The following is a 57,671-nucleotide window of genomic DNA, read 5'->3' on the forward strand; positions in this document are numbered from 1 at the left end:
TCCAATCGGCGCCACCCCGAACGCTTCCGCCCGCCTCGCGCTGCCCCGTGGCGAGATCCTGGGTCGTTATGATTCCTACCTGGACGCCCAGAAGGTCGTCGACTACCTGGCCGACCACGACTTCCCGGTGGCCGGAGTGAGCATCATCGGCAATGACCTCAAGACCGTCGAGCGCGTCACCGCCAAGCTGAGCTATCCGAAGGTCGCGCTGGCCGGCGCCGCGCAGGGCGCCATGTTCGGCATCTTCGTGGGGCTGATCCTGAGCATCTTCGGCCCCAACGGGGGAGTGACGCAGATCCTCTCCTCCGTCGGCCTGGGCATCGCCATCTGGATGATCGTGGGCGTGGTGAGCTATTCGTTCCGCAAGGGTAAGCGCGACTTCTCCTCCTCCAGCCAGGTCATGGCCACCAACTACGACGTGGTGGTCGCCTTCGAGCACGCAGCCGCCGCCCGCCAACTGGCGTCCAAGCTGCCGATGAGCCGGGTCGGCACCCAACAAGTCAACCCCGCCTGGGCGCCACCGCGCCAGCCCGGGGCCGGGTCCCAGGGCGGGACGTCGGCCGGCGGACAGGACACCACGAAGGCACCCGAAGGACACGGCGCACCGGCCGATGGCGCGGGGAAGCCGGACGGGCAGCCGGCGGCACCGGCGGCGGCACCTGCCTACTCCGACCTGCCCGATGGCCGCCCGCAATACGGCATCCGGGTCGCCCCCGAACAGCACCCCACCGTTCCGGCCCCCGAGCAGGCGCCGGGGCAAAACGATGGGGGACAGGATGCGGACGCACCGCGCGATCGCGACGCACCGAACGCCTGATCCGGGCCCAACGCCAGCGGGCGGCCGATCCCCGTGGGGGAACGGCCGGCCGCTGGCGTTTGCGCTGTACGCCGGGGGCTATTCGCCCGTCGGTGCATAGATGCCCGCCATCCACGACTCGACGTCCTCGGGTGTCCGCGGCAAGGCCGCGCTGAGGTTCTCGCAGCCGTCGGCTGTCACCAGCACGTCGTCTTCCAAGCGGACGCCGATGCCGCGGTACTCCTCCGGCACTGACAGGTCCTCCGACTTGAAGTAGAGCCCGGGCTCGATCGTGAAGACCATTCCCGGTTCCAGCACGGCGTCCAGGTACAGATCGCGTTTGGCTTGCGCGCAATCGTGGACGTCCAGGCCGAGGTGGTGGCTGGTCCCGTGCGGCATCCACCGGCGGTGGTGCTGGCCATCGGCGGACAGCGCCTCCTCCAGCGGGACCGGGAGCAGGCCCCAGTCGTCGAGCCGTTCGGCCAGGACCTTCAGCGCCGCCTCATGCAGTTCACGGAACCTGCGTCCGGGGCGTGCCACCTCGAAGGCGGCATCGGCGGCATCCAGGACGGCCTGGTAGATCTTGCGCTGGACGTCGGAGTACCTGCCGTTCACCGGCAGGGTGCGGGTGATGTCTGCGGTGTAGAGGGAGTCGGCCTCGACGCCGGCGTCGACCAGCAACAGGTCCCCGGTGTTGACCTGTCCGGTGTTGCGGATCCAGTGCAGCACCGTGGCGTTGTTACCGGACGCGGCGATGGTGTCATAGCCCAGGTCATTGCCCTCTTCGCGGGCCCGGGCGAAGAACGCGCCCTCCACGACCCGCTCGCCGCGCTTGTGCTCGATGGCCCGCGGCAGCTCCTCCACGACGTCATGGAAGCCGTTGACTGTGGCCTCGACGGCGGTGCGCATCTGCTCGATTTCCCAGTCATCCTTGACCAGGCGCAGCTCCGAGAGCGCCTCGGCCAGTTCGGCGTCGAGATGATCGGAGGCCTCCAGGTCGACCCCGGTGTTGATGCGCGAGGTGTCCACCAGGGCATCGCAGTTCAGGTCGACGTCGCGCAGCAGGCGGATCCGCAGTCCGCCGAATTCCGCGGCCCCGGCATCGCGGGTGATGGCGTCCTCGAGTTCGACGTCCATGTGTGCCGTGGGCAGCTGCAGGCGCGAAGCCAGGTCGTCAAGCGTCGGGCGCGTGCCGATCCAGAATTCGCCCGAGCGGGCGTCCGAGTAGAACTCCTCCGAGTCCCGGCCGGCCATCGGCCGGAAGTACAGGGTGGCGTGGTGGTTGCCGCCGTCGTCCCCTGCCCCCTGATCGGTGGGCTCGAGGACCAGCACGGCGTCGGGCTCGTGGTCGACACCGAGCCCTGTCATGTGGGCAAAACCCGAATGCGGGCGGAAACGGTAGTCCGTGTCATTGGAGCGGACCTTCAGCGGTCCTGCGGGAATGACCAGGCGTTCACCCGGGAACCGGCTGGACAGGGCATGGCGGCGGGCCGCTGCATAGGGTGCCACGGCATCCGGGCCGGGGGAGGTCGCTTGGGTGGACGGGGCCCACTGGGAGGCCATGAAGTCCTTGAAGGCCTGCGAGGAGGGACGCTGCGAACGGTTGTTCACACGCTCCTCGAGGGGTTGATCGCTACCGGGGGTATTGTTCGCATCAGTCATCACCGTCCCATCGTCTCAAAGCCGGGGCGATACACCAAGGCGCCGGTATGCTGGCTGGATGCTGATCGACCTGCATGCGCATTCGAATATTTCCGACGGGACCGAAACCCCGGCCCAGCTGGTGGCCGCCGCCGCGGCTGCAGGACTCGACGTCGTTGCGCTGACGGACCACGACCAGACCTCCGGCTGGGCGGAAGCGGGGGAGGCCGCCCTCGAACTGGGGATCGGGCTGGTTCCCGGCATGGAGATCTCCTGCAAGGCGGCCCAGGGCACGAGCGTGCACCTGCTCAGCTACCTGCATGACCCGGCCGACCCCGATCTGCTCGAGGAGATCAACAAGGCGCGCGGGGCACGGATCGACAGGGCCCGGCACATGGTCGAGCTCATTGCGGAGGACTACCCGATCACCTGGGACCTGGTGGCCGAGCAGTCAACGCCCGGGGCGACGCTGGGGCGACCGCATATCGCCGATGCCCTGGTCGCCGCGGGTGTCGTCTCCGATCGCAGCGAGGCGTTTGCCACCGTCCTGACGTCCCATTCGCGGTACTACGTGGGCCACTACGCCGTTGACCCCGTCCGGGCCGTGGAGCTGGTCCGCGCGGCCGGTGGGGTCCCGGTGTTCGCCCACCCCATGGCCGAGCTGCGCGGACGGGTGGTGGCACCTGCGGTGTTCGAGGAGATGATCGACGCCGGCCTGCTGGGCCTGGAAATCGACCACCGTGACAATTCGCCCGAGGGACGCGGCTTCCTCCACCGGCTGGCCGACCGGCATGGGCTGATCGTCACCGGCTCCAGCGACTACCACGGGCGGGGAAAGCCGAACCGGCTCGGCGAGAACACCACCGAACCCGCCATGCTCGGGCGTGTCCTGGAAGCGGGGACGGGCAGCGCCCCGGTGGGGTTCACGCACGTCTAGGCGGCTTCATGGTGCGCCGGGCATGCCGGCCGTGAAGTGACGTGGTGGTAGGCTCAACTTTTGTAGGGGGTTGCCCGAGGCAACTTGTCGAGCGTTGATCCGAGCGTCTCGTCGACCCCCGATCCCACAGCGGGCCGCTCGGCGGCCCCTGCCGTAGGCGTGGCCAGGACCCGAGAGCCGGGTAGCCACGTGCACTGCGCCGAATGCGGACCAGCTGGTTCGATGCGCGTGCCGGATGGGATGCGCGCCCTGAATGCGTCCACACCGGACCAAGCCCGCTTCGCGGCGGCCAGGTAATGGAGCCCGAAGCTGACGGGCCGGCGCGCTGCGGCAAAGGGAGGCATCCGGTGGCCTGCCCCGTGAGTAGAGGAGCATCATGGCACCGAACGGTGTGGAGCTCCAGCAGTTGAGCGGATGGTTGGTCATCGCCGTGCTGGTGCTGTTTTATGGGGGTACGTTCATCATGACCCTCGGGATTGGCAAGAAGAAGGAAAACGCCGACGGGTACATGACGGCCGGCAACAAGATCGGCTTCGGGATATCCGCGGCCAGCATGACAGCCACCTGGATCTGGGCCTCGTCGATGTATGCCTCGGCCACCTCCGGTTACACCTACGGCATCTCCGGGCCCATCCACTACGGCCTCTGGGGCGCGTTGATGATCCTGTTCATCTACCCGTTCGGCAAGCGCATCCGCAAGGTCGCACCCCGCGCCCACACCCTCGCCGAGGTCATGTACGCCCGCCACGGGCGGGCCAGCCAGCTGATGTTGGCCGGCTCCAACGTCGTCGGCAGCCTGATCAGCGTGACCAGCAACTTCATCGCCGGTGGCGCGCTGATCGCGATGCTCTCACCGTTCAGCTTCCAGCAGGGCATCCTGGCCGTCGCCGCCGGCACCCTGCTCTACGCCCTGTGGTCGGGGTTCCGCGCCTCGGTCATGACCGACTTCGCGCAGGTGCTGGCCATGCTCGGTGCCGTCGTGATCATCATCCCCGTGGTCTTCTTCGCCGCCGGCGGCCCCGACATGTTCGTCCAGGGTGCCCCGAACCTGACGGCGCAGCAGGGGAACTTCTTCTCCTCCGACGCCTTCATGAACCAGGGAGCCCCCTACATTGCCGCCGTCCTGGCCTACGCCATCGGCAACCAGACGATCGCCCAACGCCTGTTCGCGGTGCGCGAGGACCTGATCAAGAAGACGTTCGTCACCGCGACGGTCGGCTACGGGGCCACGATCATCGGCATCGGCATGCTCGGCGTCATGGCCCTCTACCTGGGCATCAGCCCCACGGGTGGGGACCTGAACAACCTCATCCCGCAGATGGCCGCCACCTACCTGGGACCGGTGCTGCTGTGCCTGTTCCTCATCATGGTCATCGGGGCGCTGTCCTCCACCGCTGACGCTGACCTGTGTGCGTTGTCCTCGATCATGATGGCCGACATCTACGGGCAGAACGTCGCCAAACGCGGCAAGGCCAGCCCCAAGACCATGCTGCTGGTCGGCCGGATCACAATGGTCGTGGCCACCGGTGCCGGGCTGTACTTCGCCAGCGGGCAGATGAACATCCTGGACCTGCTGGTCTTCGTCGGCGCACTCTGGGGTTGCCTCGTCTTCCCGGTGATCGCCAGCTTCTACTGGTCCAAAGTCACCAACAGCGCCTTCGTCGCGGCGGTCATCACCGCCCTGGCCGTCTTCATCCCCGTGCGCTTCTCCTGGATCGGCGTGGATGGGCTCTGGGGCCTGGCAGTCGACGTCATGTCGATCGTGGGCATCGGCGTCGTCATCGGCCTGATGTGCTTCGGCTTCTTCGGTGGCCGGGTGGCGCGCATCGCGGGCATCGTCTCGGCCGTCGTGGCCGCGCCCTTTGCCTTCGGCCACCTGCACGACTACGCGGTCCTCAGCGGCTCCCTGGTCGCCTACGCGGTCTCCACCGTGGTCTGCTACGCGCTCTCCGCGCGGTCGAGGATGGACTTCGACTTCTCGACCATCAAGGACACCGTGGGCGACTTCGACCCCGTGGATCCCGCAGTTGCCGACTCCGCTGCCACGCAGCGCTAACCCCCGAAGGAGACGAACATGGAACCGATTTTCCTGACCCTGTACGTGCTGATCTGGCCACTCGTCGTGGCCGGGACGCTCTTCGTCATCACCCGCGCATTCCTGCGCGAGTGGCTCGAGGCGCGCCGCGAACACCGCAAGATGGTCTGAGCCGGCACCTCCCCGCGCAGCAAGCCGCGCCCGACGCACCCCACGGTGCGCCGGGCGCGGCTTGCTGCATGGTGGGCGGCGGGCGGTGGCCGGTGTGGGATCGCCGGTCAGCCCTGGCGGAAGACCGTGGCCTGCGGCATCCTCGCCCGCATGGTCTCGATCGCCTGGGGGTTCGCGTCGACGCAGACGAACCGGCGGCCCAGATCCGCGGCGGCTGCCCCGGTGGTGCCAGATCCGGCGAAGAAGTCCAGCACCCAATCGCCCGGTCGGCTGCTGGCGGCGATGATCCGTCGCAGGATGCCCAGGGGTTTTTGCGTGGGGTAGCCGGTCTTCTCCTTGCCGGTGGGCGAGACGATGGTGTGCCACCAGACATCGGTGGGCAGCTTGCCCCGTGCCGCCTTCTCGGCGGTGACCAGCCCCGGGGCCATATAGGGTTCCCGGTCGACGTCTTCGGAATTGAAGTGGTAGGCCGCCGGGTTCTTCACGTACACCAGGATGTTGTCGTGCTTGGCCGGCCAGCGGCGCTTGGCACGGGCGCCGTAGTCGTAGGCCCAGATGATCTCGTTCAAGAAGCACTCACGACCGAAGATGGCGTCGAGCATCACCTTGGCGTAGTGCACCTCGCGGAAGTCGAGGTGCAGGTACAACGTGCCGTCGTCGGCCAGCAGGCGCCAGGCTTCGAGCAGGCGGGGCTCGAGGAAGGCCCAGTAGTCATCGAACGCGTCGTCGTAGCTGTGCAGGGTGCCGCGAATGGTGGAGTAGCTGGCCCCCTTGAACCCCACGCGATCCCCGGCTCCGTCGACGGCACGGACCATGGTGGTGCGTTGGCGGGCCTGCGTGCGCCCGGTGTTGAAGGGCGGGTCGATGTAGATGAGCGTGAACGCGCCATCGGGCAGCGTCGGCAGGAACCCTGAATTGTCGGCATGGACGACCAGGTCGGGCCCGTCGGGGGACCATGCAGGGCCGCCCCCGGCGGGAAGGGGGACCCCGGACGGTTGCCCGGAGTCCCCCTTGAGCCCGGGCGTGTCATCGCCCAACGGCCTACTCCGACTCGGGCCGGTTGACGACCTCGCCGTGGTGGCGGCGGGTCCGCGAACGACGACGGCGTGCCGGGCGCGCCGCTTCGTCGCCTGCATCCGCAGTCGACGCGTCCGCCGGCTGGCTCTTGGCCTCGCCGGTGACCTCGCGGTTGGGGCGGTCCGAGCGGCCGTGACCGTGGCCGCGGCGGCCGCCGCCCTCACTACCGGATTCCGATCCACGGCCGCGGCCGGGACCCCGGCCCCCGCGCGAACCGGCGCCCCGGGCTCCGTCACGATCACCGTGCCGTTTGCCGGTTTCGCCCAGGTCCTCGAGCTTCTCACCCGAGAGCCCCTGCAGCTTGCGCTGGTTCCGGGGCAAACGCCCCTTCGTGCCCACCGGGATGTCAAGGTCCGAGAACAGGTGCGGCGAGGAGGAATACGTTTCGACGGGCTCGGCCTGGTCGAGACCGAGGGCCTTGTTGATCAGGCCCCACCGCGGGACATCGGACCAGTCCACGAACGTGATCGCGGTGCCCTTGTTGCCCGCCCGGCCGGTCCGGCCGACCCGGTGGAGGTAGGTCTTCTCGTCCTCGGGGCACTGCAGGTTGATCACGTGCGTCACGTCGTCGACGTCGATGCCACGGGCCGCCACGTCGGTGGCGACCAGCACGTCGACCTTGTCGTTGCGGAAGGCACGCAGCGCCTGTTCCCGGGCGCCCTGGCCGAGGTCGCCGTGGATGGCACCGGCGGCGAAACCGCGGTCGATCAGTTCCTCGCTGAGCTTGGCCGCCGAGCGCTTGGTCTTGGTGAAGATGATGGTGCGGCCGCGGCCCTCCGCCTGGAGGATCCGTGCCACGACCTCGTCCTTGTCCAATTGGTGGGCACGGTAGACCACCTGGCGGATGTCCTTCTTGGTGATGCCCTCGTCCTCGGGATCCGCTGCCCGGATGTGGGTCGGGTGGGACATGTAGCGCCGGGCCATGGAGACCACGGCCCCGGGCATGGTGGCGGAGAACAGCATGGTCTGGTGGACCGCGGGAATGGCGGCCAGCAGGGTCTCGACGTCCGGCAGGAATCCCAAATCGAGCATCTCGTCGGCCTCGTCGAGCACGACGATGCGGATGTTCTTCAGGTTCAGGTGCTTCTGCTTGTGGAGATCGATCAGGCGCCCGGGGGTGCCGACGACGATTTCCACTCCGGCGGCCAGCTGTTCGATCTGCGGCTCGTAGGCCCGGCCGCCATAGATGGTGGCGATGCGGGCATTGCGTTTGGTGGAGGCCTTTTGGATGTCGGCCGAGACCTGGTTGGCCAGTTCACGGGTGGGCGCCACAATGAGGGCCTGGGGTGCACCGGGGGTGGGCAGCTTGTCGTAGTCCGCGTCATCGGGGCCGATGACCCGCTGCAGGGCGGGGATGCCGAAGCCGAAGGTCTTGCCGGTGCCGGTCTTGGCCTGGCCGATGATGTCGTGGCCGGCGAGGGCGACGGGCAGGGTCATCGCCTGGATCGGGAAGGGGTGGATGATGCCTGCACCGGCGAGGGACTCCACGATGTCGGCGCGGACGCCGAAGTCGGCAAAGGTCTGCTCGGGGATCTCGTGGGGTGCTTCCACGGTGGCCAGGGTCCCGTCGACCTCGAGCTGTTCGGTCCCTGTGTCGTCGGTGATTTGTTGCTCAGTATTCAATGAAATCTCATTCGTTTAGGCGCCGGGGCACGGTGTGCTCAACGTCCCCCGTCTCCGGGAGCGGAGTCCACCGCTGCAGCGGCACGTCCAGCGGAGCCGATCGTGGGCTAACGAGCGCGAATGATCGCGCACAGGGTGCAGGTTCGCTGGGAAGTCCTGCCAAGAAAATGCGTCTGGTACGACCGGGCATCCTTGTCTACCCTGCCAGTCTAGCCCCCCGGGGCCCAGCGGCCCGTCCGCCGGCGGCCCCCGCGCGGCGTGGGCTAGGGTGGATCCAGACCACGGGAGCCCGCACACGGGCTGAGAGGGCGCTGTCGCACAGGATGCGACGCGGCGCCGACCGCTACACCTGATCCGGATCATGCCGGCGGAGGGAAGGCAACACTGGATGCAGTGCACCATCATCGGAGCCGGGATCATCGGCCTGTCCATCGGCTGGGAGCTGGCCCGTTCCGGACACACCGTGACCCTGGTGGACCCCGAGCCGGCCGGCGGGGCAACCCACGCCGCCGCGGGCATGCTCGCAGCAGTGACCGAATTCCACCGCCAGGAAGCGGACCTGCTGGCCCTGTCCGTTCCATCGGCTGCCGGGTGGCCGCAGTGGGCCCGCGACCTGGAGGCCGCTACCGGGCTCGGTACCGGATACGCCTCGCCCGGGACGCTGGTGGTGGCCGCCGATGCCGCCGACCGGGAGGCACTGGCCGACCTGGCGGCAGCCCAACGTGCCGCCGGGCTGCGGATCGGGGAGCTGGGAACGGCGGCCGCCCGCGCCGCCGAGCCACTGCTGGCACCCCGCCTGGCCGGAGCCTTCAGCGCACCGGGCGACGCACAGGCGGACCCGCGGCGCACCGCAAGGGCCCTGCTCGGCGCCGTGGAAGCCGAGCCCCGGGCGCGCGTGCTGCGGCAGCGGGCCACCGCCGTCGTGCCATGTCGCGGTGGATGGAGCGTCCAGGTGGGGACAGGTGGCCCGGAGAACCGGGTGTGGGCCGATGAGGTGGTGCTGGCCACCGGTGTCGGGAGACCAGGGTACGGGAGCGCGGAACTCGGGATCGGCGGCCTGCCGGAGCGCTGGCGGCGTCCCGTGCGCCCGATCCATGGTGACGTGATGCGCCTGCGTCCCACCTCCGCGTCCTGGCCGCCGGCCGGGCCCACCGTCCGGGCACTGGTCGATGGGCAGGGCGTCTACATCCTGCCGCGCTCCGACGGGGAGGTCGTCGTCGGGGCGACCGAACGCGAGGACCTCCAGGACGGGGTCAGCGTCGAGGGCGCCCACCGCCTGCTGCGTGATGCCCTGCGCGTCATGCCCGCCCTCGGGCGCTTCGAACTGCTCGAGGCCACCGCCAGGGCCCGCCCCGGGACCCCCGACAACCTGCCGCTGCTCGGGCGGATCGCACCGGGGCTGATTGCGGCGACCGGATTCCACCGCCATGGCGTGCTGCTCAGCGTCGCCGCGGCGGCGGCCGTCTCGGCACTGGTCGGCCCGGCGACGACGGGCCGACCCCGGCACCCGCCTCCGGCGGCCCTGGACCCCCATGGCCTGGACCCCTTCGACCCCTGGAGATTCTCATGAACAGCCCCGACGCCACGCTGACCCTCAACGGAACGGCGCAACCACATACCGCGATGAGCGTGCTGCAGCTCGTCCTGCGTGAAACCGGGACCCCCGCTACCGGCGGTACTGCCGGGGATGCCGCCACTGCGGGGTGCCCGCGGGGCGTGGCAGTGGCAGTTAACGGGGAAGTCGTCCCCCGCTCCGCCTGGGCGGGTACGCCCCTCGCGGCCGGGGACCACGTCGAGCTGCTCTCGGCGGTGCAGGGTGGCTGAACCGGTGGGGGACGACGCCCTGGTCATCGACGGCATCCGGCTGGCCTCCCGCCTGATCACCGGCACCGGGGGAGCCCCCGGCCGCGATGTCCTGGAGGACGCGCTGCGTGCCTCGGGGACCGAGATCACCACCGTCTCGATGAGACGCCATGCCGTGGCGCCGGGAGGTGAAACCATCTTCGCGTTGCTTCAGCGCCTGGGCATCAGGCTGCTGCCGAACACCGCAGGCTGCCACACGGCGCACGAAGCGGTCATGACGGCCCGGCTGGCCCGTGAGGCGGTGGGCACCGACTGGATCAAGCTCGAGGTCATCGCCGACGACGAGTCGTTGCTGCCCGACATCCCGGAATTGCTCGCGGCCACCGAAACACTGGTGTCCGAGGGGTTCAAGGTCTTCGCCTACACGAACGACGATCCGGTGTCAGCGCAACGGCTGGAGGGCCTGGGCTGTACAGCTGTCATGCCGCTGGGCTCGCCGATCGGGACCGGCCAGGGGATCCTGAACCCCCACAGCATCGAATACATTGCCTCGAAGCTCAGCGTCCCCGTGGTGCTCGACGCCGGCATCGGGACTGCCTCAGATGCCGCCCTGGCCATGGAGTTGGGTTGCGATGCCGTCCTGTTGGCCACCGCGGTGACCCGCGCCGCGGAACCGGCGCTGATGGCCGAGGCGTTCCGCCTGGCCGTCTGCGCCGGACGCCTGGCCCATCGTGGCGGGAGGATCCCGCGCCGGCCCATGGCCCGGGCGTCCTCGAGCCCCACGGGGCGCGCCGAATTCACCCTCGCCTGAGCGGGCCGCCGCCCGCCGGATCCCCTAGGGAATCCTGAACAGCACGGTGCGCTGGTCCAGGTCCACCTCGATGAGTTCGGCCTTCACGCGCTCGCCGGCCTCAGCGGTCCCCTCGAAACGGGCGTTGACCGCGGGGTCCAGGATCTGGAGCCGTCCGCCCGGGGCGTGGCCGTTGTCGCGCGCCGCGGCGATCTGTTCGGGGCTGGCGCCATTGAGGGTGACTGCGTCGAACGTCTCCCCGATCCGGTCCACCAGCAGGGCAGCCTCCACGGTGTCCAACGCGGCCCGTTCGACCTGGCCGGCGAGCTGGTTGGAGGACTGCATCAATTCGGGCAGTTGGGGCAGCGTCTGGCGGATCGGCTCGGGCACCGCGGCGCCGCGCACCAGGTGTTCGCACACGACCAGGACGAACCGGTCGACCAGGCGGCGCAACGGCGCGGTGGTGTGGGCGTAGGGGGCGGCGATGGCGGCCTGCGTTTGTTCCTTCGGCACCTCGCCGTCGAACGCCGTGTACCCGGCCCCGCGGAACAGCGACGTCGCCGCGTGCATGATGGCCAGCTGGCGTGGCCGGGACACGTCCAGGGACCTGAGGAAATCGCCGTAGGGGACGCCTTCCTCCCACGGTGTGCCCAGCGACGCGGCCTCCTGGCGGAACGCCGTGGAGCTGTGCTCGTCGGGGGAGGGCATGGTGCGCAGGATCCCGAGGCGGCCCTCGAGCATGATCTTCGCGGCTTCCATACCGGTCATCAGGGAGATCTGTGCGTTCCAGTCCTCCACCGGAAGCGGAGCCCGCGCCTCCAGCTGGTAGACGCCGTCGTCGTCGACCTCGACCTCCTGCTCGGGGATGCGCAGGCTGGCGCCGCCGCGTTCGCGCTCGGCGTCGATGCGCTTGAGCCCGACCTCCTTCAACAGGGCCAGCGAGGCCGGCGCCGTGCCGTCGTCGATGGCGGCCTGCACTCCCGCATAGTCCAGTTTGGCCCGGCTGCGGACGGTGGCCCGCACCAGTTCGGTCCCGGTCACCCGGGCCTGCGCATCCAGGTGGAATCTCCAGACGTAGGCGCCGCGGCGTTGGCCCGGCAGCAGGGAACCGGCATCTTCGCTGATGATCTCGGGATGCAGGGGGATGCGGCGCCCCGGCAGGTACAGGGTCTGGCCGCGGCGCCGGGTCTCGGCATCCAGCGCCCCGCCGGACGGGACGAAAGCGGGGACGTCGGCAATGGCATAGCTGACCGTGTAGCCCGTGCCATCGCGTTCGATGTGCACCGCCTGGTCCAGATCCGTCGAGGTCGGCGGGTCGATCGTGACGAACTCGATGCCGGTCAGCTCGGTGGCGGGAAGCCGCAACCCGTCCACGGCGGAACGCGCCTCGGCCAGCGCGTCCGGCGGGTAGCCGGCCGGCAGCTGAAGGGATTCGGCGAGCCCGTCCAACGCGGCGGCAAGCCGGGACTGGCGGGCACTGGACTTCACATCGATGAGTTTGCGCACCACAGGGGCCAGCCTAACCACAATCGGACGCGAAAACAGTGCCTGCCCCCACCGAAGTGACCTCGGAGTAGGCTGGATTCCATGACCGAGCTGCCGCCGCCGATCCTTGACGATGCGACCCGAACCCGTGCCGAACTGGCCCTCTACGGGCTGATGGCCTATCGGGAGCTGACGGCTTTCGAACGCCTCTCATCGGATGCGCGGTTCTCGCCCACCCTGGCCGACCGGGAGGCGCTGGCCCGGTTGGCCGTCCACGAATTCGGGCACTACGAACGCGTCGTCGCCGCCATCGCCGCCCGCGGTGAGGACCCGGCGCCTGCCATGGAACCGTTCATGGCCTCCATCGACGCCATGCATGAGCGCACCCGCCCCGGGGACTGGTTCGAGTCGCTCATGAAGGCCCACGTCATCGATTCCGTCTCCGGGGACTTCTACGTGGCCATCGCCCGGGCGTTGGCCCCGGAGGCACGGTTGCTGGTCCAGGAGGTGCAGGCGCTGGATGAGCAGAACGAGTGGCTCCACGACCGCCTGCGGACCGCCTTGGACGACGATCCGCGCCTGGCCTCGCGGCTGGCCCTCTGGGGACGCCGGCTGCTCGGCGAGGCGCTGACCCAGGCCCGCAGGATCAACGAACGCGGCCTGCGCTTCGACCAGTTGTTCGCCTCCACGCACGACGACGGCGAAGAGCGCCTGGCCCGGCTGTTCGCCACCCTCGTGGAAAACCACTCCCGGCGCATGGCAGCCCTGGGGTTGACTGCCTGAAGCCGCGGAACCAGCATGGGGCGTGGGGGAGAAAAGGAGCACTCCATGACCGATTCACCGACTGGTTCATCGACTGGTGCATCCGCGGACCCGGCGGCACTGGGCGCAGCACAGATCGAGGCGGCACTCTCGGAACTGCCCGATTGGCGCTACCGCATCGGCGCCTTGGTGACGGCCTATGCGTTCGACACCTCGGCGGCCGCCATCGCCTTCATCGCGGCCATCGGTGCCATCGCCGAGGACCAGAACCACCACCCCGATCTGGAGTGGCGCTACAACACAGTGTTCCTGGGGCTGTCATCGCACGACGCAGGAAGCCAGGTCACCGGCAAGGACACCCGGTTTGCCGCCGCCGCCTCAGCGGCAGCCGGACGCTGTGGCGGACGCGCCGAACCCCACCGGCACACCACAGTGGAACTGTGCCTGGACACACCCGATCCCTCGGAAATCACCGGGTTCTGGACCAGCGCCCTGGGCTACCGGCTGGAGGACAACGGCGATCTCGTGGACCCCGAAGGACGCAACCCCACCATCTGGTTCCAGGTCACCGACACGCCATCGGAGAACCGCTTCCACCTGGACCGCCACATACCGTTGAGTTCCCTGGACGTCGAGCGTGAGCGCATTCGACCCGCCGGGGGAGAAGGGGACGGGGCACACCATCCTTCCTTCCGCGTCTACACCGATCCGGAGGGCAACCGGGTGTGCGTGTGCACCGAGATCGGGCACCTGCCGGAGAACTGACACGGCGGTGCGCGGCGCGGAGCCACGGCACGGCGCCAGAGCACCCACCCACGCCAACGGCCGGCCCCGACGGATGCGTCGGGACCGGCCGTTGGCGGCGGGCCGGAGGCTACGCCTGGGCGGCGAAGCCCACGCGGCGCTGTTCCTCGGCGCCGACTTCCACGTACCCGATGACACCGGCCGGGACGATGATCTGGCGGCCCTTGGCATCGGTGAGCACCAGGTCGGTGGAACCGCTGATGGCATCGCGAACGGTCTGGGTGACCTGCTCGGCGGTTTCGGCGGATTCGATGACAACCTCGCGGGCTACATTCTGGATTCCGATGCGCACGTCCATGGTGGCTCCTCTATCAATCGGGGGTGGGCGCCGGGTGGTGGCGCCGGTCTACGTCAGTGAACAATCTACGTCAGGCTTCCTTGGGAAACCGACCGATTCCGCGCCAAGCTAAACGGGACACCAGTTCACTGGCCTCATCGAGGTCGACCTGGCCCTCCAGTTCCAGCCAATAACGCGCGGAAACCTGCGCCATGCCTGACATGGCGCGTCCAAGCAGCACCGCCTGGGCCCGGCTCAGCCCGGTGTCCTCGGAGATCACCCCGGCAATGGCGTCGGCGAAGCGGGCGTTGAAGGCCTCCAGGCGCGAGCTGACGTCCGGATCGTGCATCAGGTCCGACTCGAAGACCAGCCGGTGGGCCTGGCTGTCGCTGGCGATGAACCCGAAGAACTCGCGGATGGTCGCGTGCACGCGCTGCTTGTTGTCGGTGGTCGAGGCGATGGCCCGCAGCAGCCGGGCCGTCAGGTCCTCCAGGTGCTCGTCGAGCAGCGCCAGGTAGAGTTCCCGCTTGCCCGGGAAGTGCTGGTAGAGCACCGGTTTGCTGACCATCGCCACATCGGCGATCTCGTCCATCGCCGCACCATGGTAGCCATGGGCGACGAACACCTGGTGGGCTGCCGTGAGCAGCTGCCGTCGGCGTTGGTCCCGGGGCATCCGCGGTGTCCGCTGCGAATGTTCTGTCCTGCGCTCCACTGCCTGCCTCTCCGCCGGGACGCCGTCGTCGTGCCGGGCTGTGCCTAGTCTACCCATGGGTATTCCGCCGCGTATTCCGCCCCGTGGCTAAACTGGCCCCATGCAGGAAGCGACAGACCACCGCCCGGCGCCCCTGGTTGAACCGGGGCCGGAACTGGAGGCGGACGAACTCAAACGCTATTCACGGCACATCATCATCCCCGAGGTGGGGATGGCCGGGCAGCGGCGGCTGAAGAACGCCAGGATCCTGGTCATCGGCGCCGGCGGGCTCGGGTCCCCGGCCCTGCTTTACCTGGCGGCCGCCGGGGTGGGCACCCTGGGCATCGTCGAGGACGACACCGTGGAGGTCTCGAACCTGCAACGCCAGGTCATCCACGGCATGTCCAACCTGGGCCAGGGCAAGGGCGAGTCCGCGCGGGAGTCGATCACCGGGATCAACCCGTTCACCGACGTCGTCCTCCATACCGAACATCTCGAGCGTTCCAACGCGCTGGAGCTCTTCGCCGGCTACGACCTCATCCTGGACGGGACCGACAACTTCGCGACCCGCTACCTGGTCAACGACGCAGCCGCCATCCTGGGCAAACCGTATGTGTGGGGTTCGATCCTGCGCTTCGACGGCCAGGTCAGCGTGTTCTGGAACGGCCACGGGCCGACCTACCGCGACCTGTATCCGGAGGCGCCACCGGCCGGCACCGTCCCCTCCTGCGCCGAAGGCGGGGTGTTCGGCGTGTTGTGCGCCCAGATCGGCTCCGTCATGGCCGCCGAGGCGATCAAGCTGGTGACCGGGATCGGCGACTCGCTGCTGGGCCGGGTGCTCATCCTCGATGCGCTGGCCATGACCTGGCGGGAGATCCGCCTGCGCCCGGACCCCGACACCGTGCAGCCGACCGAATTGCTGGAGGACTACCCGGCGTTTTGCGGGGTCGCTCCTGCAGTGGAACGCGTGCTGCCCTCCATCGACGCGCCGGGCCTGCGGGACCTGCTGGCCGACCGGGCCGCCGGCCGCCGCGATTTCCTCCTGCTCGACGTGCGCGAGGCGGGGGAGGCGGAGATCGTGTCCATCGACGGGGCCGAACTGGCACCGCGGGGGCAGGTGCTTGGCGGGGACATCGAGCTGCCACGGGATCGCGAACTGGTCCTGCACTGCAAGTCGGGTGGCCGCTCGGGCGAGGTGCTCGGCTACCTGCTGGACCAGGGGTACACCAACGCCAGGCATCTTCAGGGCGGCATTGCCGCCTGGGTCCAACAGGTGGAACCGGACAAGCCGATGTACTAGCCGCGTCCCCGCCGGACGGGTCAGGCCCCGCGGCTGACGGGGCAGGCGGCCGATGCGTCGTTGCCCTGCTGCACGCCTGCGGCGGCGGCACCCGGCTCGGAGGTGGCGGCGGCCGGCGTTCCCAGTTCGATGCCGAACAGGGTGGCGAGCGCTTCCTCGACGTCGCCCTGGCGTCCGTCGGCTGCCAGTTCACGGGCCCTGACGGTGGGGACATGGAGCAGCTGGCGCATCATCCGGCGCATCGCGAACTCGACTTCCTCGGCCGCGGCGGTGCACCCGTGCTGGGCCCTGACCTTCTCCACCTCGGTTTCCAGCACATGCTGGGTGTGCTTGCGCAGGGCCACGATGGCGGCGTCGGCGGAGCGCTGGCGCTGTTCGCCGGCGAACTGCTCGGCGGCCTCCCCGACGATGGCGCTGGCCTGGGTCAGTGCCGCCGACTGCTCGGCGGGGGCCGCCATGCGCACCGATTCCAGGGTGATCAGCTCCACGCCGTCCAGGGTGGCCACGTCGGGGTCGACGTCGTGGGTCAGGGCCAGGTCGATGGCGACCAGCGGGCGGCCGCCACGGTCCAGCGACTGGAGCTCGGCGGCGTCGATGCGCACGCCGCCGCCGCTGCAGCCGATGAGCACGTCGGCCTCGCGCAGCACCAGGGCCAGCGAATCGTCATCGACGGCGGTGCCGCCGCGGGAGGCGACGAAGGCGTCGGCCCGCCCGGAGGCCGAGTACACGAAGATGTTGGTGGCGCCGCGTTCCTTCAGCCGGGCCATGGTCGCCCCGGCGTAGGCACCTGTACCGAAGACGACGACGTTGCGTCCGGCCCAGGAGGTGGTGCCGGAGAGGTCCTCGGACAGGTCAAGGGCCACCGAGACGATCGAGAGGCCGCGCCCGCCCAGGGCGGTGCGGGCGCCGACGTCCTTGGCGGTGCGTGATGCCGTCTGGAAGAGGCGGACCAGCGCCCCGGAGGCGGTACCGGTGGCCTGGGCGTCGATGAGGGCGCGGCGGACCTGCCCGGCGATCTCGCGTTCACCGATCACCGCGGAGTCCAGGCCGGCGCCGACGGCGAAGAGGTGGGAGACGGCGTCGTGCTCCGTCTTGGTCTCCAGTGCCTGGGAGACCTGGTCCTCGGGGAGCCCGGAGGCGGCGGAGATCTGTTCGATCACCGCCTGGCGGGCCGCGGGGATCTCCGCGGCGTGGGGGGCCTCGCAATAGACCTCGTACCGGTTGCAGGTGGACAGCACGACCGCGCCGGAGACCGGCGTGGTGCCATCGAGCACGGCGGAAGCGACCCCGTCGGCGCCGGCGCTGAGCCGTGCCACCGTTTCGAGGTCGATATCAGAATGGGAGGCAACAAGTGCTAGAAAGACCACAATGTCCACCAGCATATCTCCCCGTCACCGTTTTCGGCAGCGAGGATGACCTAACCCGTGTCGTCAAATATCGCGGAATGACGGGCGGAAACGGGTTTTCGACGAATTGTAGAACGTGGTGTTGGCCACGAATCGCCGCCGGGCCCACCCACGATTAACGGTTGTCGGCGCGGACTTGGCAGAATCGGGTCATGACCTTGAGCGCTAGCCACCCCCTGATGGATGGCCGTACCTCCGCATCCGACCTGATCACCGCCTACCGTGGCGGTGCCCCGGCCCGCCGGCCCGTGTGGTTCATGCGCCAGGCCGGCCGGTCGCTGCCGGAATACCGGACGCTGCGCGAGGGCACCAACATGCTCGAATCCTGCCTGCGCCCGGAAATGGCCTCCGAGATCACCCTGCAGCCGGTGCGCCGCCACGGGGTCGACGCGGCGATCTTCTTCTCCGACATCGTCATCCCGCTCAAGCTCGCCGGCGTGGACGTGGACATCGTCCCCGGCGTCGGACCGGTGCTGGGCGAACCGGTGCGCACCGCCGCCGACGTGGCGAAACTGCCCCGGCTCACCGATGCCGCGCTGGATCCGATCCGCGAGGCCGTCGCCTTGACCGTCGCCGAACTGGGGACCACCCCGCTGATCGGCTTCGCCGGCGCCCCGTTCACCGTGGCCGCCTACATGGTGGAGGGCAAGCCGTCCCGCGACCACCTGGGTCCGCGCCGGATGATGCACACCGAGCCCGGCACCTGGCGGGCGCTGGCCGACTGGGCCGCCGAGGCCTCCGGCGCCTTCCTGCGCGCCCAGCTCGAGGCCGGCGCCAGCGCCGGGCAGCTCTTCGACTCGTGGGCCGGCAGCCTCTCGCTGGCCGACTACCAGCGCTTCGTCGCCGGCGCCTCCACCCGTACGCTCGCGGCGGTGAAGGTCCTGGGGACCCCGCTGGTGCATTTCGGCACGGGAACCGGCGAACTGCTGCCGGCGATGCGCGACGCCGGGGCCGATGTGGTGGGCGTGGACTACCGCCTGCCGCTGGACGAGGCCAACCGCCGGCTCGGTGGCACCTCCGTGCTGCAGGGCAACATCGACCCCGCCCTGCTGGCCGCCCCCTGGGAGGTGCTGGAGGAGCATGTGCGCTCGGTCCTGGCCGCCGGGGACCGGACGCCGGGTCACGTGGTCAACCTCGGCCACGGGGTCCCCCCGGACACCGACCCCGAGGTGCTGACCCGGCTGGTCGACCTGGTCCATTCGGTGCCGCCGGCGGCCCGCTGAACCCACCTCCCACCGGGCTCACAGGGCAGGCAACGATAATGGATGGCACACAGAGCGCAGGACACCGCGGAAAGGAAACGGCGATGACGCAGGCAGGGCACGGCAGCGGCTCACCGTCCGGGGTCGACGCGCCCCGGGTCATCGTCGTCGGCGGGGGCATCGCCGGCCTGGTCGCCGCCCGCGAACTGTCGTTGACCGGGCACCGTGTCGACGTCTACGAGGCCGCCGCGCGCTTCGGCGGCTGCCTCGGATCCCACGAGGTCGCCGGACTGCTCCTGGACGCCGGAGCCGAATCGTTCGCGCTGCGCAACACGGCAGTCGCCGACCTGGCCGCCGACCTCGGCCTCGCGTCGGCCATCACCAGCCCGCACGCCGCGGGCTCCTGGCTCTACCACGCACCGGCCGACGGCCCACGACGCGGCACGGCCCGCGCCCAGCCCCTGCCGGCCACCGCGATCCTCGGGATCCCGGCCGACCCGCGCGCCGATGACGTCAAGGCGGTCATCGGGGCCGCCGGCTCCATCCGGGCCGCCGCCGACCTGGCGATGCCGGTCACCCGCCACCAGGCCACCGAACCGATCAGCCTCGGCGAACTCGTGCGCACCCGCATGGGACAGGCGGTGTTGGAGCACCTGGTGACCCCCATCGTCGCCGGCGTCCACTCGGCGGATCCCACCACCCTGGACGTCGACACGGTGGCCCCCGGGCTGCGGGCCGCCATGGCCACCCACCACTCGCTGGCCCGCGGCGTCGCCTCGCTGAAGGCCTCGGCGCCGGCCGGTTCGGCCGTCGGCGGGCTCGCCGGCGGCATGCACCAACTCGTCACCGCCCTGCTCGCCGAGCTGACGGGCGCCGGGGTCGGCCTGCACCTGGACTCACCGGTCGCCTCCATTGCCCCCACGGCCGGGGACGACGCCGGATGGCAGGTGCGCCTCCAGGGCCGGGGCGGAGCCGAACACGCCGACCGGCTGGTCATCGCCACGCCCGGCCCGGCCGCAGTTGACCTGCTCGGCACCGTACTGCCCGACGCCGCGGCGCTGCGTCCGGCCACCGGCAACGGCATCGCCCTGGCCACCCTGGTCGTGGACCGGCCCGAACTCGACGATGCCCCCCGCGGCACCGGCCTGCTGGTTGCCCCCGGCACCCCGGGGGTGGCCGCCAAGGCGCTGACCCACGCCACCGCCAAATGGCAGTGGCTGGCCGATGAGGCGGGGCCCGGAACCCACGTGTTGCGCCTGTCCTACGGCCGGCTCTCCGACGACCCCGGCACGATCCCCGCAGACGACGACGCCCTGTGTGAAACGGCCATTGCCGACGCCGCGGCCCTGCTGGGCATCGCGTTGACGGCGGCCGACGTCCTCGGCGCGGATGTGGTGCGCTACGACGCGGCGCTGCCATTCGCCGCCACCGGGCACCGCGAACGCGTCGCAGCGTTCCGCACGGCGGTCGGCGCCCACCCGGGACTCGAGGTCGTCGGAGCCTGGCTCGCCGGAACCGGCCTGGCCTCCGTCGTCGCCGACACCCGCGCCCGCACCGCCGTCACCGCCAGTTGACGCGCCGGCCCCCGAACCCCACGAAATATCCAGCAGCAGAAAGTAGAGGCCACACCGTGAGCCAAGCACCTTCCACCCCCGAGACCAGCACGTCTGACACCGCGGAGGAAGAGCTCTTCTATACCCTGTGGACCGTGTTCAAGCGCGATTCCGACCTGGACCGCAGCGAGGGCGTGGCGGCCTTCGACGCGCTCGTCACCGAGCTGGCCACAGCCGGCGTCGTGCTGCGCGGCACCTACGACGTCTCGGCCATGCGCCACGACGCCGACATCATGGTGTGGTTGCACGGTGCGCAGCCGGATGCCCTGCAGGAGGCCGTGCGCAAGATCCGCAGGACCTACCTCTTCGCCGAGACCTCCATCGTCTTCTCCGCCATGGGCGTGCACCGCGACGCCGAGTTCACCAAGAACCATGCGCCGTCGTTCGCCCTGGGCACCTCGCCGGAGCAGTGGCTGTGCGTCTACCCGTTCGTGCGCTCCTACGAGTGGTACCTGCTCGACGGCGCCGAACGCGGCAAGATGCTGCGCGACCACGGCATGCTGGGCCGCGACTTCCCGCAGGTCCAGGCCAACACCGTCGCCTCCTTCGCGCTGGGGGACTGGGAATGGATCCTGGGCCTGGAGGCGCCGAACCTGATCGACCTGGTGGACCTGATGCGCCACCTGCGCTACACCGAGGCCCGCAACCACGTGCGCGAGGAGATCCCCTTCTACACCGGCAAGCGCATCGATTCCGCCCAGGTCGCCGAGGTGCTCCGATGAGCGGGGCCGACCACGTCTTCGACCCGCGCACCGGCTACGACGCCTCCGGGCGGATGGCCCCCAAGCCCTACGACGCGATCCTGCTCGCCTCCTTCGGCGGTCCCGAGGGGCAGGAGGACGTCATCCCGTTCCTGCGCAACGTCACCCACGGCCGCGGCATCCCGGACGAACGCCTCGAGGAGGTCGCCACCCACTACCGCGCCAACGGCGGCATCAGCCCCATCAACGCGCAGAACCGCGCGCTGAAGGCCTCCCTGGAGGCCGAGCTCGCCGACCGCGGCATCGACATCCCCGTCTTCTGGGGCAACCGCAACTGGGACCCCTACATTCCGGCGACCCTGCAAGGGATGTACGACGCCGGACACCGCCGGGTGCTCATGTTCTCCACCAGCGCCTACTCCTCCTACTCCAGCTGCCGGCAGTACCGCGAGGACCTCGGCGTCGCCCTGCGCGAGACCGGCCTGGAGGGCAAGCTGGAGGTCGACAAGGTCCGCCAGTACTTCGACCACCCCGGCTTCGTGGACCCCTTCGCCGAGGGCGTCACCGCCGGCCTGGCCGACGTGCGCGCCCAGCTCGCCGCCGCCGGCACCCCCGACGCACCGGTGCGGATCGTCTTCGTCACCCACTCCATCCCGACCTCCGACGCCGAGGCCGCCGGCCCGCGCGACCTGGCGGCCACCCTGGAAACCGACGTGTACTCGGCCCAGCACCTGGCCGTCGGCCGCGCCATCCTCGCCCAGGTCCCCGAGGCCGCAGGATTGGAGCACTCGCTGGTCTTCCAGTCCCGCTCCGGAGGCCCGCACGTGCCGTGGCTGGAACCTGACATCAACGACGCCCTCGCCGACTACAAGGACCAGGGCACCGGCGGCGTCGTCGTGGTCCCCATCGGCTTCGTCTCGGACCACATGGAGGTCCTCTGGGACCTGGACACCGAGGCGAAGGAGACCTGCGCCGAGCTCGGCCTGGCGTTCCACCGCGTGCCCACCCCCGGCACCCACGCGAAGTTCGTCGGTGGCATCGTGGACCTGGTCTGCGAACGCCTCGCCGGGCCCGACGGGAACGCCCTGCTGGCCGGCCGCGCCTCCGAGGCGGAGCTCGGCCCCTGGTTCGACGTCTGCCGGCCGAACTGCTGCGCCAAGGTGATGCGCGACGGCACCGTCAAGCCCACCATCGCCGCAGTGGACTCCGAGGTCGGGGTGCCGGCACCATGAGCGCCGCCACCGAAGACCACGGCACGACGCCGGCACCCGGCTTCCGGGTCGGCACGCGCGGTTCGGCGCTGGCCATGACCCAGACGGGCACCGTCGCCGACGCGTTGGCGGCCACCAGCGGCGCCGGCTATGAACTGGTGAGGGTCAAGACCGAGGGCGATGTCACCAGCGGCCCGCTGTCCCAGCTCGGCGGCACCGGGGTGTTCGCCGCGGCCCTGCGCCTGTCCCTGCTGGAGGCCGGCTGCGACGTGGCAGTGCACTCGCTCAAGGACCTGCCCACCACCCAGCCCGAGGGCCTGGTCATCGCCGCCACCCCCGCACGCGTGGACGTCCGCGACGCCCTGTGTGCCCGCGACGGACTGCGCCTGGATGAGCTGCCGGCCGGCTCGAAGGTCGGCACCGGCTCCCCGCGTCGCGGCGCCCAGCTGAAGGCCGCCCGCCCGGACCTGCAGATCGTGGACATCCGCGGCAACGTCGGCACCCGGCTGGGCCGGGTCGCCGGCTCGGCACGCCCACAGGACGACGGCGGCGTGGGCCGCGGCGTCCACGGTGACCTCGACGCCGTCGTGTTGGCCGCAGCGGGGCTCGAACGCCTGGGCCTGGGGGAGCACATCACCGAGTACCTGGACCCCGAGGTCATGCTGCCGGCCCCCGGCCAGGGCTCCCTGGCCGTTGAGGTCCGCACGGCAGGCACCGGCAACGCGGCGGTGGACGCCGCCCTGCGGGAGCTCGACGACGAACCCACCCGCCTGGCCATCACCGCCGAACGCGCGCTGCTGGGCCGCCTGGAGGCCGGCTGCGCCGCACCGATCGGCGCCCTGGCCCGGGAGGTCGACGGCGCCCTGGTGCTGACCAGCGTCGTGTGCGCCCCGGACGGCAGCAGCACGCTGCGCCGCAGCGCCACGGCAGCGGCCCCCGGGATCGACGGCGCGCGCGAACTCGGCGTCCGGTTGGCCGGGGAACTGCTCGACGCCGGAGCCGCGGAGTTGGCGGGACTCTAGGTGCCCCCACGCCCACTGGCCGGACGGACCGCGTTGCTGCTGCGCAGCGCGGACCGGGCCGCACCCACGATCGCCGAACTCGCCTCCCGCGGGGCGGCCACCGTGCTGTGCCCGCTGATCGACTTCGAGCTCCCCGCTGACACCGGCCTGCTCGACGACGGGGTGCGCACACTGCTCGACGGCGGTTTCGACTGGCTCGTTCTCACCTCGCGGACAGCAATGCTCGCGGTGCTCCAGCGGGCCAACGCCCTGGGGCGCTCCGACGGCACCACGGTCCAGGTTCCGGCCGGCACCCGGGTCGCCGCGGTGGGGGAGGCCACCGCGGCGGCCTGCCGCGCTGCGGGAATCGGCGTCGACGTCGTTCCCGTCCACGACCATTCGGCCCGCGGCATGCTGGCCGAATGGCCCCGGCGGCTGCGCCCCACCGGCGGCCACACGGTGTTCATGCCGCAAGCCGACATCGCCTCCACCACCCTGGCGGACGGCCTGCGGGGATGGGGGAACGACCCGGTGGTCGCCACCGCCTACCGCACCGTGGACGCCCCGGCAGACCCCGCCCGGGCCCTGGCCGCCACCGGCCAGAACACCCCGGCCCCCGACCTGTCACCGGCCGACCTGGCAGCCGCAGGTGGTGCCCCCCGGGGCGTTGAAGCGGTGCTGTTCACCTCCCCGAGCATCGTCCGGCGCTACCTGGCACTGGCCGGCCCCGCGCCCCACCTGCCGGCGATAGCCATCGGCGACTCCACGGCCGCCGCCCTGCGGAACCACGGCTGGGAACCCGCGGCCACCGCCACCGAGGCCAGCCCGGCGGGCCTCGCCAACGCCTGGGAACACGCCCTGGACCGCGCCGGACCGGCCCACGGCTGACCGGCACCACCCCCACCACCGCACCCACCCCCGAATGCCCCGAACGGCAGAAAGTCGAAGGCCACCATGTCTTTCCCCACCCACCGGCCCCGCCGGCTGCGCACCACCGCCGCCATGCGACGCCTCGTCGCCGAAATCGACCTGGCCCCGCGCCACCTGATCCTGCCGGCATTCATCCGCGAGGGCCTCACCGAACCCCGCCCCATCGAGTCCATGCCCGGCGTCGTGCAGCACACCACCGACTCGCTCAAGCGGGCAGCCACCGAGGCCGCGGAGCTCGGATTGGGTGGACTGATGCTCTTCGGCGTTCCCACCACGCGGGACGCCACCGGCAGCGCCGGCCTGGACCCGCACGGGGTGCTCAACCAGGCGATTGCCGACGTGCGCGCCGAAGTCGGCGACGAGTTGCTGGTCATGTCGGACCTCTGCCTGGACGAGTTCACCGACCACGGCCACTGCGGTGTCCTGGACGGGCAGGGCCGGGTCGACAACGACGCGACCCTGGAGATCTACGCGAAGATGGCCGTCGCGCAGGCCCGGGCCGGCGCCCACCTGGTCGCCCCCTCGGGCATGATGGACGGCCAGGTCGCCGTCATCCGCCAGGCCCTGGATGCCGCGGGGTTCCAGGACATCCCCGTGCTGGCCTACGCCGCCAAATACGCCTCCGCGTTCTACGGCCCCTTCCGCGAGGCGGTCGACTCGCAGCTCTCCGGTGACCGCAGGACCTACCAGATGGATGCGTCCAACCGCCGCGAGGCCCTCCACGAGGTCGAACTGGACCTGGACGAGGGGGCCGACCTGATCATGGTCAAACCGGCCATGAGCTACCTGGACATCCTGGCCGACGTCGCGGCGATGTCGCCGGTTCCCGTCTCCGCCTACCAGATCTCCGGTGAGTACGCGATGATCGAGGCCGCCGCGGCCAACGGCTGGATCGACCGCCGGTCGGCGATCACCGAATCGGTGCTCTCCATCCGCCGTGCCGGCGCCGACACCGTCTTGACCTATTGGGCCGCCGAACTGGCCGGCTGGCTGAAGGAAGGAAAATAAGCATGTCCACCTCGCAGGAACTCTTCGATGCAGCACGCGCCCTGATGCCCGGGGGCGTGAACTCGCCGGTGCGCGCCTTCGGCTCCGTCGGCGGGACCCCGCCGTTCATCGTCGGCGCCAACGGCGCCCACCTCACCGATGCGGACGGCAACGACTACGTCGACCTCGTCTGCTCGTGGGGCCCGGCACTGCTGGGCCACCGCCACCCCGCGGTCCAGGAGGCAGTCCATGCAGCGGTGGACCGGGGGCTGTCCTTCGGCGCCTCCACCCCGGACGAGGCCGGCCTGGCCCAGCTGGTGGCCGGCCGGGTCCCCGCAGTCGAGCGCCTGCGCATGGTCTCCACCGGCACCGAGGCCACCATGACGGCCATCCGCCTCGCCCGCGGCTACACCGGCCGGGACCTGGTCGTGAAGTTCGCCGGCTGCTACCACGGCCACCTCGACGGGCTCCTGGCCGCCGCCGGTTCCGGCCTGGCCACCCTGGCCCTGCCCGGCTCCGCGGGTGTCACCGCAGCGACCGCCGCCGAGACGCTCGTGCTGCCCTACAACGACGTCGCAGCCGTCGAGGCCGCCTTCGCCGAACACGGCCCGCGCATCGCCGCGGTCATCACCGAGGCGGCCCCGGCGAACATGGGGGTGGTCACCCCGGCGGACGGCTTCAACGCTGCCCTGTCGCGCATCACCGCCGAACACGGCGCGCTGCTCATCCTCGACGAGGTCCTCACCGGCTTCCGGACCGGCCCCGCGGGATACTGGGGCCTGACCGGGGCGACCGAAGGGTGGACGCCGGATCTGTTCACCTTCGGAAAGGTCATCGGCGGTGGGCTGCCCACCGCAGCCCTGGGCGGACGCGCCGACGTCATGGACCATCTGGCCCCGTTGGGCCCGGTATACCAGGCGGGAACCCTCTCCGGGAACCCCGTGGCCATGGCCGCCGGCATCGCGACGCTCACCCACGCCACGGCCGAGGTCTACGCCCACGTCGACGCCCGCAGCCTCGAGCTGCAGGCCGCGCTCACCGGTGCCCTCGAAGCCGCAGGGGTGGACCATTCCATCCAGACGGCGGGAAACCTCTTCTCCGTGGCCTTCGGCACCTCGGCCACCGGGGTGCACGATTACGACCAGGCACAAGGCCAGGAGGCCTTCCGCTACGCGCCGTTCTTCCACTCCATGCTCGACTCCGGGGTCTACCTGCCGCCGAGCGTGTTCGAGGCGTGGTTCCTCTCGGCCGCCCACGACGATGCGGCCATGGAACGCATCATCTCGGCCCTGCCGGCAGCGGCCCGTGCGGCGGCGGCGGCGAAGCCCGCCGCGTAGCCACCATCGGTCCCCGATCGTTCCGGGGTAAGGCGAAAGCGGTGCCTCCCCGTGGGGGGAGGCACCGCTTTGCGTGGTTCCGGCTGGCTACCGGTGCATCATGCGCCTGGCCAGGAAGTTGCCCAGCAGCTGGGCCAGCTGGACGATGACCACGATGACCGCGACCGCCAGCAGCGTGACAGCGTAGTTGAACTGCTGGTAGCCATAGGTGATGGCCAGGTCACCGAGGCCGCCACCGCCGATGTAGCCGGCCACTGCCGACATGTCCACGACGCCGATGAAGATGAACGTGTACCCCAGCACCAGCGGGGCGAGGGACTCGCGCAGCACGACGTCGAAGAGCACCCGGGTGCGGCTGGACCCCATGGCCCGGGCCGCCTCGACCACGCCGGGGTCCACCCCGACGAGGTTCTGCTCCACGATGCGCCCCAGGACGACGGCGGTCATGAGCGTCATCGGGAAGATGGCCGCCTCGGTGCCGATCGAGGTGCCGATGACCGAGAGCGTCCAGGGCCCCACCAGCGAGATGAAGATGATGAACGGGATCGGCCGCACGATGTTGATCAGGAAGTTCAACACGTTGAACAGCACGGTGTTCGCCAGGATGTTCCCCGGGCGCGTGGCATAGAGCAGGATGCCGATCAGCAGCCCCAGGATCCCGCCGATGATCATCGTGATGATGACCATGAACAGGGTCTGCTGGATGGAGGTGGCCAACTGCGGGCCCATGGTGGTCCAGTCGATCATCGCCGGCCTCCTTCGTCGTCGGTGCCGGCAGCGGCCGGGGCGGGCCACTGCTGGACTGTGGTGATCTTCGACAGGCCCTCGATGACGGCGTCGACGTCCTCATCGGGGCCTTCGAGCACATAGGTCAGCGATCCGAAGGGCCGTTGGGCGATCTCGGTGACAGACCCGTAGACCACCGAGTCGTGGACGGCCGGGCGGGAGGCCAACAGTGCCGAGATGTCCCGCTGGTTCGACCCGGCACCGACGCCGGGGGCCTCGGAGATGGTGATGCTCACCAGGCGGCCGGGGTGCAGCTGCTGCAGCCTGGCCACCGTGTCCGCCGAGGGCTTGTCGGCGATCGTGCTGCTGATGAACTTCTGCGTCGCCGGGTTCCGCGGGTAGGCGAAGACGTCGTAGACGGGGCCGTGCTCGAGCAGCGACCCCAGCTCCATGACCGCCACGTGATCGCAGATCGAACGGACCACATGCATTTCGTGGGTGATCACCACGATGGTCGTGCCGAACTCCAGGTTCACGCGTTTGAGCAGCGCCAGGACCTCGGTGGTGGTCTCCGGGTCCAGGGCGCTGGTGGCCTCGTCGGCGAGCAGGATCTCGGGGTTCGTGGCCAGGGCCCGGGCGATGCCCACGCGCTGCTTCTGCCCGCCGGAGAGCTGGCTGGGGTACTGGCGGGCCTTTTCGGCGATGCCGACGAATTCGAGCAGCTCGGCGACCCGTTCGGCGCGTTTGGCCTTCGGCCAGCCGGCGACGATGAGCGGGTACTCCACGTTCTTGGCGACCGAGCGGGAGTTGAACAGGTTGAACTGCTGGAAGATCATGCCGATGCCGCCGCGCAGGCCGCGCAACTGCTTCTCGCCCATGCCCGTCAGTTCGCGCCCGGAGACGGTCAGGGCGCCGCCGGTGGGCTTCTCCAGCGCATTGATCAGGCGCACGAGGGTGGATTTGCCGGCACCGGAATAGCCGATGACGCCGGTGATGGATCCCTTCTCGATGTCGAAGGTGACATCGCGGAGCGCATGCACCGGTTTGCCCTTGGCCGCGCCGCGGCCCGGGTAGGACTTGGAGACGTCGCGGAAGCTGACGATGGAGGTCACCGCAGGTCCTTTCTCGCTGTGGATGGTTCAGGGCCCGCAAAACCCGCTGCGGCTCCGGCACCGGGGTGTCCGGGGCGGGAGCCGCAGCGGGTCTGGCTGGCGGGGGTTCCGTTCGGTTACTTGGAACCCTTCATGTTGTCCTCGATGACCTTCAGGGCGGACTGGAGGTCCTCGGGGGAGTTCTCCTTGAAGACGCCGCCCTCACCCAGGTCCTTCTTGATCGCCGTGATGACTTCGGGATCGTGGTACAGCTTGGCGATCTTCAGCAGCGTCGGGTTGGACTTGTCCTCATCGCGGGCGACGAACGCGTTGATGTACGGCTTCGTCGAGTCGGCCGACGGGTCGTCCTGGGCGATGATGTCGTCGTTGCTGAGCTTGGCGGCGGTGGCGAAGTTGTTGTTCACGATCGCCCCGGCCAGCGAATCAAGATTCTGTGCCGTCATCTTCGCATCCACGGTGACGACCTTGACCTTCGAGGCAGCGGTGTCCACGTCGGCGGGGGTGGACGTCGAGTTGGCCCCGCCCTTGACCGTGATCAGTCCTGCGGATTCCAGCACGATCAGCGAACGGGCCAGGTTGGTCGGATCGTTCGGGATGGCGATCTGCGAACCGGCGGGGATCTCATCGGTGGACTTGTACTTTGTGGAGTACAGCGGCAGCGGGTACACGGCGGTGGCGCCGATGGGCTGCAGGTTCTTGTTGTTCTTGGTGTTGTAGGTGGCCAGGTACTGCAGGTGCTGGAACTCGTTGAGGTCCAGCTGCTTCTGGTCCAGCGCCGGGTTCGGCTGGTTGTAGTCGGAGAAGTTCTTCAACTCCACCTCCACACCCGTCTCCTCCTTGACGACCTTCTTGTACACCTGCCAGTACGGCTCGGCACCATCGGAGACGCCGATGGTCACGGTCTTGATGTCGGTGGGCAGGGCTGCCGCGTCATCGGACCCGCCGCCGCAGGCGGTCAGGCCGAGGGTGGCGACGGCGGCAACGGCGGCGGCCTTGGCAAGGGACAGGCGAATGTTCTTCATGCGAGTGTTCTTTCCGGCTGGAAGTGACCAGCGGCCATGAGGGCCGCCACAAATCGAATGAATCAATTCCAGCAGGCCGCGGGGGCAACGCAAAATCGAACGCCACGGTCAGTACGGCCCGTCTGATCGAATGAAGTTCGAGTTCCGGCGATGCTGGGGGCGGGCGCATGCGATACGGGGCCCCGCAGGGCTAAGAACGGCACCATTGAACAGGTGCCGCGGTGCCGTACGCAATTTCGTGACATGACTCTCTACGACATGACTCTCTACGACATGACGCGACGGGGCAGGCGCCGTCGTCGTACCCCGACGCAATGCGGTTAGCGCACCGGCCAGGTGCCGTCCACCACCGCAGCTGGGTCCTTGCGGCGGAAGTACTCCTGCAGGCTGGCGGCCTGCTCGGCGGCCCAACGGATCTGCTGGCGGTGCAGCTCCGCAGGGTCGAGGCCCAGCACGGCCGGGTACTTCACCGCCTGCGCGTCGGCCACCCCGATGGTGGCTGCGGCGTCGGCGACCGAGGTGTGGGCGTTGAGCAGCGGGATGGAATAGTGCTCGCACAAGGCGCCGAGGGTCCGCTTGCCCCGCCGGTACTTGTCGACGTGTTTGTCGATGATGAACGGGTCGATGACCGGGGCGGGGTCCACGGGCTCGACACCGTGGCGGGCCGCCTCGCGGGCCAGGACCGTGAAGTCGTAGCTGGCGTTGAAGGCCATCACCGGCATGGTCTGGAACAGGTCACGCAAATGCGCGGAGATCTCGGCGACCGCCACCGCAGGATCCATGCCCGAGGCCACCGCCCGCTCCGTGCTCACCCCGTGCACCGCGGCGGCCTCCTCCGGGATGGGAACGCCCGGGTTCACCAGCCACTCACGGTGGTTGATGATCTCCTGGCGGCCGTTCACGACCACGATGGAGGCGGTGACGATCCGTGCCTCCAACGGGTCCTTGCCGGTGGTCTCGAGATCAAATGCTGCCCGCGGAAGCTCATGCCATGTGTCCATGGACCCACGGTATCGTCCCCCTCCGACGAAGTGGCGGCGGCCGGGCCGGACGCGGCCTAAGCTGGAGGCCATGTCACTTCAGTACGCCGAAGCCGTCCATCGCCTGGCCGCAGGGATCCCGTCCGGCAGCGTGCTGACCTACGGTGACATCGCCGAACTCCTCGGCGCCGGCGGGCCACGGCAGGTCGGGGCGGCCATGGCGCACTCCGATGGCGAGTTGCCCTGGTGGCGGGTCCTACGCGCCAACGGAACGCTCCGGGCCGATCTCCAGGAGCGGGCCCTGCCGCACTGGATCGACGAGGAGATCCCGCTGCGCGGTTCACGCGTGCTGGTTGGCGGGGCACGCTGGCAGCCCGGTGACGCAGGGTTCGCCTTCATCGAATCGATCGCCGCCGACCTGGCCGCCGGCCTCGCCGCCGGCCAGGACACAGGCGGCGGCCCCAACTATCGGGGGCGGGTGCTCTGATGGAAACCATGGACACCATCCAGGGAACGGGGCAGCGGACGCGCGAACGGCTCGCCGGCCTCGAAGCGGGCCACGGGCCGGTGCTGGTGCTCGGTGCACCCGGGACGGGGAAGAGCACGGCATTGCTCGACGTCGTCACGCGGCGCCTGGAGGCCGGCCTGCCCCCGGAGGCCCTGTTGGTCATCGCCCCCTCGCGGACCGCAGCGGCAGAGCTGCGGGACCGTCTCTCGGCGGCAACGGACACGACCTTTTCCGAACCGGCAGTGCGCACCTGGGCCGCCTACGCCTTCGACCTCATCCGCCGTGCCCGGCTGCAGGGCTTCCTCCCCGCAGTCGAGCGCCCACCCCGCCTGCTCTCCGGCCCCGAACAGGACACCCTGATCGCCCAGCTGCTTGCCGGCCACGCGGCGGGCATCACCGCAGGGCCGGACTGGCCCGATGCGCTGGGCGAAGCCATCGGCACCCGGGGGTTCCGCAAGGAGATCCGCGAGCTCTTCGACCGGCTCGCCGAATACGGCCTCGAGGCCGGGGACCTGCAGGAGCTGGGCGAACGGTGCCTGCGCCCGGAATGGAGCGCGTCGGCCACGCTCTACCAGGAATACCGGGATCTGCTGGACCTGGGCAGCAACGAGGCCTTCGACCCGGCGGGGCTGATCACCGCCGCCGCGGACCTGCTCGAGGACCACCCCGACCTGCTGGCCGGGGAACAGGACCGGATCACCTGGGTGGTGGTCGATGACCTGCAGGAGGCCAACCCGGCCCAGCATCGCCTGCTCGGCTTACTCGCCGGCGGCCGGGACCTGCTCGCCTTCGCCTCCCCGGACAACGCAGTGCAGGGGTTCCGCGGTGCCCGACCGGATTTGCTGGGTCGATTCGATGCCTCTTTCGGAACGGACCGGAACCCGGTGCAGGTGATGGAGCTGGACACCTCCTGGAGGATGCCGGCGGACATCCGCGCCGCGTGGGCACGCGTTGCGGCCCGCATCCCGGTGGCCACCGGCGGTGCCGGCCGGCGCCTGCTGGCACCAGGGGAGGAACCAGACCCGGGAGTCGTGGAGGTCCACCTGGTCGAATCCCCCGTCCACGAACTGCGCCTGACCACCCAACGCATCCTGGAGGAGCACCTGATGCGGGGCCGGCCGATGGACCAGATGGCCGTCGTGGTGCGCAACGGCGGACAGGTCGCTGCCATCTCCCGGCATCTGGCGGCCCAGGGGATTCCCGTGAACGTCCCCCAAGCCGAGGTCCCGCTGCGTGAGGAACCGGCAGTGAGGCCCCTGCTCACCCTCCTGCGGCTGGGGCTTGCAGCTCGGCCGCAGGATGCGGCGAAGACCTCCGATGACGCCGACTCTGACACCACCGGAGCGTGGATGCCGGAAGCCGGAACCGTGGAGGCGCTGCTCTCCTCGCGCTACGGTGCCTCCACGGCACTGGACGTCCGGCGGCTGCGCCAGGTGTTGCGCCGCCGGGAACGGGTGGCAGGAGGCCGCAGGTCCAGCACCGAGCTGCTCCGGGTCATCTTCGCCGAACCTGCCCTGCTCGCAGGCCTGGGGCGTGAGGGCCGCGGGGCCGAGCGCCTGGCCCGCATGCTCGAGGCGTTGCGCGCCGAACTGGAGCTGCCCACCGCCAATGCCGAGACGGCGCTCTGGGCCTTGTGGTCCGCCTCGGGCATGGAATCCAGATGGAAACAGGCGGCCCTCGACGGTGGCGCAGCCGGTGCCCGGGCCGACCATGACCTCGACGCCATGATGGCCCTGTTCCAGGCCGCGGAACGCTTCGTCGACCAACTACCCGGCGCCACAGTCTCCCAATTCGCCGACCACGTGCTGAGCCAGGAACTGCCCATGGACACCCTCGCCTCGCGCGGCGGCGGCACGGCATCGGTCGCCGTGACCACTCCCGCCGGGGCAGTCGGCCACGCCTGGGACCTGGTCCTGGTCCCCGGCCTGCAGGAGGGGATCTGGCCGAACACCCGACTGCGCGGGGAACTGCTGGGCAGCAGCGCACTGGCCGACGTCATCGAACACGGACCCGCGATCCTGCGCCAGCGCGATCCCGCCACCCGGCTGCGCGCCACCCGCGCCGACGAACTGCGGACCTTCGCCAGCGCCGTCTCCCGGGCCCGCGAAACGCTGGTCTGCATCGGCGTCGCCTCGGAAGACCACCAGCCCTCCCAATTCCTGGACCTGGTCCTGCCATGGACCGACCAGGAGCGCCCGCGGCCGCTCACCGTCGTCCCCCGTGAACGGACCCTGTCCTCGCTGGTGGCGCTGCTGCGCCAACGCCTCGAGGACGCCATCACCGTCCCCGAACTCCACGACACGGCCCAGGACGCCGCGGCGGTCCTGGCCCGGCTCGCAGACCAACCCCAACGCGTTCGCGGGGCGGCGACCTCCGACTGGTGGGGCCTGCTGCCGGCCAGCACCGATGCGCCGGTCAACCCGCCCGGCGAACCAGTGCGCGTCTCACCCTCCCGCGTGCAGGCTGCCCTGGAATCCCCGCTGGACTGGTTCGTCCAGGCAGCCGGTGGCGAACCGGCCACCGACCTGGCCCGCAGCCTGGGCACCCTGGTCCACGCCATCGCCGAGGACCTGCCCGCGGCCACCGGCAACGAATACCTGCAGGAGCTGGACAAGCGGTGGCCCGACCTTGACCTGCCGCCGAACTGGGAAACCGCCAAGGACCACGAACGGGCCGACACCATGCTGCGCAAACTCGCCCAATACTCGCTGCTGATGCGCAGCCACGACCGGACCCTGCTGGCCCGCGAGCGGGCCTTCGACGTCGAGATCGCCGACGCCGACCTCACCGTGCGGCTGCGCGGGGTCATCGACCGGCTGGAAGTCGATGCCGACGGACGTGCCTTCGTGGTCGACCTCAAGACCGGGAAATCGGCCCCCACCAAGGCCGACGTCGAGCGCAACCCCCAGCTGGGCAGCTACCAGGCAGCCGTCATCGCCGGCGCCCTCGGCACCGAGCTGCCCAGCACGCCGGGGGGAGCGGCCCTGGTACAACTGGGAACAACGACGAAAAGCCCGGGGGAGCAGGCCCAGGATCCGGTCGGAGACGAGGACTGGGCCACGCCCATGGTGCTGGGGGCGGCGCGCCTGATGGCCGGAAACTCCTTCAACACCCGCCACGACCCCTCCAAGGCCGGACGCAACGGCAGCGGCTGCCGCCTGCCCTCGGTCTGCCCACTGTGCGAGGAAGGACGGCAGGTCACCGAATGACCGACCACGACCACACACCCCAGCAGCCGGACACCGACGTCGAGGCGAACGCGACGCCCCTGCGGCGCTACACCCCCGACGAACTCGCCGAGATCCTCGGGCAGCACCAGCCGACCGCCGAGCAATCGGCCATCATCTCCTCCCCGCTGGCCCCGATGCTCGTCATCGCCGGAGCCGGTTCCGGGAAAACGGCCACCATGGCCGACCGGGTCGTCTGGCTCGTCGCCAACGGCCACGTCAGACCCGACGAGATCCTTGGAGTCACCTTCACCCGCAAGGCGGCCGGCGAACTGGCGCAGCGGATCCGCACGCAGCTGGCCCGGCTGGCAGACAGCGGGATCCTGCCGGCGGCCGAAGACGATGCCCCCCTGGAACCGGCAGTGTCGACCTACCATTCCTACGCCAACACCCTGGTGCAGGACCATGGACTGCGCATCGGCGTCGAATCGGACATCACACTGCTCGGCAGCGCCCAGGCCTGGCAACTCTCCCTCACCGTCGTCCAGGAATACGACGGCGAACACGAGCACCTCAGGGCCGCGAAATCCACGCTGGTTGACGCCGTCGTGCAGTTCGCCGGGGAATGCGCCGAACACCTTGTGGACCCGGTGGACGCCCGCGACCACGTCCTGGCAGAAGTGGACCGGCTGGCGGGCCTGCCCTACCGCATCGGCAAGACCACGCCACCGGCGCAGAAGGCCCTGCAACTGCTGGACAAGCTGCGCACCCGCGCCACCGTGGCGGAACTGGCGGTCAGGTACGCCCGGGCCAAGGCCGAACGCAACGTCCTGGACTATGGCGACCTCGTGGCCCTGGCGGCGCGCATCGCCCGCACGGTCCCGGCAGCGGGCGAAGCCGAACGCGGGCGCTTCAAAGTCGTGCTCCTGGACGAATTCCAGGACACCTCCCATGCCCAAATGGTCCTGTTTTCCTGCCTGTATGCCGGAGGACACGCCGTCACCGCCGTCGGGGACCCCAACCAGTCCATCTACGGGTTCCGCGGCGCCTCCGCCGGACAGCTTTTCCGTTTTCCCCAGGAGTTCCCCGCGAGGGGCCCCGGGGGAACCCCCGTGCCCTCAACCGTCGCCTTCCTCACCACCGCGTGGCGCAACTCGGCCAACGTGCTGGAGGCCGCCAATGCGGTATCGGCCCGGCTGAACCGTGTGGACCCGAACCGCGCCTCCCATGCCATCGGCGTGCCGCCGCTGGCCCAGAGTCCCTTCACCGGGACGGGGAGGGTCGAACTCGCCCGGCTGGCCACCAGCGCCGACGAGGCAGATGCCCTGGCCAGGCGCCTGCTCGCAGCGCGCGGCTCCTTCATGGCCGAACACCACCGGGCACCGACCATGGCCGTGTTGTGCCGGACGCGCTCCGCCCTCGGCGGCATCGCCGAGGCACTGGGCCGCCACGGCATTCCCCACGAAATCGTGGGCCTGGGGGGACTGCTGGCCATGCCGGAGATCGTCGACGTGGTCGCCACCCTGCGGGTGCTGGTGGACCCGCTGCGATCGGACGCGCTGCTGCGCCTGCTCGCCGGAGCACGGTGGAGGATCGGCCCGGCGGACCTCATGGCCTTCGCCGACTGGTCGCGTTTCCTGGCCCGACGCCGGGAAGCTGCCATCCGGGAAGCCCGTGACGTGGACACCACCACCACCGACACCGCCGCCGAGGAAGCGGTGGCCGAGGCCCGCAGCGAACTCGCCGAGGAAGCCAGCCTCATCGAAGCCCTCGACCGGCTGCCACCCGTTGACTGGACGTCCTCAGCCGGGCGGCGGCTCACACCCACCGCGCTGGATCGGCTCCGGCGCCTGCAGGCCGAAGTCCGCTACCTGCGCAGCTTCGCCGACGACGACCTGTCCACCCTGCTGCACGAGGTCGAGCGCACCCTCATGATCGACATCGAAGTCGCGGCGAAACCCGGGGCCAACATCCACTCGGCCCGCCGCCACCTGGACGCCTTCGCCGACGTCGCTGCCGGATATGCGGACACCGACCTGGGGGCTGACCTTGGCGGATTCCTGACCTGGCTTGACGCGGCCGCCGCCAAGGAAGGCGGCCTGGAAGTGGTGCAACAGGAGGCGAACCCGGAGGCCGTCCAGTTGCTGACCATCCACGCTTCCAAGGGCCTGGAGTGGGATGTCGTGGCGATCCCGGGGATGAACGAGTCGATCTTTCCCTCCTCCACCGATTCCCGCTGGACGAAGGAGGACGGCTCCTTGCCGTGGCCGTTGCGCGGGGACCGGAACGATCTTCCGCAGTGGGACACCGACCAGCCCAGCCTCTCCGAAGCCGTCGACGCGGAGGCCGTCTTCCGTTCCGACGTGCTGGCCCACGGTGAGGACGAGGAACGCCGGCTCGCCTACGTGGCGCTGACCCGTGCCAAGGACCTGCTGCTGTGTTCCGGGACCGTGTGGACCGGATCCCGCTCCAAGCCCACGGCGCCGTCGGTCTTCCTGCGGGAACTGCTGGCCCTGGCCGAGGGGCCGACACCCCACGCAGTCATCGCCACGTGGTGTGAAGAGGAGGACGCCCCGGAGCAGAACCCGTTCCGTGAGGACCCGCTGGAATCGAGCTGGCCCTATGATCCCCTGGAAGGCCCCACCATCGTGCGGGCCGGCGTCGAACAACCAAAACCGGCAGGACGCCGGGATCGGCTCGAAGCAGCAGCCGCCGCAACCAACCGGCAGCTCGCATTGCGCCATCCGCCTGGCGATCCGCTGCCCCCACCCGACGGGCCGGCGCCGGTGTCCACCGGGGCCGGGCGGGCCTGGGACCACGAAGCCGGCCTGCTGCTGGCGGCCAGGCGCCAACGTGAGGCCTCACGGGATGCCCAGGTGACACCCGAACACGTCAGGGCCTCCCTGTTCGTGGACCTGGCCACCCAGGCGGAGCAGGTCCTCGAACAAATCAGACGCCCCGTTCCGCGGCGTCCGGGGGTTGCCGCCCGCAAGGGCACTGCCTTCCACGCCTGGGTGGAGGAACACTACGGTTCGACCGGCATGCTCGATCTGGGCGAATTTCCCGGAGCTGCCGATTCCCATGTCGATGACCAGTACGGGCTCGAGGAGATGAAGGCCGAATTCCTGTCCTCGGAATGGGCGCAACGACAACCGGCCTTCGTCGAGGTCCCGCTCGAGACACGGGTGGGGCCGGTCAACGTCAGGGGCCGCATCGACGCCGTCTTCAAGGACACCGACGCAAAGGGGCGGACCGTGTGGACGCTCGTGGACTGGAAGACGGGCCGGGTCCCGACGGGGCGCGATCTGGAAGCGAAGTCGCTGCAGTTGGCCGTCTACCGGCTCGGGTGGGCGCGGCTGCAGTCGATCCCCGTGGACACTGTCGAGGCGGCGTTCTACTACGTCGGCCAGGGAACGACGATCCGGCCCGACCGGCTGGCGGACGAGGCCGAATTGGAGGCCCTGGTCACCGGATCGTTCGCCGGAACGAAGGGCGGCTAGGGCTGCTGGCGGTCGGCTTCCGTGGCAGGACGGGCGTCCCCACCCTCGGGATCGAGGACGATCAGCGGGAGGGCGTCCGTTTCATCCCCGGACGGTTCCGGGGCATCGCTGGCCTGCTCGGAGGCGACATCGATGTCACGGAGAAACGCCGGTTCATCGTCGTCGCCCGCCGTGCCCGCTGTGGTGTCAGCCGCGGCGTCCGCATGGTCGGGGTCTTCATCCGGGACCTTGTCCTCTGCGACGGCGGGCTCGTCCTGGGCGGTGGCGGGCGCATGATCGGGCAGCGGCGGCTGATCGGCCGGATCGGTGGCCGCTACGGTGTCGTCGCCGGTGGGGGAGGGCTCGTCGTCGGCGGGTCCCCAATGGGACACTGCGGCGCCCGGGGCCTGGGGAGACGATGTGGGATGCGGTGGAACAGCGGTCCCGCCGGCTGGTCCCTCGTGCTGCCCGGCTGCGGCGTCCTGGTCCGCCTCCTGTGCCTCGAGCGTGGTGTCGTCCCCGTGGCCGGGGTCTGCCTCGTCCGCGGGGGCGGGCTCGGGGATCGGCTGGCCGTTGATGTCCATGCGCGGGGGTTCCACGATGCTGATGGGCTGGCCACCGAATTCGGCAATGTCGGCGTCCAGATCGCGGAGCATCTGCTCGCCCTCGGCGATGCGTTCGGCGTCGTTGGTCGCCAGTCCGCGGGTGAACCACTGGGCCAGGGCGAATTCCGCTGCCAGGGCGGCACGGCGCATGATGTGGGGGTCGGCCAGTTCGCCGCGGGAGGCCGTGTAGGCCTCGATGACCGTGTCGGTGAAGGACTGTTCATGGGCAGCAGCGAGCCAGGCGAAGTCATCGGCGGGGTCCCCGATGCGCAGGTCCGTCCAACCGGTCACTGCGGCTACCGTGCCGTGCTCGAGCAGGAGGTTCTCCTCGTGCAGGTCGCCATGGACCACGCGCGGGTTGAACCGCCACAGTGCGATGTCCTCCAGGGCATGTTCCCAGCGGCGCAGCAGCCGCGGCGGAATCCGTCCCGTCGTGGCCGACTGGTCCAGTTCGTTGAGCCGGCGCTGGCGGAACTCCTCGGCCGTGTAGACCGGCAGATCGGCCCGATCGACCAGTTCCTCGGGCAGGGCATGGATCGCGGCGATCACATGGCCGATGTCGGAGGCGGTCGAACCGCCGGCCGCGACCAGGTCCTCCAGGTCCATCACGGCACCGGGAAGGTGGTTGTAGACGAAGGTGCGCAGGCTGCCCTGGCGTACGGTCCCCGCAACGGAAGGCAGGCGGAACGGCAGGGCGGCGCGGATGCCCGGGGTGAAGGAACGCAGGGCCGTCAGTTCGGTTTCCAACCGCATGCTGGATTCCTCGTGCCGGGGGGAGCGGACCCGCCACCGGTTCTCCTGCGCGTCGAGGATCAGCGCGGAATCAAAGTCGTCGGGATCATCCGGGATGCCTGCGACGCCGACCGGGGTCAGCCCGGGCACCGCCGCGGTCGCAATGGCGGCCAGTTCCATGGGAGATCGTTTCACGTACCCAACCGTAAGCCGCCAAGGCCCCGGTGGCCACGTGGCCCGGGCGGCGAGTCGCCGGAAACACCCAACCCTGCCAGTCAACGCACAGGCACCGGTCAGGTCATGTGGCGGAACATGAGCCATCCAGCACCCACGGCGCGGCGCATCCACTCCACACCACGATCCCCCGGTGTGCGGTCCCCGGGGCAACCTCAGTACGGTAGGACCATGACATTTCGCCAGGACCACCATGCCGCGCCGTCTTCCGACTACCCGCTGCTGGGGGAACTGCCGCTGGCCAGGACCGGGGTGGACCGCGGTTGCGAACGTCGGATGGACGACGCCTGGCTGCCGTCGTTGATGCACGACGACGGAACCCGGCTCCTGCTGTTGTCCCAGGGCCGGGCGCCGGTGCGTGACGGCGCGCTGGTGCTGTCGGGCCCCGCGGATGTCCCGCCCGGCTCCCAACTGGTCTACCTGGGCCGCTCGGCCGGCCACGAAATCGTCCTGGCCGTCGTCCAGGAGGCCCCCGAGCTGCCGGGAGCCGACTGGCTCGGCCTGCGCGATGTCGCCGCAGGACTATCGGCCCTGGACGCAGGACTGTTCGTCGAGGCGGTGGCCATTGCGAACTGGCACGCCCACCACACGCATTGCCCCCGGTGCGGGTCACCGACCGACATCGTGCACAGCGGCTGGGTCAGGGTCTGCCCCCGCGATGCCTCACAGCACTTCCCCCGCACCGACCCGGCCATCATCGTGGCCATCACCGATGACCAGGACCGGCTGCTGCTCGGTGCCAACGCCCAGTGGGGCGGACGCCGCTATTCCACCTTGGCCGGTTTCGTGGAGCCCGGTGAATCACTGGAGGAGGCGGTCGTGCGCGAGGTGGGTGAGGAAGCGGGCATCCGGGTGGCCTCCACCCGCTACGCCGGGTCCCAACCGTGGCCGTTTCCCTGTTCGCTGATGCTCGGATTCACAGCGCAAGCCGAGTCCACCGCCGTCGTCCCCGACGGCGAGGAGATCATCGACCTGCGCTGGTTCACGCGGGAGGAGCTGGGCCGGGACATCGTCGAGGGCACCATCGGTGTCCCCTCCGGCGTCTCGATCTCCAGCGCCCTCATCGAACACTGGTACGGTGGGCCGCTGCCCGAACCGCGCCACCTGGAGAACTGAACGCATGACCACATTGGAAGAGCGCATCCTCGGCGGCCTCGACGAGGAACAGCGCACCGTCGCGACCACCCTGAACGGCCCGCTGTGCGTACTGGCAGGTGCCGGAACCGGAAAGACCCGGGCCATCACCCACCGCATCGCCTACGGGGTGCACACCGCCGTGTACAAGCCCAACCAGGTCCTCGCGGTCACCTTCACCTCCCGGGCCGCCAGCGAGATGCGCACGCGTCTGCGGGACCTGGAGGCCGGGGGAGTGCAGGCCCGCACCTTCCACGCTGCGGCGCTGCGCCAACTGCAGTACTTCTGGCCGCAGGCCATCGGCGGGCAGCTGCCAGCCATCGTGGACCACAAGGCCCAGCTCGTGGCCGAGGCGGCCCGCAGGCTGCGCATCACCACCGATCGGGCGGCCATCCGCGACATGGCAGCGGAGATCGAATGGGCCAAGGTCTCCATGCTGACCCCCGAAGGCTACGTGGCGGCCGCCGCCGGCCGTGCGGAGCCGGCGGGATTGGACGTGCGCACCGTCGCCCGGCTCTTCCAGTCCTATGAGGACGTCAAATCCGATCGCCACGTGATCGATTTCGAGGATGTCCTGCTGCTCACCGTCGGCATCCTGGACGAGGATCCGCGCGTTGCCGCCTCGGTCCGCGAACAGTACCGGCACTTCGTGGTCGACGAGTACCAGGACGTTTCGCCGCTGCAACAGCGGCTGCTGGATTTGTGGCTGGGAGGACGCGAGGAACTCTGCGTGGTGGGCGACGCCAGCCAGACCATCTACTCGTTCACCGGGGCCACTCCGTCGCATCTGCTCAATTTCACGGCCGCCCACCCGCAGGCACCGGTCGTCCGGCTGGTGCGCGACTACCGCTCCACGCCCCAGGTGGTGAACCTGGCCAACCGGCTGCTCTCCTCCCGGCGCCTGGAACCCGGCGTGGCGGAACGCGATGTGCAGTGGGCGGAACCATTGGAACTGCTGGCCCAGCGGGAAACCGGCCCCGAACCCGAATTCACCGAATGCAGCGATGACGAGGCCGAGGCAGCACATGTGGCCCGCCGGATCCGCTCCCTCCTGGACGACGGCGTGGCCGCCGCCCAGATCGCCGTCCTGTTCCGCACCAATGGACAGTCCCAGGCCTACGAACAGGCCCTCGCGGCAGAGGGCATCGGCTACCAGCTCCGTGGTGGGGAACGCTTCTTCCAGCGACGCGAAGTGAGGGACGCGATCCTGGCCCTGCGTGCAGCCTCTCGACAACCGGCTGACGATGCCGTCCCGCAACTGTGCCGCGACGTGCTGGCGTCGCTTGGGTACGCCGCGCAGGCCCCGGCCGCCGGGGGAGCCGTCCGCGAACGCTGGGAATCCCTCTCTGCACTCGTCGCCCTCGCCGATGAACTGGCCGTGGCACGTGCGGACCGGGAGAGCCCCTTCACCTTGCTGGAATTCGTTGCGGAACTCGACGAACGTGCCGCCACACAGCATGCCCCGACGGTCCAGGGCGTCACCCTGGCATCACTGCATTCAGCCAAGGGCCTGGAATGGGATGCCGTGTTCCTGGTGGGCCTGAGCGAGGGGCTGATGCCCATCTCCTTCGCAGAGGACCAGGGCGACTACGACGAGGAGCGCCGCTTGCTGTACGTGGGCATCACCCGTGCCCGCAAGCATCTGTCGCTGAGCTGGTCGACTGCCCGCACTCCCGGTGGGCGGGCCAGCCGGCGCCCCTCGCGTTTCCTGGATCAGCTTCGCCCGCAATCTTCCAGCCGGGTGGCGGCCAAGACGCCGGGCGGGGGTGTCAGGCGCCGCAAGGCCGCAACACCGCCGACCTGCCGTGTCTGCGGATCACTGCTCGGTAGTGCTGCCGAACGAAAGCTGGGCCGCTGCCTGGACTGCCCGTCGACGTATGACGAGGCGGTCTACGAGTCGTTGCGCGATTGGCGGTTGAACACCGCACGTGAGGCAGAGGTCCCGGCGTTCGTCATCTTCACGGACGCCACGTTGATGGCCATCGCCGAGGCCATGCCTGATTCACCCACGTCATTGTCCAAGGTCTCCGGTGTCGGGGCGGCCAAGCTTGAACGCTACGGCAAGGACGTGCTGGACATCCTCGGAGCAGGCTCCTCCCCGGCGTGAGCCAACCCCGCTTCAGGCGGCAGGCACCAGGCAGGTGCAGCCAGGCAGCGGTTCGATCGGGACCCGGTCGATTCCGCCGGTCGACAGATCCACGGTCAGGACGGCATCTGCCGCGGCCGGGACGTTGACACCGTCCAGGAGCATCATGACCTGCAGGGCCGCCAGCCCCGCAGCAGTGGTCGACAGGGCCAACTCTGCCGTCGAGCTTCCGGCGCGCGGCCGTCCGGTGGCCCGGGAGCCGCGCACGGTGCGGCCTGTTCGTGCCTGTGCACAATCCAGGCAGGTCGTCAGCCCCGGGATGACCAGCGGGCCGATGCGGGCAGAAGCCGGATCGAAGACCACCGGCAGATGCGGCACCCGGGTGGAGGCAAGATGGTTCAGCAGCTGGTCCGGCAGGGCATCGCAGGCCGTCACCACACTGACATGAGCGCCCAGTCCTTCCCCGTCAGGGCCCGGAGTCCATCGTGCCAGCCGGGTCCGTGGCCAGGAGTTCCCCAAACGGTGTGCGAGGGCCACCGTGCGTGGTTTGCCCAGATCGGCCAGCCGCAGGGGGCCGGTCCCGATGTCACCGGCCCCGACCGGCAGGTCGTCGTGGAGGTGCAGCGCGCCCACGCCCGAGGCGGCCAACAGTGCAGCAATGGCCTGTCCGCAACGCCCCAGGCCCCACACCCTGACCATCGCCGTGCTGCGCGCACGCAGGAGTTGCCCCGCAGGTGTGCCGTAGGCGGTCGAATAGGCATTGACGTCCGGCACCAGGGTCGCCCCGAGTGCGCCGGGAAGCCTGAAGGGGTCTTCCACGACCGGTGCCAGCCAGGCCAGCAACTCATCTTTGCGGCTGGGGCCCGGCCAGGGTCGGGTCGTGTCGCGGGGTTCACCCGGTGCCGTCGGTTCATCGGCCAGTGATCTGATGAACTGCTGGTCCGTGGCCGAGAGCCCGGATATCCACAGGCCGTCGTCGGGTCCTCCGATGCGGAGGGTGTCCTCGGATACGCTGACGACCTGAAGGCCAGGGATGATGCGCATGTTCGCCTCCGAATAGTGGGAGCCGGAAGGGTTCCGGTGGAGATATCCTGACAGGTCGGAACCGCCGGGATCCCGGTATCCACAGGATTCGGTGGGCGGGTGGCCTCCGGGCCGTTGACGAGGAAAGAGGAAGCAGATGCCCCAGCAACCGACAGAGCGCTCGGTGGTCACCGCCGACGGAATCGCGGTGCGGGTCCTGCGTTCGACCCGTCGGCGCCGCACGGTCTCCGGCGTGTGGAAGAACGGCGCAGTGGTGATTTCGGTCCCGTCGACGCTGAGTCTTCGGCAGGAAGACGAATGGATCGATCGCATGGTCCCGGACATCCTGGCCCGGCGGGCGCGCGCCATGGACCGTTTCGGGGAGAATGCCGACGACGAGTTGATGCAACGCGCCGGAATGCTGAACCGCAAGTACCTGGAGGGTCGGGCCGAGCCATTGTCGGTTCGTTGGGTCTCGAACCAGCGGACCCGGTGGGGTTCGGCATCGCCGGGATCGGGTTCGATCCGTTTGAATTGCCAGTTGCAGGCAATGCCGGGGTGGGTCCAGGACTACATCCTGGTCCACGAACTCGCGCACCTCATTGCCGACGACGGCCACGGCCCGGAATTCAAGGCGCTCGAGGGTCGCTACGAGCGCCGGGCGGAAGCCAAGGCCTATCTGGCCGGCGTCAGCTTTGGCATGGCACGCCCGTCGGGCAACGGAGTTCGTCCTGACGAGGATGACGGCGGGGAACGCGAAGAGGACCCGTGGTGGGAAGACACCGCCGCCGGCTGGGGCCCCTGACACAGGGACCCCAGCCGGCGGGCGGATACCAGGGCGTCGCGGCGGGAACTACTCAGTTGTTGCGACTCAGCGCGGGTCCCCGGACCCATCGGGGGTGCCGTCTTCATCGCCCGGCTCATCGGGCGAGGTCCCTTCGGCGGCATCTTCCGCTGCTGGATCTGCAGGGTCATCGTATCCGCCGTCGAGCAGGCGGTTCAGCGCCGCATCCAATTCGCCGTCGGAGGCCTCGGCCAGGGCCCGGCGAGCCGAAAACCCCTCGGGATCATCCAGATCCTCGGTGCCCGGCATCAGGTCGGGATGCTGCCAAATGGCATCGCGGCCCTCGAGGCCACGTTCGTCCTTCAACAGCGACCACAGCTTGGCTGCGTCGCGCAGGCGCCGGGGCCGCAATTCCAGGCCGACCAACGACGCGAAGGCCTGTTCGGCCGGTCCGCCGGTAGCCCGGCGGCGGCGCACCGTTTCGCGGAGGGCTGCCGCGGAGGGGAGATTGGCGGCGGCCTCGGCGACGACCTCGTCGACCCAGCCCTCGATGAGGGCCAGCGCCGTCTCGAGCTTTGCCAGGGCGGCCTCCTGGGCCGGGGTGCGCTGGGGCATGAAGAGCCCCTCGGTGACGGCGCCCTGGAAGGATTCCGGGTTCGACGGATCGATGTCCCGTACCGCTTCCTCGATCCGTGACATGTCGATGTGGATGCCCCGGGCGTAGTCTTCGATGGCCCCGAGTACGTGGGACTGGAGCCACGGCACCCGGTGGAACAACCGGGCATGCGCCGACTCACGCAGCGCCGCAAAGAGGAGGACCTCCTGCTCCGGGACGTCGAGGCCTTCGCCGAAGGCGGTGATGTTGGCCGGGACCAATGCCGGTGCCTCCGAGGTCAAGGGGATCCCGATGTCGGTGGAGCCCAGCACGTCCTTGGCCAATCCGCCGACGGCGGTACCCAGCTGCAGGCCGAACATGGCCCCGCCGAGGTTTTGGAACATGCCCTGGGCCGAGCCCAGCATGGCCTTCATCTCCTCGGGAACCTGGTCACGCATGGCGGTGCTGATCGCCTGGGACACGCTGACGGCCACCGGTTCGGTCAGTTTCTTCCACCGCGGCAAGGTCTTCTCCACCCATTGGGCCCTCGAATACGCCGAGAAACCGGCCGGTGATGCATCAAAGGTCGTCGCCTGGTCAAGCCACATGTCGGCCAGGCGGCCCGCGTCGCCGATCGCGGCAGCGCGTGCCGTGGTCACGCTCGGATCGTCGCCGGCGGCTGCCTGGCGGGCTGAATCCTGGGCCAGTTTCCAATTGACCGGGCTGCCGTCGCCGGAGGACATGGCCCCCATCATGGCTTGCATCTGGCCCATCATGGCCTGCATGGCTGCAGGATCGGAAGGCATGCCCATGGCCCCCAGCTGCCGTTGCAGGTCGGAGGTGTCCATGCCCTCGGGGAGCTGGCCGCCGAAGAGGTTGGACAACATCTCGGCGAAGGGGTCCTGGCGCCCGGATTCGTCCGGGTCGTCTGAGCCGTCGGGGCGGTTGTTCGGGGGGTTCTCAGCCATGCATCCACGGTAACCCCGGCCGATGGGCAGACCCTATGGATTCTCCGGGAGGTTCGCTGTCGGCACAGCGGAAGCGGGCGGGCACCTTGTACCCTTGGGGAGATCGAATGCGCACCGGCCCTGCGGGTCGGCGAAAGCCGGAAGGAAACGTAGCCACGGTGACCCCATCGCAGGACCCCCAGGAGAATGACGGCGGAGATCCGCAGTCCCCGCCCATGTCCCGTCCCCGTCGTCCACAGCGTCGGCTCATCACCGCCACCGCCCTGGCCGTCATCCTGGGTTTCGTGGCCCTGGCCGTGCCCACCCCCTACATCGTGGAGGTTCCGGGCCCTGCGCTGAACACGTTGGGGTCGGTGAACGACCAGAAGCTCATCTCCGTCGATGGGCATGAGTCCTACCCGGCCGATGGCTCCCTGGACATGACGACGATCTACATGCTCGGCGGCGCCCAGACCCGCATCCCGTTCATCCGGGTGCTCCAGGCCTGGGCCAATCCGCACGAGGACGTCTACCCGGAAGAGGCCCTGTATCCCCGCGGTGCGACAGACGAACAGATCAGCGACCAGAACGCCGCGGAAATGGATGATTCGCAGCAGAACTCGATAGCTGCCGCCCTGGGCAGCCTGGATATCCACTACACGCAAGAGCTGCGGGTGGTTGGATTGGCCACCGGAACCAACAAGGGTGTGCTGAGGACCGACGACGTCCTGAAGAAGATCGATGGAAAGCCGATCACCGATCTGGACATGCTCAAGGCGGCGCTGCGCCAGGACAAGAAGGGGACGCCCGAGCTGACGGTCCTCCGGGCCGGCAAGGCCAAGGACGTGCGGGCGAAGACCTCCATGTCGGACGACGGCCAACCCCAACTCGGCATCTACCTCGGAAACCACTTCACCTTTCCCTTCGACGTGAAGTTCGGGCTGTCCAACGTCGGGGGTCCCAGCGCCGGAATGATGCTGGCCTTGGGCATCATCGACACGCTGACCGAGGGGGACATGACCGGCGGCAAGTCGTTTGCCGGAACCGGGACCATAGATCCCGACGGAAAAGTCGGTCCGATCGGCGGCATTGCCCAAAAGCTCGTGGGGGCGCAGAAGGGGGGAGCCGAGTACTTCCTGGCTCCCGCCGACAACTGTGCCGAGGTCGTCGGACGTGTCCCCGATGGCCTCACGGTCATCAAGGTCTCGACCCTGGACCAGGCCAGGAAAGCGGTTGAATCCATCGGTTCGGGAGCGGATCCGGGCAGCTTGCCGGCATGTTCCTAGGGGGCGGCCCGGTCCGCCGTTGACGGCAATGAGACACCGGCGTTCGCGACTTGACCTGACTCAAGGCAGAATGGAGCCAGTGCCTCTCTCTCATGAGGGGTACCCAGTCGCTCGTACTGACAATGAGGTTTGATAAGTGAGTTTCGGTCCTGACAACCCGTTCGGCCGGCGCCCCCAAGGGCCCGGAGACAACGGCGGAGGCCAGCGAGCCGCCGCTTCCCCCAGGAAATCGTCGCCCTTGGTGCCGACCATCGTCATCATAGGCATCCTGGTGGCCGCGTTCATCTTCTTCGCGAACATCTACGCCGATGTGCTCTGGTTCAACCAGACAGGTTATGCCGAGGTGTTCTGGACCGAACTCCTGACCAAGGTCATCGTCTTCGTGATCGCCTTCGTCGTCATGGCTGGTGCCATCTGGGCGAGTTTGCAAGTGGCGTTCAAGTCACGGCCGGTCTATGCGCCGGACCTTCAGGCACCGGATAACATCTCGCGCTACCAGGCGCAGTTGGAGCCCATCAGGCGGCTGCTCATGTGGGGCATCCCGCTGGTCATCGGGGCGTTTGCCGCCACCGCTGTCGCGTCGCAGTGGAAGACCGTGCTGCTGTTCATCCACCAGGTGCCTTTCGGTGAAGTGGATCCGCAGTTCCACAAGGACCTGTCGTTCTACATGAACTCAATGCCCTTCTATGGCCTGTTGGTGGGCTACCTCATCAGCGTCGTGTTGATCGCCGGAATTGCCGGACTGTTGACCCACTACCTCTACGGCGGCATTCGCATCCAGGAACGCGGCGGGGTGACCATTTCGCGGCCGGCCCGACTGCACGTGAGCATCGCGGCTGCCTTGTTCCTGGTCCTCCAGGGCGCGAATTTCTGGCTCGACAGGTACAACACGCTGGAGAACCAGGGCGGACGCGTCGCCGGCGCCCTGTACACGGACGTCCATGCCGTCATCCCGACCAAGACGATCCTGGTGGTTGCAGCGCTCATCGTCGCGGTGCTCTTCGTGGTCGGAGCCATCATGGGGCGGTGGAAGCTTCCGCTGGTGGGTACAGCCATGCTCGTCGTCACGGCGCTGGTCGCCGGTGGCATCTATCCGATGCTCGTCCAGCAATTCCAGGTCGTGCCCTCGGAGAAGACCCTCGAGAAGCCCTACATACAGAACAACATCGACATGACCCGCAAGGCCTATGGGCTCGACCACGTGGAGGCGAGCCCCTACAACGCGACGGTGGACACCGCCAAGAATGCGTTGGCCAAGGACAAGGCCACCACGACCAACATCCGTTTGCTGGACCCGGATCTGGTGTCTGATTCCTTCGCACAGCTCCAGCAGTTCCGCACGTATTACAAGTTTGCTCCGACCTTGAACGTCGACCGCTACACGGTCGACGGCAAGACGGAGGACACCGTCATCGCCGTCCGTGAGGTGAACGTCGACCCGACGGACAGCTGGGTCAACCAGCACGTGACCTACACCCACGGCTATGGCGTGGTTGCCGCGTATGGCTCCAAGGTCGCCGCAGGCGGCCGCCCTGACTTCATGCTGCAGGGCATCCCGACGGAGGGCGTACTGGGAAGTGATGCGACCTACGAACCGCGCATCTACTTCGGCGAGTTCTCCCCCCAGTATTCGGTGGTGGGCGGACCCGAGGGGTGGAGTCCCCGGGAGCTTGACCGCCCCTCCGACAAGTCGGGGGAAGGCGACGCCAAGACCACGTTCGAAGGCAACGGCGGACCGCAGGTCGGCAACTTCTTCAACCGCCTGGTCTACTCGCTGAAGTTCAGCTCGACAGACCTGCTGCTGTCCGACGCGATCAACAACGAATCCCAGATCCTCTATGACCGCGGTCCCAAGGAACGCGTTGAAAAGGTGGCCCCCTACCTCACGGTGGATTCGAACACCTACCCCGCCATCGTCGATGGCCGGGTGAAGTGGATCGTGGACGCATACACCACCAACGACTCCTTCCCGTATTCGACCGCCCAGCAGCTGGATACGGCAGTACGAGATTCGCTCACCGGTGAGAACCGGACGAATGCCCTCTCCGGCAAGGTGAACTACATCCGCAACTCGGTGAAGGCCACGGTCGACGCCTACGACGGTTCGGTCGACCTGTACGCGTGGGAGCCGGACGAGCCGCTGCTGCAGGCGTGGCAGAAGGTCTTCCCGGCAACGGTGAAGCCGATGTCGGAAATGTCAGGTGAACTGATGAGCCACGTGCGGTACCCGGAGGACCTGTTCAAGGTCCAGCGGACCCTGTTGGGGGAGTACCACGTGACGGACCCCGATGACTTCTACGAGTCAAACGACGCCTGGGTCGTCCCCAACGACCCGACCAAGTCGCAGACCCCGGTTCCACAGCCGCCGTACTACCTCTCGCTGCGGATGCCCAAACAGGAGAGCGAGACGTTTTCGCTGACGAGTACCTTCATCCCGAAGACCAGCTCGGGTAGCCAGCAGCGAAACGTCCTCTACGGCTTCCTGTCCGCCGAGGCCGACGCCGGCAACAAGGCAGGGGTCAAGGCCGACGGCTATGGCACGCTGCGGTTGCTTGAGTTGCCGCGCAGCACTGTGGTCCCCGGCCCCGGCCAGGCCCAGCAGAACTTCGACTCCAACACGACGGTTTCAACCCAGTTGAACCTGCTGCGTTCCGGTGCCTCGAAGGTCATCAACGGCAACCTGCTCTCCCTGCCGGTCGGTGGCGGCATCCTGTACGTCCAGCCGGTCTACGTCCAATCGACCGGTGAGACCTCGTACCCGACACTGCGAAAGGTGCTGGTGTCCTTCGGAAACAAGGTCGGTTTCGCCGACACGCTCGCCGAGGCGCTCGACCAGTTGTTCGACGGGTCCTCCGGGGCGGAAACCAACGAAGGCGATGCCGGCAAGACGTCCGACAAGCCAGGTTCCACGGCACCGGCAAGTGCCGAGCAGGAGCTCAAGGAGGCCCTGGCGGCCGCCGACGCGGCCATCAAGGCGGGCCAGGAGGCGCTGGCCAAGGGCGACTTCGCCACCTATGGCAACGAGCAGAAGAAGCTCAGCGATGCGCTGGACAAGGCGCTCGGTGCGGAAAGTGAGATCTCCGGAGACCCGGCCCAGGGCAAGGACACCTCCTCCGATTCCCCGGTACCCGGCCAGGACGGGTCGGCTCCGGCTGACAATTCGAACGGATAGCCCACGCACTGTGGTGTTGGGCCAGGGCGGTGGTGTCGGCAGTGATCTGCACGACACCGCCGCCCCTCGATTTGAGGTTCGGCACCGAAAATGCGATGCTTGTAGCACGCCGCGGGGTGGAGCAGTTCGGTAGCTCGCCGGGCTCATAACCCGGAGGTCGCAAGTTCAAATCTTGCCCCCGCAACGAAGGAAATGTCCCGGTCGATGGAAACGTCGACCGGGACATTTTGCGTATCCGCCAACTTTTGACTCAAATGCTTTGACCTCCTACTAAATACTTGCAAGGCCTAGTACTATCGTGTCCAGTCATTCCTTCCGAGAGGACCAACTGGTGAACCAGGCAACCCGCACGCCACCCTCAGGCACCCAGAGCCGCTGGGTGCGCTTCGGCATCTACGCCGGGGGAGCCGTAGTGCTTCTGGCGCTCCTGGTGCTGGGTGCCCGGTGGCTGACTGGAACGGGGCCGGGTGCCGATTTCATGGCCGACTACCCAGGCCACGTGCCACTGCCGCCATCAGCGCCCGTGGGGTTGCCTGCCTGGTTGGGGTGGCAGCATTTCCTCAACGCATTCTTCCTGGTGTTGATGGTCCAGACGGGCTGGAAGGTGCGCACCACCCAACGCCCCGCGGCCCATTGGGTCCGGAACAACAAGGGCCTGCTGAAGACCAAAAAGGCGCCGAAACGCATCAGCCTGGATCTGTGGCTGCACCTGAGCCTCGACGTTCTCTGGGTCGTCAATGGACTCGTGTTCCTCGTTCTGCTCTTCACCACGGGGCAGTGGCGTCGCATCGTCCCCACCAGCTGGGACATCGTCCCCAACGCCGTGTCGGCCGGTCTGCAATACCTGTCGCTGAACTGGCCGCTGGAAAACGGCTGGGTCAACTACAACAGCCTGCAACTGCTGACGTATTTCCTGACCGTCTTCATCGCGGCACCGCTGGCCATCATCACGGGACTGCGGATGTCCTCCATCTGGCCGTCGAAGGCAAAGAAGCTCAATCGCGTCTACCCGATCGAAGCCGCCCGTGCCGTGCATTTCCCGGTCATGCTCTATTTCGTGCTCTTCGTCATCGCCCACGTGACGCTGGTGCTGAGCACCGGGGCGCTGCGAAACCTCAACCACATGTTCGCTGCACGCGATGCCCAGGGTTGGCTCGGATTCGTCATCTTCGCCATTGCCGTAGTGGTCATGGTGGGCGCCTCGCTGCTGGCCCGCCCGATTTTTGTCGGCCCCATCGCCTCGCTCATGGGCAAGGTGAGCCGCTAGAGAACCAACTTTCCGGACCACCGACGCGTCCGGATACCGCTATCGAGCCCCAACGGGGCCGAAAGGACAAGCATGTTCGAGCTCAACGACGAGCAGCAGGCAATGGTCGAGATGGTCCGAGACTTCGCGACCGAACAGATCGCCCCCCATGCGGACCGATGGGACCAGGAGCATTACTTTCCCCTCGATGTCCTGCGACAGGCGGGAGAACTGGGCATGGGGGCCATCTACGCCAGGGAAGACCATGGCGGATCGGGATTGTCCCGCAGCGATGCCGTGCTGATCTTCGAGGAGCTGGCACGGGCCTGCCCGACCATCGCCGCGTATATCTCCATCCACAACATGGTCGCGTGGATGATCGATTCCTTCGGCAACGAGTCCCAGCGGGAGCAATGGCTGCCCGGCATGGCGACGATGAATGAATTGGGCAGCTATTGCCTCACCGAGCCGGGCGCCGGATCGGATGCCGCGGCCTTGGCAACCCGAGCCGTCCGCGACGGCGACGAGTACGTGCTCAATGGAACCAAGCAGTTCATTTCCGCTGCGGGCGCAGCGACCTACTACCTGGTGATGGCCCGCACGGCCGATACCGGAAGCCGGGGCATCTCCGCGATCGTCGTCCCGGCGGGCACCGAGGGTCTGGGCTTCGGCGCCCTGGAAAAGAAGATGGGCTGGAACGCACAGCCGACCCGCCAGGTGATCTTCTCCGACGTGCGGGTTCCGGTGGCGAACCTCCTGGGGGAGGAGGGCGATGGCTTCGGCATTGCCATGAAGGGCCTCAACGGCGGTCGGCTGAACATCGGGGCGTGTTCGCTCGGTGGGGGCCAGACAGCCTTGAACAAGGCGGCTGCCTATCTGAAGGAAAGGCGCGCGTTTGGCGGTGCCCTGATCAACCAGCAGGCGCTGCTGTTCGAGCTCGCCGACATGGAAACGAAGCTGGTGACGGCCCGTACGCTTCTCTGGCGTGCCGCGGCCGCCTTGGATGACGGTGCCGATGATGCCCTGAAGCTTTGCGCCATGGCCAAACGAGTTGCCACCGATGCCGGATTCGAAGCGGCGAATTCGGCGATCCAATTGCACGGCGGGTACGGATACCTGAGCGAGTATGGGCTGGAGAAGATCGCGCGAGACCTTCGTGTCCACCAGATCCTCGAGGGAAGCAATGAGATCATGCGGCTGATCATTGGCCGGATGATCGCCGAACGTTAGCCTGCCGCATTCCTCGATTTTGGGTGGTCTCCACTTTCGTGTAGAGTCTTATCTCGCGACGCGGGGTGGAGCAGTTCGGTAGCTCGCCGGGCTCATAACCCGGAGGTCACAGGTTCAAATCCTGTCCCCGCAACGAGAAAAGAACCCCTGACTAGGCATTACGCCGAGTCAGGGGTTCTTTGTTATTGCTCGGATCTGGGCTGATCCAGCGTTTACCCAGTCTTTTGCCTCAGTGCAGGAACTTGGTCATCAGGTACGGATCCTGCGGTTGCTCGTCGTATTCGTGCAGCGCGTATCCTGCGGCCGAGTAGAAGGCCCGGACCGAGGCCAAGTCGTCGCTTTCATCGGGCAGAATGACCACTAAGGTAACGCCGTTGGCTGTGGCGTCCGCTTCGAAAGCGGTTAGCAGTGCCCGAGCCACGCCTTTTCGCCGGGCACTCGTGGTCACGAAAAGAAGCGAAAGGTACGAGCAGTTCCACGAACGGGGCTTGTCTCTGAAACCTGCCAGTTGCTGCCAGCATCCCGATTTGTGGTTGCCGGCGATCCAGCCCACTATCGCTTCGCCGTCGACGGCGACGAATTCGACTTTCAATTCCTGGTAGGGGCGTCGTAGTTCTGCGGCCTCCTCGAAATTCCAATCCTGGATCAGGTCGGCGATGGCTGGGTGGTCTGCGATGATGGCTGGCCGGATGATCATGGTCTGATGTTGCCCTAACTTGGTGAGTCGGTGCGACTCTTCCCGCAGGTTCACGGCGGGTCGCACCAGTTGACACCTAAAGAGAGGGCCAGGTGCCAATGCCTGCCCGCCTGCCAATCCGGTTAGACGTGCAGGTTCTCGGTCAGCAATGCGTCGTCGAGTTTCTGCGCGGTTTCCTTGGCCACGTCCTTGGCGTACTGCCAGGCGGTGCCCGGTTGGGCGTCCACATGGACATGCAGTTGAGGACGTTCACCGTTCGGACCGGCCGAACTCGCAAACGCGTTTACGGCGGCGGTCGTCGCATTCGACGCCCGCACCCCGGCAGCCATGGCCCCACCAACACCACCGGCGGCGACCTTCACCCCGGGTACAGCCTTGGCCAGGTTGTCCCGGATCGTCCCCGTGAAGTTGTCCGTGATCGCCTTCGCCACACGTGACGGGGACTTGATCCCAAGGGACTTCTTCAGGGCCGTCTCCATGGACTTCCCGACCTTGGCTACCGCGGCCTCGATCTTCTTCTGCTGCGATTCGAGACCAGCGACAACACCCTTCGCGGCGTTGACCCCACCCTTGTAGAACGCGTCCGTCAGGTAGGTGCCCAACTGGTTCGAGTTCGTCGCAACAGACTTGTACGCCACGTTCAGGGACTTCACATCCGTGGACGACCCCTTCAGGAGCTCGTCCGCCACCTGAGACCCAGCCTCGGAACCCATCTGCACGATCTCCTCGATAAGGAGACCCGCATAGCCCTTCTTCTGCAGCTGCTGGATCTTCTTACCGAACGCCTTGATCCGTGCCGCATCCGTTTTGAACCCGGCCGTGATCGACTTCAGGGACAGACCGGCAAACCCGTTGCGTTGGACGTTGTCCACCACGTTCTGGATCCCGGACTCGCCCTGCATCGTCTGGGACGCCTTGTCCCGGGTGTCGATCAGGTCCTCGTACTTGCCCCTCGCGGAGTCGATCTTCGTTTCGATCTTGTCCAGCTGCTTGTACCAGCTGAGCAGTTTCGATTCGGCCGACGACGCAGTCTTGGACAGTGACCGCCGCTTCGACGACGACAGGTCCTTGTTCTTCGACTGCTCGAACAACCGGTCAACGATCTGCAACCCGCTACCGGACGTGACGGCTTCAACGATGGTCCCGCGCTTGATGTCCCGGCGCAGGTCGAACTCCAGTTCAGAGAGCCGGGCCGCTTTCACTTTCGCGTCACGGACCTTCTCCTGCTCCTTCGCGACCGCTTTCTCCGTGGCGGTGACCTTCTTCTTCGCCGCGTCCAGGGCTTTCTTCGCTGATGCTTTCCCGGACTTCGACTTCGCCGCCTTGTACTTCTTCTCAGCAGCGGACACCGCGGACTTCTGGGACTTCAACCGGGTCTGCAGGTACTTGACGTCCTCGGCTTCCTCCCGTGCCTCCCACGACGCCCACGCGGACGCGAGACCGGATGTGGGCTTAGGGTTCGTGACCTTCTTCTTCGCCGGTGCAGCTTTCTTCTTCGCGTTCGACGCCGACGTTTTGGCGGCAGCCGACTTCGAGAGTCGGATCTCCTGGCCCACGTAGATCCGGTTCGCGTTGGCGATCCCGTTGATCGACTGGAGCGTCCGCCAGGACACCCCGAACCGTGCACCGATCTCGGAGAGCGTGTCACCGCGACGGACCGTGTACACCTGACCGCCGCCGGCGAGCTTCTGCAGCCCCTTGATGTTCTTCAACGCGGGGTCGTCCCGGTTGATCATGGCCAACAGGCGGTCGTGTTTCTTGGAGGAGGACCGTTTGATCACCCACTCGCCGTCGTCCACCCATGCTGTGGGTGTACCGTCCGAGCCGATGCCTAGGATTTTGTCTCGGCCGCGCCCCGTGTTGGGGAGTCGGCCACCGTCGGCCTTCTTCGGGATCCGGCCACCGGAGTTATGCCAGCCAACCTGTCCGGGGCGGATGACCTGCCCCGGCATGGAGATCGTCCGGTTCCGGGTCGTGACGGTGATCGTCGAGGTACGGTTCTTCGCCACTGCGTTCAGTGCCGCGTTCGCGGTTGCCGTTCCCACGGCCTGGGCGGTGATCTGCGCGGTCCGCTTCTTCCGGGCCTCCGCGTCGATCTTCCCGCCCGTCTTACGCGCGGTCCCCGCATCGGTGACTTCGATCTTCCCGTTCGGGAGCCGCTTGATCTTGAACCCCAAAGCCTCCAACGCGGCAATGACTACGGGGCTGTTCTCGGTGATGGTCACCTTCCCGTTGGGCGTGTTGATGACTTTCTTCGCCAGGGCAGACACGCGGTCGTTCGTCGCCTGGATGGTGCCGTCATCGGTGATGGTGACGCGGCCTTCGCCAATGTGTTCGATCTCGTACCCCATGACCGCCAGACGGTCGGTGACCTCGGGCGCATTGTCCTCGATGGTGACCGTGCCCTTCGGCGACTTCTCCACCAGCCGGGCGATGTCCTCGACCTTCAGTTTCGTGGCCTGGATCGACCCGTCATCGGTGATCGCAACTGATGTTTCCCCGGGGATACCGAGCAGGGAGGTAGCGAGGGCGGTGGCCGCATCCTTCGAGATGTAGCCTTGCTTCGCCAACCCCATGATGGTGTCCCTCATGGGCTTCAGCGCGGCGTCAGCAGCCGCGGCGGCACCGGCAGCGTCACCGTTAGCTTTCGCGTTGTCTGCGGCCGCGAGTGCGGCAGCCTTCGCCGCGTCCGCCTGCGGCCCCAGGATGCCCATGAGCCGGTCCCCGGCGTCGGATAGGGCAATGGTCCCGTCCTTCGCGCTAACCAACCCGACGTTCAGGCGTTTCCCGTCCTCCCCGGTTTCCCGGAAGAACTCACCCAGGGTGCGGGACGTCGCAGCGAGCTTGCGCTGTTGTTCCTCCGCGTCCGGGACTTTCCCGTTCATCAGGTCGATGATCTGCTGGTATGCGGTCAGGCGGGCACTGGTGTCCGCTGCGGCGTCACCGACCTTGCTGATGGCAGCGGCGACCTTCGACTGTGTGGTGGGGACGTTCGACATGGAGTCGTTCATCTCTGACCAGTTGCCGGAGGCATCGGCAACGGCGCTGCGCTGTTGTTCCAGGGCGCTGATCAGATGCGCCATGTCGACGGTGGACAACTTGCGGGCGGCGTCTCCGGTGATGTCCATCTTTGCGGCCCACGCGTCGAGGGCAGCCCCACCGTCTCCCGTGGAGATGGTGTTCCCAAACGCGTCCGTCTCCCCTGCAGCGGCCTTTGTCGCTTCCTCATAGTCCTTCAATAGGCCGATCATGTTGTCGTAGTCGGTGCCGCCGTTTGCGACGATGCTCGCAGTGTCCTGGGTGGACTTCCCCAACATATCCAGTGTCTTGGAGACATCCTCGGCGCCGGATGACCAGAGGTAGAACCCCTTTGAACCGTCGTCGCCGGCGAGGGCTTGTGCGGCCATGGCTTCGGTGTTCTTCGTGATCGCGCCTGTGGTTTCGTCGAGGGTCGAGCGGAACTCTTCAGCCCGCTGGCGGGCCTCTGCTTGCTTCGCGGCGTACGCACCCAGTGCGGCAGCCCCCAACCCGATGGCGATACCCCAAGGGCCACCGAACACGTTCATGACACCCGTGGCGGCACCCTTCAACCCGGACAGGAGACCCTTCCCGGTGATCTTCGCGGCAGTACTCAACTTGGACAGGGCTGTGCTGCCGGAGGTCGACGCCATGTTGATCTGGCGGTCCAGGACTTGCAGGGATTGCCCGGCATCGGGGAAGCGCATGGCCCCGTGCACGAGATCCATCTCGTTACGGAACTTCTGGAACCCGGCCACAGCGGTCCCGCCAATGGACTGGCCGATGTCCTTCAACCAGTCGAGTTTGCCGCGCATGAGCGCAAACCCGGTGAACGCTACAAGGGCGGTCTGCACGGGCCCGGGCAGTTGGGAGAACCCTTCGACCACGGTGCCGAGCATGTCCACGACGGGGCCAGCGGCACCGACGAGACCGGAGAATGCGTCTACCCCGGATTCGAGTAGGGGCACCGCGGCACTGATGCCGGTGGTGAGGCCCTTGGAGAAGATCCCCGCGAGTTCCCCAAGTAGGGGGATGAGGGGTTGTCCGGCGGCGAGCGCGTCGGAGAACACGCCCCGCAGTTCGGGGGATGCTGCGACGACTGCGATGATCCCGGCGGCGAGGGGGTTCACGGCGAGGCCCATGCGGGCGAGGATGGGCAGTTGGGTGCCCATGGCCGCGAACCCGGCAGCCAGGCCGGCGATCGCGGGGGCGTGGGCGGAGAGCTTGTCGAGGCCCCCGTTCAGGGACGAGACGTCGAACCCGCTGATGCTGTTCTTCGCGTCGTGCAGGAACCCGGAGAGCTCATTG

44 protein-coding genes, 2 tRNA genes and 1 riboswitch (2 of these 47 cut by a window edge) are annotated in these 57,671 nt (G+C 68.5%); of the genes, 30 read left to right on the forward strand and 16 right to left on the reverse strand.

The genetic code is table 11. The features are described 5' to 3' along the window. Nucleotides 1-817: the 3' portion of a general stress protein gene (locus ACN0TP_RS02790; RefSeq protein ID WP_417216301.1), read on the forward strand. The gene continues 8 nt to the left of window position 1, outside the view; only the last 817 of its 825 coding nucleotides appear in the window; the start codon falls outside the window, past its left edge; the stop codon is at nt 815-817. A 78-nt stretch (nt 818-895) separates the two neighbouring features. Here the strand turns inward: ACN0TP_RS02790 and ACN0TP_RS02795 are convergent, their stop codons facing one another. After that, nucleotides 896-2,458 carry an aminopeptidase P family protein gene (locus ACN0TP_RS02795; RefSeq protein ID WP_417216304.1) on the reverse strand — a complete coding sequence of 521 codons (1,563 nt, stop codon included), beginning with the start codon at nt 2,456-2,458 and terminating at the stop codon, nt 896-898. 58 nt (nt 2,459-2,516) lie between these two features. On the opposite strand from ACN0TP_RS02795, the gene ACN0TP_RS02800 reads away from it, so the two are divergent. From ACN0TP_RS02800 to ACN0TP_RS02810, 3 genes are all read left to right on the forward strand, one after another. Beyond that, complete coding sequence (locus ACN0TP_RS02800) at nt 2,517-3,374, forward strand: PHP domain-containing protein (protein ID WP_417216307.1); 858 nt, start codon at nt 2,517-2,519, stop codon at nt 3,372-3,374. 376 nt (nt 3,375-3,750) lie between these two features. Continuing rightward, entirely contained in the window at nt 3,751-5,430 is a 1,680-nt protein-coding gene (locus ACN0TP_RS02805) for a sodium:solute symporter family protein (protein ID WP_417216309.1), read from the forward strand. Nucleotides 5,431-5,448: 18 nt separating this feature from the next. Next, on the forward strand, nt 5,449-5,580 hold the full coding sequence (locus ACN0TP_RS02810) for a putative transporter small subunit (RefSeq protein WP_417216312.1): 132 nt from the start codon (nt 5,449-5,451) through the stop codon (nt 5,578-5,580). 107 nt (nt 5,581-5,687) lie between these two features. On the opposite strand, the gene ACN0TP_RS02815 is transcribed toward ACN0TP_RS02810, so the two are convergent. Further along, nucleotides 5,688-6,515, reverse strand: coding sequence for a DNA-methyltransferase (locus tag ACN0TP_RS02815; RefSeq protein WP_417216507.1), 828 nt, complete (start codon nt 6,513-6,515; stop codon nt 5,688-5,690). A 106-nt stretch (nt 6,516-6,621) separates the two neighbouring features. After that, on the reverse strand, nt 6,622-8,280 hold the full coding sequence (locus tag ACN0TP_RS02820; RefSeq protein ID WP_417216315.1) for a DEAD/DEAH box helicase: 1,659 nt from the start codon (nt 8,278-8,280) through the stop codon (nt 6,622-6,624). A 271-nt stretch (nt 8,281-8,551) separates the two neighbouring features. Further along, nucleotides 8,552-8,673, forward strand: a riboswitch (TPP riboswitch). On the opposite strand from ACN0TP_RS02820, the gene thiO reads away from it, so the two are divergent. From thiO to ACN0TP_RS02835, 3 genes are all read left to right on the forward strand, one after another. After that, the gene (gene thiO, locus ACN0TP_RS02825; protein WP_417216317.1) at nt 8,669-9,850 is read left to right on the forward strand and encodes a glycine oxidase ThiO; all 1,182 of its coding nucleotides are present in this window, start codon (nt 8,669-8,671) and stop codon (nt 9,848-9,850) included. It overlaps the preceding riboswitch by 5 nt. Beyond that, nucleotides 9,847-10,104: a sulfur carrier protein ThiS gene (gene thiS, locus ACN0TP_RS02830; protein WP_417216319.1), complete on the forward strand. Its 258-nt coding sequence runs from the start codon at nt 9,847-9,849 to the stop codon at nt 10,102-10,104. Before thiO ends, thiS begins: the two co-directional genes overlap by 4 nt. Continuing rightward, complete coding sequence (locus tag ACN0TP_RS02835) at nt 10,097-10,894, forward strand: thiazole synthase (protein ID WP_417216322.1); 798 nt, start codon at nt 10,097-10,099, stop codon at nt 10,892-10,894. Before thiS ends, ACN0TP_RS02835 begins: the two co-directional genes overlap by 8 nt. A gap of 24 nt (nt 10,895-10,918) precedes the next feature. On the opposite strand, the gene ACN0TP_RS02840 is transcribed toward ACN0TP_RS02835, so the two are convergent. Then, complete coding sequence (locus ACN0TP_RS02840; protein WP_417216324.1) at nt 10,919-12,382, reverse strand: RNB domain-containing ribonuclease; 1,464 nt, start codon at nt 12,380-12,382, stop codon at nt 10,919-10,921. A 78-nt stretch (nt 12,383-12,460) separates the two neighbouring features. Here ACN0TP_RS02840 and ACN0TP_RS02845 point away from each other — a divergent pair, with 78 nt between their 5' ends. Further along, nucleotides 12,461-13,141, forward strand: a complete 681-nt coding sequence (locus ACN0TP_RS02845) for a ferritin-like fold-containing protein (protein WP_417216327.1) — start codon at nt 12,461-12,463, stop codon at nt 13,139-13,141. Nucleotides 13,142-13,186: 45 nt separating this feature from the next. After that, complete coding sequence (locus ACN0TP_RS02850; RefSeq protein WP_417216329.1) at nt 13,187-13,885, forward strand: 4a-hydroxytetrahydrobiopterin dehydratase; 699 nt, start codon at nt 13,187-13,189, stop codon at nt 13,883-13,885. A gap of 109 nt (nt 13,886-13,994) precedes the next feature. Here the strand turns inward: ACN0TP_RS02850 and ACN0TP_RS02855 are convergent, their stop codons facing one another. Together ACN0TP_RS02855 and ACN0TP_RS02860 are read right to left on the reverse strand one after the other, a co-directional pair. Then, nucleotides 13,995-14,222: a DUF3107 domain-containing protein gene (locus tag ACN0TP_RS02855; RefSeq protein ID WP_417216332.1), complete on the reverse strand. Its 228-nt coding sequence runs from the start codon at nt 14,220-14,222 to the stop codon at nt 13,995-13,997. Between the two features lie 70 nt (nt 14,223-14,292). Further along, nucleotides 14,293-14,970 (reverse strand): TetR/AcrR family transcriptional regulator, encoded by a 678-nt coding sequence (locus ACN0TP_RS02860; RefSeq protein ID WP_417216334.1) that lies wholly within the window; start codon nt 14,968-14,970, stop codon nt 14,293-14,295. Between the two features lie 43 nt (nt 14,971-15,013). Here ACN0TP_RS02860 and moeB point away from each other — a divergent pair, with 43 nt between their 5' ends. After that, entirely contained in the window at nt 15,014-16,192 is a 1,179-nt protein-coding gene (gene moeB, locus ACN0TP_RS02865; RefSeq protein WP_417216337.1) for a molybdopterin-synthase adenylyltransferase MoeB, read from the forward strand. A gap of 20 nt (nt 16,193-16,212) precedes the next feature. Here the strand turns inward: moeB and ACN0TP_RS02870 are convergent, their stop codons facing one another. Continuing rightward, nucleotides 16,213-17,559, reverse strand: a complete 1,347-nt coding sequence (locus ACN0TP_RS02870; RefSeq protein ID WP_417216509.1) for a glutamyl-tRNA reductase — start codon at nt 17,557-17,559, stop codon at nt 16,213-16,215. A 191-nt stretch (nt 17,560-17,750) separates the two neighbouring features. Between ACN0TP_RS02870 and hemE the strand changes: the two genes are divergently transcribed. The 8 genes from hemE to hemL all read left to right on the forward strand — a co-directional run bounded on the left by hemE (nt 17,751) and on the right by hemL (nt 26,580). Next, nucleotides 17,751-18,821 (forward strand): uroporphyrinogen decarboxylase, encoded by a 1,071-nt coding sequence (gene hemE / locus ACN0TP_RS02875; RefSeq protein WP_417216340.1) that lies wholly within the window; start codon nt 17,751-17,753, stop codon nt 18,819-18,821. Nucleotides 18,822-18,904: 83 nt separating this feature from the next. Next, the gene (gene hemG / locus ACN0TP_RS02880) at nt 18,905-20,374 is read left to right on the forward strand and encodes a protoporphyrinogen oxidase (RefSeq protein WP_417216343.1); all 1,470 of its coding nucleotides are present in this window, start codon (nt 18,905-18,907) and stop codon (nt 20,372-20,374) included. Between the two features lie 56 nt (nt 20,375-20,430). Beyond that, the gene (hemQ, locus tag ACN0TP_RS02885; protein ID WP_417216346.1) at nt 20,431-21,135 is read left to right on the forward strand and encodes a hydrogen peroxide-dependent heme synthase; all 705 of its coding nucleotides are present in this window, start codon (nt 20,431-20,433) and stop codon (nt 21,133-21,135) included. Continuing rightward, entirely contained in the window at nt 21,132-22,346 is a 1,215-nt protein-coding gene (locus tag ACN0TP_RS02890; RefSeq protein ID WP_417216349.1) for a ferrochelatase, read from the forward strand. Before hemQ ends, ACN0TP_RS02890 begins: the two co-directional genes overlap by 4 nt. Beyond that, on the forward strand, nt 22,343-23,347 hold the full coding sequence (hemC, locus tag ACN0TP_RS02895) for a hydroxymethylbilane synthase (protein ID WP_417216351.1): 1,005 nt from the start codon (nt 22,343-22,345) through the stop codon (nt 23,345-23,347). Before ACN0TP_RS02890 ends, hemC begins: the two co-directional genes overlap by 4 nt. After that, nucleotides 23,348-24,214: a uroporphyrinogen-III synthase gene (locus tag ACN0TP_RS02900; protein ID WP_417216354.1), complete on the forward strand. Its 867-nt coding sequence runs from the start codon at nt 23,348-23,350 to the stop codon at nt 24,212-24,214. A gap of 66 nt (nt 24,215-24,280) precedes the next feature. Beyond that, the gene (gene hemB / locus ACN0TP_RS02905; protein WP_417216357.1) at nt 24,281-25,264 is read left to right on the forward strand and encodes a porphobilinogen synthase; all 984 of its coding nucleotides are present in this window, start codon (nt 24,281-24,283) and stop codon (nt 25,262-25,264) included. Nucleotides 25,265-25,266: 2 nt separating this feature from the next. Then, nucleotides 25,267-26,580 carry a glutamate-1-semialdehyde 2,1-aminomutase gene (gene hemL, locus ACN0TP_RS02910; protein WP_417216359.1) on the forward strand — a complete coding sequence of 438 codons (1,314 nt, stop codon included), beginning with the start codon at nt 25,267-25,269 and terminating at the stop codon, nt 26,578-26,580. A gap of 87 nt (nt 26,581-26,667) precedes the next feature. Here the strand turns inward: hemL and ACN0TP_RS02915 are convergent, their stop codons facing one another. From ACN0TP_RS02915 to ACN0TP_RS02930, 4 genes are all read right to left on the reverse strand, one after another. Further along, nucleotides 26,668-27,327 carry a methionine ABC transporter permease gene (locus ACN0TP_RS02915; RefSeq protein ID WP_417216361.1) on the reverse strand — a complete coding sequence of 220 codons (660 nt, stop codon included), beginning with the start codon at nt 27,325-27,327 and terminating at the stop codon, nt 26,668-26,670. Further along, the gene (locus tag ACN0TP_RS02920; RefSeq protein ID WP_417216364.1) at nt 27,324-28,418 is read right to left on the reverse strand and encodes a methionine ABC transporter ATP-binding protein; all 1,095 of its coding nucleotides are present in this window, start codon (nt 28,416-28,418) and stop codon (nt 27,324-27,326) included. The genes ACN0TP_RS02915 and ACN0TP_RS02920 overlap by 4 nt, the downstream gene beginning before the upstream one ends. 116 nt (nt 28,419-28,534) lie before the next feature. After that, nucleotides 28,535-29,440, reverse strand: coding sequence for a MetQ/NlpA family ABC transporter substrate-binding protein (locus tag ACN0TP_RS02925; RefSeq protein WP_417216366.1), 906 nt, complete (start codon nt 29,438-29,440; stop codon nt 28,535-28,537). Between the two features lie 320 nt (nt 29,441-29,760). Next, complete coding sequence (locus ACN0TP_RS02930; protein WP_417216369.1) at nt 29,761-30,441, reverse strand: 3'-5' exonuclease; 681 nt, start codon at nt 30,439-30,441, stop codon at nt 29,761-29,763. A 70-nt stretch (nt 30,442-30,511) separates the two neighbouring features. Here ACN0TP_RS02930 and ACN0TP_RS02935 point away from each other — a divergent pair, with 70 nt between their 5' ends. The 3 genes from ACN0TP_RS02935 to ACN0TP_RS02945 are packed head-to-tail and all read left to right on the forward strand — an operon-like array spanning nt 30,512 to nt 37,595. Then, nucleotides 30,512-30,907: an MGMT family protein gene (locus ACN0TP_RS02935; RefSeq protein WP_417216371.1), complete on the forward strand. Its 396-nt coding sequence runs from the start codon at nt 30,512-30,514 to the stop codon at nt 30,905-30,907. Nucleotides 30,908-30,915: 8 nt separating this feature from the next. Continuing rightward, nucleotides 30,916-34,137, forward strand: a complete 3,222-nt coding sequence (locus ACN0TP_RS02940; RefSeq protein ID WP_417216374.1) for an ATP-dependent helicase — start codon at nt 30,916-30,918, stop codon at nt 34,135-34,137. Beyond that, complete coding sequence (locus tag ACN0TP_RS02945) at nt 34,134-37,595, forward strand: UvrD-helicase domain-containing protein (protein ID WP_417216376.1); 3,462 nt, start codon at nt 34,134-34,136, stop codon at nt 37,593-37,595. The genes ACN0TP_RS02940 and ACN0TP_RS02945 overlap by 4 nt, the downstream gene beginning before the upstream one ends. Here ACN0TP_RS02945 and ACN0TP_RS02950 read toward each other — a convergent pair. Then, nucleotides 37,592-39,106: a phosphotransferase gene (locus ACN0TP_RS02950; protein ID WP_417216379.1), complete on the reverse strand. Its 1,515-nt coding sequence runs from the start codon at nt 39,104-39,106 to the stop codon at nt 37,592-37,594. The genes ACN0TP_RS02945 and ACN0TP_RS02950 overlap by 4 nt on opposite strands. A gap of 210 nt (nt 39,107-39,316) precedes the next feature. Here ACN0TP_RS02950 and nudC point away from each other — a divergent pair, with 210 nt between their 5' ends. Continuing rightward, a complete protein-coding gene (gene nudC / locus ACN0TP_RS02955) occupies nt 39,317-40,261 on the forward strand; it encodes an NAD(+) diphosphatase (protein ID WP_417216382.1) in 945 nt (314 codons plus the stop codon). Nucleotides 40,262-40,265: 4 nt separating this feature from the next. Next, nucleotides 40,266-42,386, forward strand: coding sequence for an ATP-dependent DNA helicase UvrD2 (locus ACN0TP_RS02960; protein WP_417216384.1), 2,121 nt, complete (start codon nt 40,266-40,268; stop codon nt 42,384-42,386). A gap of 12 nt (nt 42,387-42,398) precedes the next feature. Here ACN0TP_RS02960 and ACN0TP_RS02965 read toward each other — a convergent pair whose 3' ends face one another. Continuing rightward, a complete protein-coding gene (locus tag ACN0TP_RS02965; RefSeq protein WP_417216386.1) occupies nt 42,399-43,409 on the reverse strand; it encodes a TOMM precursor leader peptide-binding protein in 1,011 nt (336 codons plus the stop codon). A gap of 136 nt (nt 43,410-43,545) precedes the next feature. On the opposite strand from ACN0TP_RS02965, the gene ACN0TP_RS02970 reads away from it, so the two are divergent. After that, entirely contained in the window at nt 43,546-44,193 is a 648-nt protein-coding gene (locus ACN0TP_RS02970; RefSeq protein ID WP_417216389.1) for a M48 family metallopeptidase, read from the forward strand. A 66-nt stretch (nt 44,194-44,259) separates the two neighbouring features. Here ACN0TP_RS02970 and ACN0TP_RS02975 read toward each other — a convergent pair whose 3' ends face one another. Further along, nucleotides 44,260-45,735: a zinc-dependent metalloprotease gene (locus ACN0TP_RS02975; protein ID WP_417216391.1), complete on the reverse strand. Its 1,476-nt coding sequence runs from the start codon at nt 45,733-45,735 to the stop codon at nt 44,260-44,262. Nucleotides 45,736-45,893: 158 nt separating this feature from the next. On the opposite strand from ACN0TP_RS02975, the gene ACN0TP_RS02980 reads away from it, so the two are divergent. The 6 genes from ACN0TP_RS02980 (at nt 45,894) to ACN0TP_RS03005 (ending at nt 52,781) form a co-directional block, all read left to right on the forward strand. Further along, entirely contained in the window at nt 45,894-47,000 is a 1,107-nt protein-coding gene (locus ACN0TP_RS02980; RefSeq protein ID WP_417216394.1) for a PDZ domain-containing protein, read from the forward strand. A 241-nt stretch (nt 47,001-47,241) separates the two neighbouring features. Continuing rightward, entirely contained in the window at nt 47,242-50,172 is a 2,931-nt protein-coding gene (locus tag ACN0TP_RS02985) for a UPF0182 family protein (RefSeq protein ID WP_417216512.1), read from the forward strand. A gap of 110 nt (nt 50,173-50,282) precedes the next feature. Further along, nucleotides 50,283-50,356: transfer RNA gene (locus ACN0TP_RS02990), tRNA-Met, on the forward strand. Nucleotides 50,357-50,503: 147 nt separating this feature from the next. Next, a complete protein-coding gene (locus ACN0TP_RS02995) occupies nt 50,504-51,439 on the forward strand; it encodes a cytochrome b/b6 domain-containing protein (RefSeq protein WP_417216397.1) in 936 nt (311 codons plus the stop codon). 72 nt (nt 51,440-51,511) lie between these two features. Beyond that, entirely contained in the window at nt 51,512-52,648 is a 1,137-nt protein-coding gene (locus tag ACN0TP_RS03000; RefSeq protein WP_417216398.1) for an acyl-CoA dehydrogenase family protein, read from the forward strand. Between the two features lie 59 nt (nt 52,649-52,707). Next, nucleotides 52,708-52,781, forward strand: a tRNA-Met gene (locus tag ACN0TP_RS03005). Nucleotides 52,782-52,877: 96 nt separating this feature from the next. Here the strand turns inward: ACN0TP_RS03005 and ACN0TP_RS03010 are convergent. Both ACN0TP_RS03010 and ACN0TP_RS03015 read right to left on the reverse strand, forming a co-directional pair. Beyond that, nucleotides 52,878-53,345 (reverse strand): GNAT family N-acetyltransferase, encoded by a 468-nt coding sequence (locus ACN0TP_RS03010; RefSeq protein WP_417216401.1) that lies wholly within the window; start codon nt 53,343-53,345, stop codon nt 52,878-52,880. A 122-nt stretch (nt 53,346-53,467) separates the two neighbouring features. Beyond that, nucleotides 53,468-57,671, reverse strand: partial view of a tape measure protein gene (locus ACN0TP_RS03015; RefSeq protein WP_417216404.1) — the 3' portion only. It continues 926 nt past the right edge of the window; 4,204 of the gene's 5,130 nt are visible here — the last part of the coding sequence; the start codon falls outside the window, past its right edge; its stop codon occupies nt 53,468-53,470.

It is taken from the genome of Arthrobacter sp. (assembly GCF_048266065.1).
GTDB lineage: Bacteria > Actinomycetota > Actinomycetes > Actinomycetales > Micrococcaceae > Arthrobacter_H.

Excerpts from the sequence above, each read along its gene's own strand:
- ACN0TP_RS02890 (WP_417216349.1), top strand. The coding sequence starts at position 21,132 with ATGAGCGGGGCCGACCACGTCTTCGACCCGCGCACCGGCTACGACGCC.
- ACN0TP_RS02805 (WP_417216309.1), top strand. The coding sequence starts at position 3,751 with ATGGCACCGAACGGTGTGGAGCTCCAGCAGTTGAGCGGATGGTTGGTC.
- hemB (WP_417216357.1), top strand. The coding sequence starts at position 24,281 with ATGTCTTTCCCCACCCACCGGCCCCGCCGGCTGCGCACCACCGCCGCC.
- ACN0TP_RS02800 (WP_417216307.1), top strand. The coding sequence starts at position 2,517 with ATGCTGATCGACCTGCATGCGCATTCGAATATTTCCGACGGGACCGAA.
- ACN0TP_RS02935 (WP_417216371.1), top strand. The coding sequence starts at position 30,512 with ATGTCACTTCAGTACGCCGAAGCCGTCCATCGCCTGGCCGCAGGGATC.
- ACN0TP_RS02915 (WP_417216361.1), bottom strand. The coding sequence starts at position 27,327 with ATGATCGACTGGACCACCATGGGCCCGCAGTTGGCCACCTCCATCCAG.
- moeB (WP_417216337.1), top strand. The coding sequence starts at position 15,014 with ATGCAGGAAGCGACAGACCACCGCCCGGCGCCCCTGGTTGAACCGGGG.
- ACN0TP_RS02845 (WP_417216327.1), top strand. The coding sequence starts at position 12,461 with ATGACCGAGCTGCCGCCGCCGATCCTTGACGATGCGACCCGAACCCGT.
- thiO (WP_417216317.1), top strand. The coding sequence starts at position 8,669 with ATGCAGTGCACCATCATCGGAGCCGGGATCATCGGCCTGTCCATCGGC.
- ACN0TP_RS03010 (WP_417216401.1), bottom strand. The coding sequence starts at position 53,345 with ATGATCATCCGGCCAGCCATCATCGCAGACCACCCAGCCATCGCCGAC.
- ACN0TP_RS02970 (WP_417216389.1), top strand. The coding sequence starts at position 43,546 with ATGCCCCAGCAACCGACAGAGCGCTCGGTGGTCACCGCCGACGGAATC.
- hemE (WP_417216340.1), top strand. The coding sequence starts at position 17,751 with ATGACCTTGAGCGCTAGCCACCCCCTGATGGATGGCCGTACCTCCGCA.
- ACN0TP_RS02945 (WP_417216376.1), top strand. The coding sequence starts at position 34,134 with ATGACCGACCACGACCACACACCCCAGCAGCCGGACACCGACGTCGAG.
- thiS (WP_417216319.1), top strand. The coding sequence starts at position 9,847 with ATGAACAGCCCCGACGCCACGCTGACCCTCAACGGAACGGCGCAACCA.
- ACN0TP_RS03000 (WP_417216398.1), top strand. The coding sequence starts at position 51,512 with ATGTTCGAGCTCAACGACGAGCAGCAGGCAATGGTCGAGATGGTCCGA.
- ACN0TP_RS02940 (WP_417216374.1), top strand. The coding sequence starts at position 30,916 with ATGGACACCATCCAGGGAACGGGGCAGCGGACGCGCGAACGGCTCGCC.
- ACN0TP_RS02930 (WP_417216369.1), bottom strand. The coding sequence starts at position 30,441 with ATGGACACATGGCATGAGCTTCCGCGGGCAGCATTTGATCTCGAGACC.
- ACN0TP_RS02810 (WP_417216312.1), top strand. The coding sequence starts at position 5,449 with ATGGAACCGATTTTCCTGACCCTGTACGTGCTGATCTGGCCACTCGTC.
- ACN0TP_RS02960 (WP_417216384.1), top strand. The coding sequence starts at position 40,266 with ATGACCACATTGGAAGAGCGCATCCTCGGCGGCCTCGACGAGGAACAG.
- ACN0TP_RS02860 (WP_417216334.1), bottom strand. The coding sequence starts at position 14,970 with ATGGGTAGACTAGGCACAGCCCGGCACGACGACGGCGTCCCGGCGGAG.
- hemL (WP_417216359.1), top strand. The coding sequence starts at position 25,267 with ATGTCCACCTCGCAGGAACTCTTCGATGCAGCACGCGCCCTGATGCCC.
- hemC (WP_417216351.1), top strand. The coding sequence starts at position 22,343 with ATGAGCGCCGCCACCGAAGACCACGGCACGACGCCGGCACCCGGCTTC.
- hemG (WP_417216343.1), top strand. The coding sequence starts at position 18,905 with ATGACGCAGGCAGGGCACGGCAGCGGCTCACCGTCCGGGGTCGACGCG.
- ACN0TP_RS02795 (WP_417216304.1), bottom strand. The coding sequence starts at position 2,458 with ATGACTGATGCGAACAATACCCCCGGTAGCGATCAACCCCTCGAGGAG.
- ACN0TP_RS02965 (WP_417216386.1), bottom strand. The coding sequence starts at position 43,409 with ATGCGCATCATCCCTGGCCTTCAGGTCGTCAGCGTATCCGAGGACACC.
- ACN0TP_RS02850 (WP_417216329.1), top strand. The coding sequence starts at position 13,187 with ATGACCGATTCACCGACTGGTTCATCGACTGGTGCATCCGCGGACCCG.
- ACN0TP_RS02925 (WP_417216366.1), bottom strand. The coding sequence starts at position 29,440 with ATGAAGAACATTCGCCTGTCCCTTGCCAAGGCCGCCGCCGTTGCCGCC.
- nudC (WP_417216382.1), top strand. The coding sequence starts at position 39,317 with ATGACATTTCGCCAGGACCACCATGCCGCGCCGTCTTCCGACTACCCG.
- ACN0TP_RS02975 (WP_417216391.1), bottom strand. The coding sequence starts at position 45,735 with ATGGCTGAGAACCCCCCGAACAACCGCCCCGACGGCTCAGACGACCCG.
- ACN0TP_RS02855 (WP_417216332.1), bottom strand. The coding sequence starts at position 14,222 with ATGGACGTGCGCATCGGAATCCAGAATGTAGCCCGCGAGGTTGTCATC.